The following is a 56,683-nucleotide window of genomic DNA, read 5'->3' as shown; positions in this document are numbered from 1 at the left end:
GCCAACGCGGCATCGGCCTCCACCGCGTCCAGGCCCCGTTCGGCGTTGGCCAGCACGCTGGCGTCGCCGCTGAACACTGCCCGTTCATAGAGCGTCTTGGCCCGTTCGATCCGGTCTTCGGCGCTCATCGCCGCCTCCGCCCTGACATGGTCACTACGTGCTAGATCAGCAGAAGAGTACTCCGGCCCAGGATCGTCATCTGGCGACGGCGACACCAAGCCCAAGCCCGTCGATCCCACTACCGGGCGACAACGACGCAAAGATCGATAAGTGCTACTGGAGTGCTAGGGACTATCGTTCCGCTCGGCTGTGATCAACCCGCCGCACCGGAAATACCCTGATCACCCCGATGTGCGGAAAACGGGGCTAGCCCAGGTGGGTCGCCGTCCACTGCCGGGATCCGGCGAGGACGGCCCGGTGGACGGCGCGCGCGATGCGGGCGCCCCAGATCGACCTCGGGCCGCCGAAGAGTTCCGGTCCGGCCTCCGCGCCGTGCCATGCCGCACGGCCGGTGCCGGGGCCGTCCCCCGTTCCGTGGTCCCGTACGGCGACGCAGACCGCGTCGGACGCGGTGCCGGTGCCCGGGAACCCGGCCTCGACCAACGCCTGGGTCTTCGCCTCCGTCACCGTCATGACGGCGTTGACCAGGGCCGCGTCGGTGAAGGCGACCGGAACCGCCACGACGATGTTGATCGTCCCGGGTGTGGGGAGGCCGGACGGCGCGGAGCCGCGCGGCGCCTCGTCACGCGGCGCCGGGTCGAGCGGTGGGTGATCGGGCAGGGCAGGCGTGTGCGGGGCCCGGTCAGGGGGCAATGGATCGAGCGTCGCCGGGTCGGCGAGCGCGGGACGCAGTTCGGGGTCGGGCCTGCCCTCGGGCGACGCCGCCCAGGTGGGGACGCGCAGCCCCACCGTGGCGACCGCCTCCACTCCCCCGTCCCACGCCTGGACGTACCGGTCCACGGACGCCGCGGTGAGCATCCCCACCCCGGCCCCGGGGCCCGGCGGCGCGAGTTCGGCCAGGTGATCCAGCGGGTCCATCCGCGCGTACGCGGCGACGACCTGGGCGTTCAGCACCCACGCGCGGGGGCCGATGCCGCCGCCGAGCATCGCCGACGAGATCATCCGCCACCCCGGGCCGAACTCCCACAGCAGCGACGCGAGCCGTGCCCCGTCCTCGTGCCGGTACCCCAGCGTCATCTTCATGCCGGGCAACCTATCGATCATCGGGGCGGAGCAACCGCACGAGAGGCCGTCCGTCCTCCTCGGCGTCCACGCGTACGCGGGCGCCGAAGTGCCGGGCCAGCAGCGGCTCGGTCAACACCTGCGCGGGAGGGCCCGACGCGACGACCCGGCCGTCCGCGAGCAGCAGCAGCGCGTCCGCGTACTGCCCGGCCAGACTCAGGTCGTGCAGCGTCGTCACGACGGTGAGGCCGTCGCCCGCGCGCAGCCGGTCCACGAGTTCGAGCACCTGCTGCTGGTGTCCCAGGTCGAGGGCGGTGGTCGGTTCGTCCAGCAGCAGGACGGGTGCTTGCTGGGCGAGCGCCCGGGCGAGGACGACGCGCTGGCGCTCGCCGCCGGACATGTGCGCCAGCGGTCGGGCCGCGAAGCCCGCGAGGTCGAGGCGCTCCAGCACCGCGCCGGCGATCTCCCGGTCCGCGGCGCTCTCCCGCCCCAGGTAGGGGATGTACGGCGTGCGCCCGAGCAGGGTGTAGTCGAACACCGTCATGTCCGGCGGCAGCGACGGGCTCTGCGGCGCGTACGCGATGAGCCTGGCCCGCTCGCGCGGCTTCAGGTCCCGGACCCGGACGCCGCCGGCGACGACCTCGCCGGTGTGCGGCAGGAGTCCCATCATGGCTTTGAGCAGGGTGGACTTGCCCGCGCCGTTCGGACCGACGACGGCCAGCCACTCCCCGCCGGCCGCCGAGACGGCGGCGCCGGAGAGGACCTCGCGCCCGTCCAGCCGGACGCCGAGGTCGGTGACCTCAAGGGGGTAGGTACGGCGGCCGCTCACGTGCCCACCCTCCGGGTCATGCGCAGGACCGCCACGAAGAACGGCGCGCCCACGAACGCCGTGACGACGCCGATCGGCAGCTCCGCCGGGGCGAGGATCGTACGGGCGACCGTGTCGGCGAGCACCAGGAAGGCCCCGCCGCCCAGGAAGGAGATCGGCAGCACGATGCGGTAGGACCAGCCCGCCAGCCTCCGCACCACGTGCGGAACCACGATCCCGACGAAGGCGATCAGCCCGCCCACCGCCACCGCGGCCGCCGTGGCGAGCGAGGCGGCGAGCAGCACCACGAACCGGACCCGGCCCGCGCGCAGCCCCAGCCCGGCGGCCTCCTCGTCGCCGACCGACAGCACGTCCAGCAGCCGCCCGTGCAGCAGGAGCACGACCGTCGAGACCACGACGTACGGCGCGATCATCCACACCTGCTCCCAGCCTCCGCCGACGTCGCCCAGGATCCAGGAGTAGATGCGCTGGAGCTCCTCCAGCTTGAGCTGCTGCGCGAAGGTCTGGATCGCGGTCAGGAACGACGTGACCGCGACGCCGGCGAGCACCAGCGTGGCGGTCCCGCCCCCGCGACCGGCGGTGTTCCCCACGGCGTACGCGAGGAGGACGCCGCCGACCGCGCCCACGAACGCGGCGACGGGGACGATCGCCACTCCGGCGTCCCCGCCGAGGAACACGACGACCAGGGTCACACTGAGCCCGGCGCCGGCCGCCGCGCCGAGCAGGTACGGGTCGGCCAGCGGGTTGCGGAACACCCCCTGGTATCCCGCGCCCGCGATGGCCAGCAACCCGCCGACGAGGGCGGCGAGCAGCACGCGCGGCAGCCGGAGCTGGAACAGCAGCCCCTGGTCGACCGGCGCGAGCCCCGAGTCCAGGTGGACGAACGGCAGCCGGTCGAGCAGGGCGAAAAGGATCCCCTTGGGCGAGATGTCGGCCGCGCCGACGAGCAGCCCGACGGCCATGCTCGCGAGCAGGAGGGCCACCGCGACCAGCAGCGTCACCGTCCGGAGCCGCCCCGGCCGTGACCGCGCCGCCTCGGACGGCCGTGCCTCGGACGGCCGTGCCTCGGACCGTCTTGCGTCGGAACGGCTGGATCCGGGCCCGTCGCCCTCCTGGTCCACGACCTCCACCGCCTCCGCGCGGCCCGCGTCCGCGCGGACGCGATCGGCCCCGGCCAAGTCGGCACGGGCCGAATCACCACGGGCCGAATCACCACGGGCCGGATCAGCGGGCTCCAGATCATGGTGGACCCCGTCGGACCGCGGCGAATCCGCACAGAGCGGATCGGCGCGGGGCGGCTCGGCACTCATGACGCGATCAGCTCGCGGCCTTCTGGACGGCCTCGCCGATCGTCTTGGCGAGATCCACGACGCGCGGCCCCCAGCGGGAGGCGATGTCGTCGTCGAGCTCGATCACCCGGTCGTTCTTGATCGCGGACAGGCCGGACCAGCCGGGGCGCTTGGCGAGCGCGGCGTTGTTCTGCCCGCAGCACTTGGTGTCGCCGAGGAAGATCAGCTCCGGGTCCGCCTTGACGACGAACTCGGCCGAGAGCTTGGGATAGCCGCCGGCCGCGTCGGGCGCCTTGTCGGCCACGTTGACCAGCCCGAACAGGCCGTAGACCTGCCCGAGGAAGGTAGTGGACGTCGCCGCGTAGGGCGTGGTGTCCAGCTCGTGATAGTAGGTGAGCTTCTTGTCCTTGGGCGCGGCGGCGGCGAGCTGGTCGATCTCGCGCTTCATGTCCGCCACCACCTCGGCGGCCTTCTCCGCGTTGCCGGTGGCCGCGCCCAGGTCGATGATCTCGTCGTACGCCTCGTCGAGCGTGTTGGCGGCGGGCTCCACGATGACGGGCACGCCCACCTTCGTCAGCCCGGCCACGACGTTGTCGATGTCGTTGGAGAGCACGACCAGGTCCGGCTTGGCCTCGACGATGGCCTCGACGTTGGGCTTGAACCCCGACAGCGACGTCTTCGGCACCTCCGCGGGGTAGTTGGACTGGTCGTCCACGGCGGTGACCTGGCTTCCGGCGCCCACGGCGTACAGGGTCTCGGTAGCGGTCGGGGAGAGCGACACGATGCGCTCGGGGCGCTTGGCGATGGTCACCGCTCCGTTGCCGGCCTGGACCGTGACGGGGAAGGCGGAGCCCGCGGCGGGCGCCGAAGCGGTAGCGCTCTCGGAGGGCGCGGCTCCTGCGGTGCCGTCCGTCTGGCCACAACCGGCCAGGACGACGACACCCAGCAACGCGCCCGCGAAGGTCGTGCGTAGCGGCGACACGAAGTCCTCCAGGGGGATCACCGGGAATTGGAGAGACCCGTGTCAATTGACGGATCACCCTTTTCCACGAGGGTCGATGGCGTCGGCGCACGGTGCAGGCGACCTGGCTCGCCCCCTGGGGACGGGGGCTCACAGTTGCGGGACAGCGCCGGTCTCTCACCGGACTTCGCTACGCCGTGCGTCGGGATGAACGGTATCAACCGGACCACTGACCAAATAGTCTTGCCCCCGTGGGAGGCATCGTTCAGCGCGCAGGACTGGCCGCGCGGGCGACCGGCCACCTGCTTCTCAGCCTGCTGCTGGTCCCTCTGTGCGTGCTGGCTCTCGTGCAGTTCCTCCTGTCGCTGGTGCTCAGCGTGACGTTCGTCGGCCTGCTCCTGCTGCCGGTGACGACGCGGGTGAACCGGGCCGTCACCGGGCTCGCCAGGCGGCTCGCCTCCCGCTGGCTCGGCCGGCCGGTCACGGCGCAGTACGGGCCCCGCTCGGGCCTGCTGAACCGGGCCCTGCAGACCCTGAACGACCCGATGACCTGGCGGGACATCGGCTGGCTCGCCCTCCATCTCGTCGCCGGCATGGTGCTGCCCATCCTGGCGATCGCCCTGTGGGGCGCGCTCGGGTTCGACCTGGGCCTGCCGTTCTGGTGGTGGGCGGTGCCGACGGAACACACCGTGAACCTGACCGGCGTCCCCATCGACAGCTGGTTCAAGGTGATCACCGTCGTGCCGGTCCACTTCGCGGCCTTCACCGCCATCGCGCTGTGGGCGATCCCCCTGCTGGCCACCGCCGACGCGCACCTGTCCCGGCTGGTCCTCGCCACCCCCGAGCGCGTACGGCTGGCCGAACGCGTCGCCGAGCTGACCGAGACCCGGGCGGCGGCGCTCGACGCGCACGGCGCGGAGCTGCGCCGCATCGAGCGCGACCTGCACGACGGCGCGCAGGCCCGGCTGGTGTCGATCGCGATGCGCCTCGGCATCGCCGAGCGGATGATGGCGAGCGACCCCGCCAGGGCGGCCGAGCTGGTCGCGGAGGCCCGGCGGAGCACCGAGGAGACGATGACCGAGCTGCGCGGCATCATCCGCGGCATGTACCCGCCGATCCTCGCCGACCGCGGACTGCCCGGCGCGGTGGCCGCCCTCGCCGCCGGATGTCCGGTACCTGTGACGACCGCGACGGACGGCGTCGCCCGATTACCCGCCGCCGTGGAGGCGGCGGCCTACTTCGTCGTGGCGGAGGCGCTGACCAACGTGGCCAAGCACAGCGGCGCGTCGTCCGCGTCGGTCCGGCTGAGCGAGACGGACGGGCGGCTGACCGTCGTGGTCACCGACGACGGCCGGGGCGCGGCGGACGAGACCGCGGGCACCGGCCTGAAGGGGATCCGGCGCAGGGCGGCGGCCTTCGACGGGGGCGCCCGGCTGACCAGCCCGCCCGGCGGGCCGACGACCCTGACTGTGGAGCTGCCGTGCCGGTGAGAGTGCTGATCGTCGAGGACAACGTGCTGCTGGCCGAGGGGCTGGCGCTGCTGCTCCGCACCGAGGGGCACGAGGTGACCGGGACGGTCGACACCGCCGAGGCGTTCCTGCGCGCCGTCGACGAGCAGCGGCCCGACATCGCCGTGGTCGACGTGCGGCTGCCGCCGACCTTCAGCGACGAGGGCGTGCGCGCCGCCGTCGAGGTGCGGCGCAGGCACCCGGGCCAGCCGATCCTCGTGCTCTCGCAGTACGTCGAGCGGACGTATGCGACCGAGCTGCTGGCGAGCGGCGAGGGCGGCATCGGCTACATGCTGAAGGACCGGGTCGGCCGGATCTCGGAGTTCGTCGACGCGCTGCGGCGGGTGGCCGGCGGCGGCACGGCCATGGACCCGGAGGTCATCTCCCAACTGCTGGTACGGCAGGGCCGCCATCCGGTGGACGCGCTGAGCCCGCGCGAGCGCGAGGTGCTCGCCCTCATGGCCGAGGGCAGGTCGAACGGCGACATCGCGGCGCACCTGACGGTCACGGAACGCTCGGTGCACAAGCATGTCGGCAACATCTTCGTCAAGCTCGGGCTGCCGCCGAGCGACGGCGGGCACCGCCGGGTGTTGGCCGTGCTCAGCTACCTGTCGCACTGACATGGTCGGGTCTTCCGGAGGGCGATGGTGTAGCTGGCTACACCCCCGGTGGTAGTCCTGGCCGAACGATCAGAACGGGGGACTGCACCGCTGCGCCGAGCAGGGGTTTTTCGCAATGCTTGAGGAGTTGATCCCCAGCGGAGGCGAATTCCCCCATGTCACTGACCATGCTCCCCCCATCCCGTACCGGCGTGCCGGCGAGCCCCGCGCACCGGGACAGGTTCGTCGACATCCTGCGCGTTTTCGGGATGGTCCTGGTCGTCGTCCAGCACTGGACCATGCCGGTGCTCGTCTACGCCGACGGGCGGCTGTCCACGGGGAACGCGCTGGCCGGGGTACCGATGATCACCTGGATCAGCCAGGTGATGCCGCTGGTGTTCTTCGCGGGCGGCGCCGCGAACGCGATGAGCTGGCGCTCCGCCCGGGACAAGGGGCGCACGCCCGGGCTCTGGGTGGCGGGACGGCTGCGGCGGCTCGCCTGGCCGGTGCTGCCGCTGGCGTTCGTCTGGTTGCCGCTCCCCTACGTTCTCGGGGCCTTCGACGTGCCCGAGCAGCCGGTCGCGGTCGCGGCCCGGACCGTGGGGCAGCTCCTGTGGTTCCTCGCGGTCTATCTGCTGGCGGTGGTGACCACGCCGTACCTGTCGCGGCAGCCCGCCGGACGGGTGCTTCCGGCGCTGGCGGCGGGCGCGGTGCTGGTGGACGTGGTCCGGTTCTCCGGGCTGGAGCAGGCGGGCTACCTGAACGTGCTGTTCGTCTGGCTCGCCGTCCACCAGGTCGGTTTCCTGTACGCCGAGGGCCGGCTGGAGTGGCTGCGCGGTGGGCGCGCCCTGGCGCTGTCGGTCGCGGGCTTCGGCATGGTCGCCGGGATGGTGGCCGCGGGGCCGTACCCGCCGCACATGATCGGGATGCCCGGAGCGGTGTCGAACATGGCCCCGCCGAGCGCCTGCATGCTGGCGCTGTTCGTCGGGCAGCTCGGGCTGGCGATGCTGCTGCGGCCGGCGCTCGACCGGATCACCCGCGGCGGCCGGGTGGACACGCTGCTCCGTGTTCTCGCCCCCCGGATGATGACGCTCTACCTCTGGCACATGACGGCGCTGGTCATCGTGTCGGGGGTCGCCATCCTGGGGTTCGGGGCGGACACGCCCGAGGTGGGCACCGCCTCCTGGTGGGCGCGGATCCCGCTCTGGCTGGCGGCGCTGACGGTCGTGCTGCTCGCGCTGGTCGGCCTCTTCGGCCGGATGGAGGAGCCGCCCGGCACCGCCTCGGCCCGCATCGTGGTCGTCGGCACCCTCATGATCGGCGCGGGGCTGACCACCCTCATGGTCACCGGGTTCACCGTCGGGCTGCTCCCGCCGCTCGCCACCTGCGTGCTCATCGCGGGCCTGTTCGTGCTCACCCGAAGGGGCGCGGCGTGGTCGGGCGACCCGGCCCTGACCGTTCCTGGGCGTGACCCGGCGACGGCGAGCGGCGCCCTGCCGGGATGATGCCCATATGGATGTCATTCTGCTGAGGCACGGCGAGACGGAATGGAGCAGGGACGGACGGCACACCGGCCTGACGGACCTGCCGCTCACGGAGCGGGGCGAGGAGCAGGCGCGCGCGCTCGGCCGGGTGGTGCGGGGGCGCGCGTTCGCCCTCGCCTTCTCCAGCCCCGCGCGGCGGGCCCGCGAGACCGCCCGGCTCGCCGGGCTTTCGGCCGTCGAGACCGATCCCCACCTGTGGGAGTGGGACTACGGCGGGTACGAGGGGATCACCACCCCGGAGATCCGCGCGACGCGCCCCGGCTGGTATCTCTGGCGCGACGGCGTCGTCCCGGGCGACGCGGCGCATCCCGGGGAGAGTGTCACGCACGTGGGCGAGCGGGCGGACAAGGTGATCGCCCGGATCCGGGCCGCCGACGGCGACGTCGTGCTCGTCTCGCACGGCCATTTCCTGCGCGTGCTCGCCGCCCGCTGGCTGGGCCTGCCCGCCGGCGACGGGCGGTTCTTCCGCCTGGACACCGGGACGTACTCCGCGCTCGGATTCGAGCACGGCGAGCCCGCCGTCCTGCGGTGGAACGCCCCGGTTCCCTGACGCTTTCGGCTCCCCTGAGGACGCGGCGCCGTTGACGCGTCTCAGGGCCCGGCCGCGGCGCGAACTCAGCCGGTCGCGACCTGCTGGGGCCGGGGGCCGCGGCCGGTCAGCCATTCGAGGACTTCGCGGTGGCCGGTTCGCGCGTCCTCGAAGTGGCCCCAGTGCCAGTATCTGGGTTGGTCCCGGACCCCGGTGACCCACGTCCGGTAGGCCACCGGCCGGGATCTCCCGTCGGTGGACCCCGCCGCCGTGGCGACGCCGTATGTGCGGATCACGACGCGGCCGCCGGGTGCGAAGAGCACGTCGTCGGCAACGGGGTAGAAAGTCATCTGATCCAGCATGGCGAGCCCCCTCATCTCACGATGGTGTGGGACCCAATCTGCCGGACGCGTGTTACACGGTCCCGCACGAGCCGGTTAAGGCCGTACGTGGTCGCGTAAAAACGGCGTTACACCAGAAGACCGTCGAACTCCCCGTCTTTGACTCCGAGCACCAGCGCTCGAATCTCGTCCCGTGTGTAGATGAGCGCCGGCCCCTCGGGGAATCGCGAGTTCCGCACGGCCACACCGCCGTCGGGAAGCTCGGCGAGCTCCACGCAGTTGCCGGTCGAGTTGCTCCGAACGCTCTTTCGCCAGGTGACCCCGGTCAGGTCAGTGGCCGGCATCCCGTTATATGTCTGCATTTACATCTCTCTGAGAAGATCGCCGATGATCTCGGCGGTACCCCCGGGCGTGGTGCTCTCCACGCACAACTGCTCCATGGCGGTGAGGTAAGGATCGATGTCCTCACGCTTGTCGAGGTACAGCGCACCCCACAGCTGCTCGACGTAGACCACGTCCGAAAGATCGGCCTCGGGAAAACGGAGGATCGTGAACGCCCCTCCCTCCGCCGCGTGCATGCCGAAGCGGAACGGCATCACCTGAACGGTGATGTTGGGCAGCATCGACACCTCCAGCAGGTGCTGGAGCTGCTCCCGCATGATCCCCTCGCCACCGATGGGGCGCTTGAGCGCGGCTTCGTCGATGACCGCCCAGAGCCTCGGCCCACCCTTCTGCCGCAGCCGTTCCTGGCGCTGCATACGCAGATGGACGCGGTGCTCGATCGACTCCTCCGGGTCGTCCGGGTAGCCGAGTCGGATCACCGCGCGGGCGTACGCGGCCGTCTGGAGCAGGCCGGGCACGAACTGCACCTCATAGGTGCGGATCACGCTCGCCGCCTCTTCGAGTCCGATGAAGGTGACGAACCAGTTCGGCAGTACGTCGCCGTACTTGTGCCACCAGCCGGGCGTGTTGGCCTCACGGACCATCTCCAGCAGGCCACGGCGTTCGGCGTCGTCGTGGACGCCGTACAACGTGAGCAGGTCTTCGACATCACGTGTCTTGAATCCGACCCGGCCGAGCTCCATCCGGCTGATCTTGGATTCTGAGGCGCGGATATGGAATCCCGCGACCTCCCGGGTCAGTCCCCGGTCCTCGCGCAGTTTGCGAAGGCTCGCACCAAGCATGATTCGCCGAACGGTGGAGCCGGATCCAGGCGGATCTATCGACACGTGCTATTCCTCCGGTATGTGGACTGAGTCACAGTCTGTCAAAGATCGCCCCCTTCGTCCCAGAGGTGTATTGGGGGTAACCGTAGCGCGTGCATCCCCCAAATGCACGTGCATCCGCTCTTGCACATGCACGTGACCGTGCACCATCATGATCTCGTGCAGTCCGCGAACCTGACTCGTGGCCAAACCCAGTGGTCGGCGCTCGATTGGTGGCCTCCCCTCGGCTGGTGGCCGGAACCCGCGCGTGATCTTCTCGCCCCCGGATCCGCCGCCGCAAGCGCCACATTCGTCCTGCTTCCGAGCGCGGAGTCGATCCACTCGGCCCGCAGTTTCGCCGTGGGGACGCTGGCCGGCTGGAACATGGGCGAGCTGGCCGAGGGCATGGAGCTCGTCGTCTCCGAACTCGCCACCAACGCCCTCCGGCACGGCCTCATGCTCGGCGCCGCGCCGCGCCGCCGCGACCGCGAGGTCGTACGGCTGTCGCTGATCCGCCGCGGCCCTCTGGTCACCTGCGCGATCACCGACCCCGGCTCGGCCGCCCCGGTGCTGCGTGATCCGTCTCCGTTCGAGCCGGGCGGGCTGGGACTGCACATCGTCGAGTCCATGAGCGTGTGCTGGGGCTGGTCTCCGCTCGCGCCCCAGGGCAAGGCCGTCTGGGCCGTCCTCTCCGCCTGACCCGTCGCGACCGGTTCGCCCGGTCGCGCTTCCCCATCGCCGCGTCCGCCCGCCGTGCGCGCTCCGACTTTCTCTCCCCCCGGCCCGTCCCCTCCCCCGCGCTCGTGCACGACGCCGAGACGCCGAGACGCCGCGACGGCCGCGCCGGAGCGGGGCGCGGCCGGGGGTGCCGCGCCTCCGGGCCGATCTCGTCAGGAGTCAAACAGGGGCTCATATTTCTGTCGCCCGGCCCCCCGCGACCCGCGATCTGGATTACGGTGGCCCTCCCGAGACTCCCGAGAGAGCTCTGTCTGATGGACGATCACCTGACCGGCTGGCTGGCCGCTCTCGACGAAGAACGACTCACGCGCGTGCTGGGCAACCGCCCGGACGCCCTCATCCCGCCATGGCCCCGCACGCTTGACGCCCTCGCCGAACGGCTCGCCGGCGACTTCGCCGTCATGGAGGTCATGCGCACACTTCCCCTCCCGGCCCTGGAGATCGTGCAGGCGTGCCTCGCGCTCGGCGACCGTCCCGCTGAGGACCGGCTCGCCCGTTTCCTGGGCGTGAGCGTCTCGGAGACCATCCCCTGGCTGGACCGCCTGTACGACCACGCCCTGGCCTGGCCGGAGCCCGACGGCAGGATCGGGCTGGCCGGAGCACTCGCCCACTGGTGGACGGCCCCGTGCGGCCTCGGCGAGCCGCTCGCCGCGTACCTCGACTCATGGACGCTGAACGCCGAGGGCCTGCGGCGGATGTGCCGCAACCTCGGCGTCCCGCCCCAGGGGACGAGACGCCAGATGATGACTCGGGTGTCGGCGGCTCTGAGCGACGCCGAGCTGTTGTCGTCCCTGGTCGCCGAGGCGCCGGAGGGCACGATCGGCATGCTCGACGACTTCGCCTGGGACGGCCCGATCCGCAGCGTGAACGGCGACCTGTTCATCACGCTGGGGACCCCGGAGAAATGGGCCGTCGAGCGCGGCCTGCTCTTCCGTACGCAGTGGGGGGTCGCCGGAATGCCGCGGGAGGTGGCGCTGGCCCTGCGCGGGCCGGACTACCACCCGCCGTTCACGCCGTGTCCGCCCGACCTCGCGACCGTCGCGGTCGACGCGGAGGCGGTCGAGTACGAGATGTGCCTGGCCGCGCCGCGGCTGCTCGACCGCGCGACCGCCGTCCTGGAGAACATCGACAAGACGCCGCTGCCCCTGCTGAAGGGCGGCGGCGTCGGCGTGCGCGAGGTGAAGCGCGTCGCCAAGGAGACCGGCTGCGCCGAGGCGGAGGCCCGCCTCCTGATCGAGGTGTCGGCCGTGGCCCGGCTGATCGGCCTGGACGAGGAGGCGGGCGGGCTCGTCCCCACCGACAGGTTCGACCGGTGGCGGCTGTCGGAGGGCCCGGCCCGGCTCCGCGTGCTGCTGGCCGCCTGGTGGCGGATGGAGCGGTCGTCCCTGCGGCGCGTCCAGGAGCGGTACGCGACCGTGCTGGGCGACGACCCCGAGGGCGAGACGGTCGCCCGGATCCGCCGTGCCCTGCTCGGCGCGCTCACGGAGATCCCCGAGGGCCGGGGCTTCGCGACGTTTCCGGAGCTCGTGCAGGCCGTCCACTGGCGGGCGCCACTGCTCGACAGGGAGCTGCTCGCCGAATGCGCCCCGGCCGTTCTGGAGGAGGCCGCGCTGCTCGGGCTGTGCTCCGGCCCGGCCCTGACCGCGCTGGGCCGGGCGCTGGCCGCGCTCGGCTCGGTCGCGGGCGGCGAGAACGACAGCGCCGTCGCCGAGGTCGAGCACGACCCGGCCCTGGCGGAGCGGTCGGCCAAGGCGCTGGCGAGCGCGCAGCGCACGGCGCTCTTCGGCGCGGACTTGACGGCCGTCGTCACCGGCCCGCCCTCCGCCGAGCTGGCGTCCCTGCTCGACCGCACCGCCGACCGCGAGTCCCAGGGAGCGGCGTCGGTCTGGCGGTTCGGCCCCGCCAGCGTTCGGCGTGCCCTGGACGCCGGGGAGAGCGCCGACACGCTGCTCGACGCGCTAGCCGAGGTGGGCACGCTGCCCCAGCCGCTCGTGTACCTCGTCCGGGACGTGGCCCGCAGGCACGGCGAGGTCACCGTGGCCTCGGTGGGCTGCGTCGTCCTCGGCTCGGATCCCGCGCTGCTGGCCGAGATCAACGCGCATCGCAAGCTCGGCCGGCTCGGCCTCCGCCTCCTGGCGCCGACCGTTCTGGCGAGCGGCGCGACCCCCGAGCGGACGCTCGCCGCGCTGCGCGAGGCCGGGTACGCCCCGGTGCCCGACGGCTTCGGCGGGCTCGCCGTCCGCCGCGGCCCGCGCCCGGGCCACGACACCCCGGACCGGACCGGTGACCGGGAGGGGAAGCGCGCCGGGGAGCGCGAGCCGGACCCGCGCGACGGCCGGTTGATCCTGTTCCCCGGCGGGCGGACCGCCGAGGCCGACGTCCCCGCCCACCCGTACGGGCTGCTGGACGGCCTCGCGACCCTCCCGCCGGACGTGCCGGACCCGCGTGAGCACGCGCGGAGGCTGCTCGCAGCAAGCGGGGCCCGCCGTGGCGGCGAGACGCCCGACCGGGCGCCGGGCCGGACGTGGGCGGTCATCGGGCGCCGGGCGATCCGGTTGCCGACCGCGCAGCAGACGCTGCTCGGCTTCGTCGTCGATCGGGGCGTACGCGCGCTGATCACGCTGACGGACGGCGTGACCGCCACGGTGAGCCACGGCGAGCTGCGCGACGGCGTCCTCGACGCGTGGTGCGAGGAGGCCGGGGACTACCTCGACTTCCCGCTGGGCGAGATCACCTCGGTCGTCGCCGCCCGCTAGGGCGCGTATCGGATTGTGATCAACCTGCAGGCTTCGCCCGCGCGGCGAAGCCTGATCCGATAGGCCGTCTTGGGTGACGCGAGTCCAACGTCCCGCTGGAATCCGATGGAAATTCGTAGCGGCCTGGGAGCACGCCACCCCGTTGGATGAAGCCAGGGGCGCTCAGACTCCTGACGTCCTGCTTGCGAAGACGCATGCTGATCTGGATCGACCTGGGTCCCTGTCGGCTGAGCCGTTGATCGCATTCCCCGCGGCTCCCCTTGGTCATCCTTGTTCACCGCGGGTACGCGAACCCGGCTCTGCCCGAGCAGCCGTGCAACCCGGCCGCGCCCCTCGCCGAGCGCGGACTCACTTGGGCGTGTTGACCTACACCCGCTGACCGCGCACTGTCGAACTCGCCGCCCCCGTCCGCCGCCGCACAGCTCCGGTGTGAGAAAGGGAACGTTCAGTACGGCAGGAAGATCTGGCGTTCCGTGGCGCTGTCGTCGAAGGCTTCGAGCTGGGCCTGCCCTTCGGCGGCGAGGGTGTCCAGCATGGTGTGCAGCAGCGCCGTGCACAGAACCGTGGGACCTGCGTGGGAGTCGAACGCGAAATCCGAGCTCACCGGTGCGAGCAGGACCTCGTCCGCGAGGTCGGTGAGCCGGCCGACCGGTTGATCGGTGATGAGGGCGACCTTCAGCCCCACGCGCCGCGCCCATATGAGCCCCTGGGCCAGCTCGCGCGGGTAGCGCGGCAATCCGATGGCAAGCACCCACTCGGCTCCGGCTTCGGCCGCCCGGCTCAGCCGGTCCTCCAGGGGCGACCCCGCGACGTCCAGTACCCGTACGTCCGGGAGCACCTTTTCGGCGAGGTAGCCGAACAGGTGCGCAAGCGGGGCGGAGATCCGCAGTCCCACCACCAGGAGCGGACGCGACCTGGCCAGGTGAGCGGCCACCTGCCGAAGCTTACTGAGATCCCCGAGACCGTCCCGCAGCCGCTCGAGGTCGCGGATCTCGGAGTTCACCAGTTCCTGGATCTCGTTGAGGCCCTCGGCGGGCAGCGCTCGTTGCGGGCCGCCGAACACCGACGAGCGGAGCGCGTCCCGGAACTCGGGGAACCCCCTGAACCCGAGCGCGGCGGCGAAGCGGGTGACCGACGGCTGGCTGACTCCGACGCGCTCGGCGATGTCGGTGCTGGTGAAGAAGACGGCCTCTTGCGCGTGGTCGAGCAGGTAGCGCGCGATCCGGCGCTGCGACGGGGAGAGCCGGTGGTCGCCCAGGAGCGAGCGCAGGTTCGCGGAGATCCGCGCCGCGTCCGGCACAGCGAACGGCCGGCCGGTCTCCCTGGCGTGCCCCATCCTCGACCACTTCCCTTCTCCATGGAGTGACAGACCCAGCGACAGTCTCACCGCCCGGCGGGCGACGCCATCGGAATGGTCAAGTGACTTCATGGGGCGTGAAGTTCCCGTGTGCCTACAACGTCGCCGGGTTTCTGCCGGCTCATACACCTGCGGGCAGCCGCCGGCGTTCGTTCGTCTCATACGCCGCCGGGCGGCCCCTGGAGGGACCGCCCGGCTCATCGGGTGCGTGGTGACGTCCGCCTAGTTCTTCGGGCCGTTGCCGTTGAAGCGGGTCTTGCACTCCTGCAGTCGCACATCGACCTTCTCGCCCCTGTCGACGGTGACGTGCACCGTCTCGAGGACCTCGCCGGTCGGCCGGGCGCAGGTGAGCATCCAGCTCTCCTTGAGGAACTTTCCAGGGCCGGTGGCGACGACGCCGGTCTCGGTGTAGGCCGGGACCGGCCGCACCGACGGGTTGACGTGCCAGGTGAACTTGCCGTTGGTCGGAGTGATCAGGCGGGACTCCAGGTGGGTCGGAACCGCGATGGGCGGGTCGATGACGCTGCCCGCCTGCTTGATCGGCGCCGTCCACAGGTCGAAGTCCTTCGTGATCGTGAGGACCGCGCCCTTCGGCCCCTGGCCCGTGATCACGGAGTGTCCCGCCGGGTCCGCCGCGTACTCCAGGGCCACCATGAACGCCTCACGGTTCGACTTGCCCTCGTAGCGACCGGTGCCCAGGTAGTCCTCGATCACCTCGGGGTAGGTGTTGTTGGTCGACTGGGTCTTCATGATCTCGAACGTGAACCCGAGGCCGCGGGTGGCGTAGTAGGACCAGTCCGGGGTCTCGCCGGTCGTCTCGTAGTCGAACCCCGACTTCATGCCCGTGTAGCCGTTCTTGGCCGCCATCGCGTCGGTCAGGGCGGCGTAGGCGGCCTCGTCCGGGGCGTCGCCCGCGCGCTGCTCCAGCGGCGGGCGGAGGAGGGTGTGACCAGAGGTGTGGTTCGTGATCAGGACGGTGACCTGGTTGGCCGAGGTCAGGTCCATGATGTTCTGGATCTCCGGCTCGGAGCCCGGCCCGGGGCCGCGGGTCGTCGCGTTGGAACCCGCGTTGCTGCCCCAGCCGAAGGGGTAGTTGCGGTTGATGTCGACCCCGGCGCTGCTGGCGCACGTCGGCGAGACGCCGCAGCTGGTCCGCCGGTTGAGCATGAACCCGTCCACGTTGACGACCGGGACGAAGATGACTCGTGCCTGGTCGAGCAGGCGCGTGATCCGCGGGTCCTTCCCGTCGTTGTTGATCAGGTCGTAGGCGAACTCCAACGTGTGCTCACCCGAGGGCCACTCGTTCCCGTGGTGCATGCCCATCATGAACAGGACCGGCTTGCCGTCGGAGGCGTCGACGTCGTGCGTCACCTCGATGCCGTACACCTCGCGGCCCTGGCGGGTCTTGTGCGGCAAGGTGATGTGCTTGACGAGCCCGGGGTGCTGGGTGCTCAACGCGAGCATCTCGTCGTTGTAGTCCGTGATCGCCCGGTACGTGGTGCGACCGCTGGGCAGAGCCGCCGCCTGCGCCGCCAGTTCCTGGACGGCCGCCGCGGGGTCGGCCGACTCGGCGAAGCCGGCCGTGGCCGCCGGAATGCTGAGACTTCCGAGCAATCCGACGCCCAACGCAAGCGTCAAAACGCGTTTCCCGGCGCTTGGAGTCGTGGGCGGCTGCGAGCCTCGTGAAGACATGGGGGGACCTTTCTAGCTGCAGACGAACTGGAAACAGAAACGCGTCCATTTATTCGAGCTGCTCTTTGGGGAGTGCTCCTGGACGCCCCCGATCGGCCGTTGACTGCAAATTTTCAGGTAGTCTCTGCGATGAATGCATACCTGTCAACCCTCAGTTTCTCCGCACACGCGCGGAAGGCCGACGGTGATGGGTGCTTTACAGCGAGGAGCCCCGGGGTGGATCGGGCCGAAACAAATTGGCGCGCCACCGGACCGGTGAGTCCCGGCGGCCGGGCGTCGCTCGCGCGCCCAGGTCGGAGGGGATATCGCGGGCCGCTCGGTGCAGGATCGCGGGGCGGCCGTGCCTACGCGTCGGATGCGCCGGACTCCGGCCGGGGAGAGGAGCCGGGCGCCGCCCGGGCGCCGGTGTCCCGAGGGTGGGTCCCGGGCCGGCCCAGCCGTTGGCCGTATGGCCGCTGAGCTGCGCACTCTCCGCGTTAAGCCTGGTCACAGGCCTCCTGTCAGGCCCGGAAGATCCATGTGGTCGTGGGAGACCCCAGGCCGGGTGAACCGCCGCGAGATCTGGCTTCCCGGCAGTCGCTCCTCGTCCATTTCGGATCGCGTGCGCCGTGCCGATATGCACGATGAAACGCCGCAGTGTGAACGACGGTTTCCTGGCCGTAGTATTCGGAGAAGATGCCCTGGAACGATCGCATGTCGTCGAGTGGATCGAATCAGATCGAATATTGCTTCATTCATTGCAGGCTTTGTCGTTTGCTCGATTTCGACCTGACGATGTGACTTCATAATCTCGCGGGCAGAATGGCCCCGATTCGGAACGCGATCGGCAGGGGTCGCGTGCGGACGGACCGCCATTGGCCGAATGGTGCTTTCGACGGACTCATCGGCGAGTTGACGGATTCACGGGATGCGCCGAACCGGTCAACGGGATGATGTGAGAGAAAGCCAGTCACCGTGACCCGAATGTGCGACGCCGCGATATCCCGCTCCGGACTTCGCTCACGCGGGCGAGCGACTCTGACGCGGTTCTCCGTCGCCTCGTGCCGGGCCCCGGGCGCCGCCTCTCGCGTATCGGCTCGTCGGTCTCGCGGCAACTGGTGACGCCAGGTACGGGCCACGGTCCGGCGGCGCTGCCCGTACCCGATGAGCCGACGGCGTCCGTCATGTGATTGGCGGGTGCGGCGGCGTGACGGAGTTTCCGGCGGTGCTGGAAACGGGATTCGAGACGGGAGAAAAGAGCGACGCATGACAACTCCGGTGAAATCACCCCCGGGTAGCCGGATACGCGATACAGCTGTGGCGTACGGTGACGGACGCGCACAACCGCCGACCGTTCGGGAACAGCGCGAAGGTTCCCCAGAAGGTCCCTTGACCGTTTGTTTGGGAGTGGCCGCTCAATCCCCGGAAACGGGTCGGCTCATGCCCTGGAATGTTTGTACGTCATGAAAGTCCCTTGCATGGCAGTTCGGGCGGGGATGAGGGCCAATGGGCGGTGCGGCGGTGTCACCGTGGGCCTTCGCCGTACAGGTTCGCTGCGACTCCGGTGCCACGGTTCGCGCACGCGGACGCGGTGAGCGCGCGGCCTGACCCGTACCGGCCAGGCACGGCGAGGAGCTGCAAGCTCGGCCCTTCACTTCAGGGCCGAGAAGCTGACGGGATCAGCGTGAGGGTGTCCACCGCCTCCCGGCGTACGCCCTGCTCGGTGAAGGGCCAGGCGGTCAGGCGGCCGTCGGCCCACAGCTCCGCCTGGTCGTCGTAGTTCGAGTGGAAGGCGTGCCCCGAGGCCCCGGTCAGGTTGATCCAGCGCGAACGGTCGAGGTCCGCGAGGTCGACGACCATCCGCATCGAGGGGACCCAGACGACCTCGTAGCCGCTGTCGCTGTCCCAGCCGGTCGCGTCGACCGCGTCCTTGCCGCCCGCGAGGTGCAGCGGGCCGCGGTTGAACAGCCACTCGACCGGGCCGATGCCGGAGGTGCCGAACGTCTCGTTGGTCAGCTCCAGGGTGTGCAGGTCGCCCCAGCGCCAGGCGTCCGGGTCGTCGCCGAGCCGCTCCCTCAGGTCGGCCCCGGCGTCCTTGATCGCCGCCGCCAGGATGTCGTCGCGGGTCTCCGTCACGTCCTTCGTGCGCACGTCGTCCCACCAGGGCGAGTCCGGCTCGTCGAGCAGCTTCGCGACGATCTCGAACCACCGGTCGCCGCCGCCCGGCCGTACGCTTTCCGGCAGCTCGTCGTCGAACGTCCGCATGAGCAGGTGCCGCCAGATCGCGTTGTGGTACGCGGCCGCGGCGGAGTCCCGGGTCTGGGTGAAGTCCCACCCCTTCAGCAGCCGGGTGTCCCCTCCCCCGATCCGCAGCAGGTGCGGGACGAGCACCTCGGCGAGGCCGTTGCGCGAGTCCATCTGGATGTCCCGCATCGTGTCCGCGGTGATCTTGCCCGCGCCGATGGCCTGCGTGATCCGGTCCACGATCCGCTGCGAGCGGTAGCCGTACGACCAGTCCGTCGTGAGGAACGGGCCGTAGTCGGGCTTGATCGCGGCGTTGTTCGCGGTGACGATGAAGCCCTCGGGCGGGTTGTACGCGTACGGAAGCTGCTCGAACGGGATATAACCGGTCCACTCCTGCGCGCCGGTCCACCCCGCGGCCGGCCACGTGCCGTCGCCGTCGGCGCGGACCGGGATCTTGCCCGGCGCCTGGTAGCCGATGTTGCCCTCCAGGTCGGCGTAGATCAGGTTCTGGGCGGGGGCCTCGAACTTCGCCGCCGCCGCGCGGAACTGCTCCCAGTTCTCCGCCCGGTTCAGCATGAAGATCGCGTCACCGGTACGGCCGGGGTCGAGCGCGGTCCAGCGCAACGCCACGGCCATCCCCTTGTCGATCTTGCCGAGCTTGGCGGCGGCGCCCGGCAACGCCTCCCCGGCGTCCCCGAGGACCTCCGAGATGATCGGCCCGTGCGCGGTCGAGCGCACCGGCAGCTCCACCGTCTTCCCGCCCGCGACCTTGATCTGCTCGACCCGTGTCTGCAGCGGAACCTGCGAGCCCTTCACCTCGTACGTGTCGCCCTGCACGCGCTCGACGTACAGGTCGGTGACGTCGGGCCCGAGGTTGGTGAACCCCCAGGCGATCTTGCTGTTGTGCCCGATGATCACTCCGGGGACGCCGGAGAAGGTGTAGCCGCTGACGTCGTAGGGACAGGCCGGCCCGCGGGTACGGCAGTGCAGCCCGGCCTGGTACCAGATCGACGGCATCCGGGGCCCGAGGTGCGGGTCGTTGGCCAGCAGCGGCTTGCCGCTTTCGGTGTACTTGCCGCTGACCACCCACGAGTTCGAGCCGATGCCCGCCTGATCGCCGCCGGACGTGCCGAGCAGGTTGGGGACGGCGTCGAGCACCTTCGCGACGCGGGCGAGCGCCTCGGTCGCGGGCGGCTGGGCGGGCTGGGCCGGGGTTCCGGTGGTGGGCTTCTCGTCCGCGTCCTGGCTGAACTTGCCGTCGCGTACGGCTCCTCTGGTCACGATCGGCTGGTGCCGGTCGAAGGGATAGCCGGGGAAGAGCTCCTCCACTCGCTCCAGCGGAAGCGCGGACGCGTCGATCGCGCGCTCGATCTCCGTACCCATGTTGGAACGCAGGTCCCAGGCCAGGGCCTTGAGCCAGGAGAGGGAGTCGGCGGGGGTCCACGGCTCCGGTTCGTACGAGCGGTTGGTCAGGGCGAGCACGCCGTACTCCAGGCTCCGGGCCGCGAACCCCTGGTTCTGCTCCATCCAGGCGTTCACGCCGGCCGCGTAGTCCTCCAGAGCTTTGCGCGCCTCCGGCTCGAGCAGCTCGATCTCTTTCTCCGCCGTACGGCGCCAGCCGAGCGTGCGCACCACCTTGTCGATGTCGAGCGTGGACGACCCGAACAGCTCGGAGAGGCGGCCCGCCGTGGTCTTGCGGCGGAAGTCCATCTCCCAGAAGCGGTCCTGGGCGTGGACGTAGCCCTGCGCCGTGAAGAGGTCGGCCGAGGTGTCGGCGTAGATCTGCGGGACGCCGTACCGGTCGCGCAGGACGCTGACGTCCGCCGCCAGGCCGGGCAGCCTGATCTCACCGTCCACCTGGGGGAACGACCGCCGCACGGTCCACGTGACCACGCCCGCGAGCACGAGCGCGAGGACCAGCAGAACGGTCAAAACACGGAGCAGCCATCGGATCGGCCAAGGGAACCGAGCATAGGGGGCGAGCCTGACCATCAACCGACCTTTCCTCTGGAACGCGCAACACAGTATGGAGGTCCGGCACATAAGATCAATCCCTGCCTTCCTCCGCGGTCGCTCGCTCAGGTACGGGAGAGTGCGTTCAGATGTCCGATCCGCGATCTGCCGAGGCCCTTCCGGGAGACCAGGCGAAGCCGCTGCCGCCGGCCCTCCCGGCCGAGTCGACGCCCACGTCCGGGGCGGCCCGCCCGAGCGACGCGACGCCCGATCCGCGCTCCGGGCGCCGGCGGACACGGCGGCGGCGGGCCGGCGTCCTCGTCTGGGCGTCGATCGCGCCCTTCGCGGCGTGGGCCGCGCTCCGGCTGATCCCCGCGGACGTGCACTTCGAGTGGATCCGCGCCGTGGCGTTCACGCCCTACGTGGCGCTCGCCTCGGCGGCCCTTCCGCTGCTCACACTGCTGACGCGCCGATGGGCCGCCCTCGTGGTGAGCCTGGCCGTGGCCGCCACGCTCGCGGCCTGCGTGCTGCCCCGCGCCGTCCCGGGCGGCGACCCGCCCGCCGCCGGTCCCCGGCTGAGAGTCCTGTCCGCCAACCTCAAGAAGGGGGCGGTCCCGCCGGAGAAGCTCGTCGCCCTCGTACGGGAGCTCCGTCCCGACGTGCTGACCCTGCAGGAGCTCACCCCCTCGGCCGCCACGGGCCTGCGCGCGGCCGGGATCGACGCGCTGCTGCCGTACAACGTGGACGTGTCCGAACCCGGCGCGCACGGGTCGGGGATCTACAGCCGCCACCCGGTCGCTCCGGGCCGGCACATCCGGTTCGGCGACTTCCGGCAGGGGGTGGCGACGGTACGCGTGCCCGGCGCTCCCGAGGTCGCGGTGGTCTCCGTCCATCCCTGCGCGCCCCGGTACGCGGCGAAGGCCCCCTGCTGGGCGGAGGGGCTGGCGGCCCTGCCCCTGCCCGCGCCCGGCGGTCCGGTGCGGATCCTCGCCGGGGACTTCAACGCCACCCTCGATCACGCCCGGATGCGCCGTCTGCTGGACGCCGGCTATCGGGACGCGGCCGCCACGACGGGCAACGGCCTGGCCGCCACCTGGCCGTACGAGCCGTGGCGCTTCAACGGGTGGAGCATCCCTCCGGTCACGCTGGACCACATCCTCGTCGCTCCTGACGTGGCGACCTGGTCCTTCGGCGTCCGCCCGCTCCCGCGTACGGATCACCGCGCGGTGTTCGCCGAGCTCACGCTCCCCGCGCGCTGAGCAGCGCCGTCTCCGAGTGGGCCGTCTCCGAGCGGAAGGTGTGCCCGAGCTCCCGTCCGAGGCCGAAGTAGTGCCGGAAGTTGTAGATCAGCGGGCTCCAGGCCGCGGGGTCGACGTGCTGGGTGCCCGGCACGACGATGCGCGGATCCGCGTGTACGCGCAGCACGTGGGCCTCGATCACCCGGAACTCGCCGGTCACGTCGGGCTGGACCCGCGCGGCCCGCGCCTCCAGCTGGATCGGGCAGCTCGCCACCCGGGGCGGCCGTACCGTCTCCGACGGCTCGGGACGCAGCCCCGCCGCCTCGAACTTGGCCGGTTCGTACCGGAAGGCGCCCTGCTTGTGCGCGGGGACGGGGTCGCGGCCGGTGAGCGGGGCCAGGCGTTCCACCGCCGGCCATTGCGCCGGCTCGGGGAGGTTGATCACCAGGTCGGGACGGGTGGCGAGGTTGTGCGCGGTCTGGCTGTCCTTCCCGAGACCGAGCACGATCACCTGCCCCAGCGCCCAGGCGGAGGACATGGGTGCGAGGTTGAAGGAGCCGTCCTCGTTCTCGGTGGACAGCAGGGCGACCGGCGTCCCGAAGTAGAGGACGCTCGGCGTGATCGTCAGATGGTCGGTCGTCATGGGCGTCAACGTAGGCGGCCGACGCTTCGGCGGACGCCGCACTGTTACGCGGTGCGGCGGCCGGCGCGGGAGGCTCAGGTGAGGGACACCGGTCCGAACCGGGTCTCGAAGCCCTTCCCGGTCGGAGCGGCGCACATCACTCCGGCGAACGCGGGGACGTCCGGCGGGAAGTAGGCGAGACGCAGCATCCGCTCCGGCGCCGCGCCGTCGAGCCCGTAGCGCACGGTCACGGTGTCGCCGGTCCGTTCGAGGTCGACGGTGACCGAGCGGAAGCCGTCCGGCGCCGCGACCACGGACCAGTCCGACCAGCCCCGCGTGACGACGGCGCTGACCAGCGGCGCGCCGTCGACCAGCTCGACCCCCGCCTTGATCCAGTTCTCCTCGTCGATCCGGAGGGCGACCCCCGCCTGGTCGTACTGCTCGCTCCAGTCGAGCTCGAAGGTGGCGGTGATCCGCAGGTCGCCGTTCATGACCCGCCCGAAGATGTGGCCGTTGTCGTGCGTGAAGCCGTAGTGGGTCTTCTGCCAGAAATCGGTGCCGGGGTCGGCCACGACACGGAGTGCCTCTCCCGCCGCCCAGTCGCGGGGCTCGTTGATCCATTCCCAGCCCGTGTACGGCATGACCGCTCCTTCGTCCGAGTGGACTCGATCATGCCAGGAAGGCGCTCTTCGAGGCGGAACTCGCAAAGGAAGATCTACCTCCGATTTGTGCTGGTTTGTCCGCTTTACCTCCTGATTGCCTATACTCGTGCCACGCAAAGCCCTCTTGCGAACTTAATCCCCAAATATCGCAATGCCGTCGCAAATCTCCTGAGATGACGTGTCCCTCCGTCCCCCCGGAGTCCCCCCAGTCCCCACCCCGCCGGGCCTCTGCTTTGGCCTGCCCGGAACCAGGTCCGCCGTCGATCCCCCGATGGCGGCCCGCACGTCCTCTCGCGGCGGCGCTCTTCCCCGGCCCCCTCCGGGTCCGAGTCGCGATCCAGCGAAAGGATGCCCATGCAGAAGCGAGCCCGCCAGGCGATCGTCACCGTGACCGCTGGTCTCACGCTCATCGGGAGCGTGACAGCCGCCGCAGTGGTGATGTCGCCGGGCCAGGGCGCCGACAGGGCGCATATCGCCCAGTCGCCGTCCGCTGCCGAGACCTCCTCGACCCCCCAGGCCGATCCGTCCGCTGAGAGCCGGAGCACCGGCGAGTCCGGCACCGAGACCGGCACCGAGACCGGGACCGAGACCGGCGGCGCGAGCACCGCGGCCCCCATCACGACCGGTGAGGTCACCGCCGCCCAGGCGGATCAGCCGGTGAAGTTCGTTCCGAGCGAGACGAGCGCCGCCACCGCCACCGAGACCACGACCCCCAAGGCCACGGCCCCCAAGGCCACGACCGCCGAGAGTGCCAAGACGGCCAAGGCCAAGCCGAAGCTCCCCTCCGGCAAGTCCACCGCCACCTCCTTCTGGGACGCGCAGACCGCCTCCGGCAGGCCGATGCGCTACGAGACCCTCGCCAGCCCGTACTGGCCCCTCGGCACCAAGGTCAAGATCACCTACAACGGCAAGAGCGCGATCGGCGTGGTGGAGGACTTCGGCCCCGCCGAATGGGCCGTCAGGCAGCACGACATCCCCGCGATCCTCGACCTGTCGGAGAAGATGATGGCCGACCTGACCGGCGTCCGCTCCAACAGCGTCCACGTGAACTTCGAAGTCCTCAAGTGGGGCACCGGGCGGGTCTACCGGACCTCCGGCACCGGCTACAAGCTGGCCATGGGCCGATAGGCGCACTTCACTCCCGATGCTCGAGCCCGCGTAAACTGCGAGAGTGGCTGACCCCAAATTCGAGATCCAGATGCTCCACGACCGCGTCATGGTCAAGGCGGACCCCGAGACCGAAGAGCGGCGGAGCAACGCGGGCATCGTCATCCCGGCCACCGTCAAGATGGCCAACCGGCTCGTCTGGGGCGAGGTCTGCGGCGTCGGAGCCAACGCCCGGGCGGTGAAGGTCGGCGACAAGGTGCTGTTCAACCCCGAGGAGCAGTCCGAAGTCGACGTCCAGGGCCAGGTCTACCTCGTGATGCGTGAGCGGGATCTGCACGCCGTGGCGACCCCGCAGACCGACCACGGCACCGGTCTCTACCTCTGACCTCCTCCGCGCGTCACCCGGCATCGTCCTCCGCCGGCGGGCGCCGACGCCGGCCACCGGCCGAAGTCCCCTGACCAACCGGAAGGCGGGGCGCCTGGCGCCCCGCCTTCCGCCGTCTTCCCCTCCCCTCGGCCGCCCCTTTTCCCGCGTTCGTGCAGCCGGGCCCTTCGCCCGTACGGCAGGACCGATCTAAGGTAAAGCGGGGGCAAAAAGGGGAGGGTTCGGCGTGGAGAAGCCGCTGCTTCCGGACGACCCGCGCGAGGTCGGCGGATACGCGCTGCAGTCCCGGCTCGGCGCGGGAGGTCAGGGAGTCGTCTACCTGGGCCGCGCGCCCGACGGGACGAACGTCGCGGTCAAGGTCCTGCACCGGGGATGGGCCGGCGGCGAGAGTCGCGGGCGGCTCGTCCGCGAGATCAGCGCCGCCCGCCGGGTGGCGCCCTTCTGCGTCGCGCAGGTCCTCGACGCCGACGTGGACGCCGACCTTCCGTACATCGTGAGCGAGTACGTCGAGGGCCCCTCGCTCCAGCAGTCCGGACCGCGATCGGGGACGGCGCTGCACCGGCTGGCCGTCTCGACCGCGACCGCCCTGGCGGCCGTCCACGAGGCCGGGGTCGTGCACCGCGACTTCAAGCCCGCCAACGTCCTGCTCGGCTCGGACGGTCCCCGGGTCATCGACTTCGGGATCGCCCGGCACCTGGACGCGACCACGAGAAGCAGCGGCCTGGTCGGCACCCCCTCCTACATGTCCCCCGAGCAGATCGGGGGAGCCACGGCGACACCGGCGAGCGACGTGTTCGCGTGGGGGTGCGTGATCGTGTTCGCCGCCACCGGGCGGCCGCCCTTCGGCGACGACTCCGTACCCGCCGTGATCAACCGGGTGATGAACCGCGAACCCGACCTCGGCGATCTGGCCGAGCCGCTGCGGTCGATCGTCACGGACGCGCTGCGCAAGGATCCCGCGCAGCGCCCGTCCATCCTCGACATCCAGATGCGGCTGCTCGGCCGATCGGCCGAGGAGAACGTGCCCACGGCGGACGCATCGCCACCCGCCACGGCCGCCACGCCGTCCGCCACCCCGCTGCCGCTCCCCCGGGCGCACGCGGAGCCGTCTTCCGCTCCTTCGGGCACCGCGCCGGGGCCCGACTCCCGGCAGCGGGGAGCCGGCGACGGCCGCGTCACCGTCCCACCCGCCGGTACGCACGACGGCGCGGTCACCGCGCCCGGCGGGTACGGCGCGCGCCGCCGGAACGCGCTGCTCGCCGGTACGGGAGCGGCCGCGCTCGCCGTGGCCGTGGTGGCGGGCGTGCTGCTCTGGCCGGGCGCGGGGAACGGGGACTCCCGCGAACCCACCGGCGGCGGGGACGGGACGACCGCACTCGGCCCGACGGGGCGGGAGATCCTCGACACGACCGGCTCTCCGACGCCGCACGCTCCCTCCGCCTCCGCCGATCCGCCGCTCCCGTCTCCGGGAACCTCCCCCACGTCCGAATCCGGATCGGGGGGCAAGCACGCGAACGAATTCCCGGCGAGCTACGCGGGAGTATGGCGCGGCCAGGTCAACTACGACCCCGGCGCGCACGACCGGCTGGTGCTGACCATAAAGAAAGGAAGCCGGACCGCCACGGAGCAGTTCCTGGACTACCGCTGCACCGGCACGTCCGAGCTCACCGAGATCACCGACGCGACCGCACGGCTCGAACGGAAGAGCATGCGCGGCAACTGCGTACGCAACGGCGAGATCTTCCTCACGCTCAACGACGACGGCACGCTCGGCTTCGAGTACGCCGGACACGGCGAGAACAAGGTGACGAAGGACTCGCCGTTCTTCATGCACGCCACGCTGACGCGCGACCGCTGATGTCCTGCGCCTGAAATCCGTCCGCTGATTCGGCGTCGCGCCATGTGCGCGGCTCCCCGGCCGATGGTCAGGGTCGCGCGGCGCGCGGATCGGGTTCGGCGGTCCCCTTGGTTCCGCCCGCGACCGTCCGGCCGTCGCGGGCGAGCACCTGGGTGAGTACGCGGGTGAGGTCGTCGGCGGGGGCGGCGGGCAGGGCGGGCACGCGCCAGGCGACGAACTGGTCGGGCCGCACCAGCAGCGCGCCGTCCTCGGCGATCCCGGCACTGCCGGGCCACCGTCCCTCCGGGTCCGTTATGGCGGCGCCGGGAGCGATCGTGCACACGGCGAGTTCGACGCCGAGACGGTCCGCCGCCTCCCGCGCCGCCCGCGTCCACGGGTCGCCGCCGGATCCGGTCAGCAGGGTGAACCGGGATCGCACCAGGTCGAGCGTGGAGATCCGCCGTCCGTCCTGCTCGACCCAGACGTGCGGGAGCCGGGAGCCCGGCGCTCCGTCCAGGGCGAGTTCGACGTTCTCGGTGGAGGGCGGTTCCAGTCGCGGGTCGATCACCGCGACGGAGTCGTAGCGGTATCCCAGGTGGACCACCGGTGCGTTGACGACGCCGGCCGCCTCCCGCGCCGCCACGGCCCGCGGGCCGTCCTCCCAGTGCAGCCACGGGTCGGCCAGCCGCCGCAGCGCCTGCTCCAGCGCGAAGGCCGCCGTGGGGCGTCGCTCGGCCTCGTAGCTGTCGAGCAGGGCGGGGCCGGCGTGGCCGGCGAGCACCGCGGCCAGCTTCCACGCGAGGTTGTGCGCGTCGGCGATGCCGGTGTTCAGGCCGAACGCGCCCAGGGGTGGGACCACGTGTGCCGCGTCGCCCACCAGGAACACCCGTCCGGCGCGGAAGCGGTCGGCGAGCAGCCCCCGGGGCCGCCACGGCAGCGTGCTGAGCACCTCCACGTCGAGACTCGGGTCGCCCACCGCGGCCCGGATCAGGTAGCGGCAGCGTTCGGGGGTGAAGTCCTCTGCCGTCTGGCCCGCGTCCGGCGTGTAGCCGACGTGGAAGATCCATTCCTTCGCGCCGTCCACGGTCATCAGCATGCCGGGCGAGTCCGGGTTGGTGATGTCGCAGGTGGCGAAGGACCGCCCGTGCGTGTACGGGCTCAGGTCGGCCCTGAACAGGATGTTCACCTTCGGGTCGCCGAGCACTCCCGGGCCCGACGTGCCCACGCCGAGCGCGGTCCGCACGTCGCTGCGCACGCCGTCGGCGGCGACGAGGTAGTCCGCACGGACGTTCTCGTGGCCGTCGAGGACCGCGGTGACGCCGTCGGCGTCCTGTCGCAAGGACCGCAGCCGGGCGGAGTAGCGCACCGTCGCGCCGCGCTCGCGTGCCGCCGGCAGCAGCACCGAGTCGAGCCGGTGCTGCGGGCAGACACCCCGGATCACCCCCGGGCTGGCCTGCCCGGCTCCCGACCCGGTTCGGGTCGGCCCGCCCCTCGGCGGCATGGACGAAGAGGCCGACGCCAGCGTTGTGGCGGAGATCTTGCCGAGGGCACCGGCGGTCATGTCGACGGCGACCGCGTTGACCGCCTCCTGGAGCCCCGCCTGCCGGAGGATCTCCATGGTTCGGGGGCCGAGGCCAGTGGCCCGCGGGTGGATGGACGGCCCCGCCTGGCTCTCCACCACCAGGGCCGGGACGCCGTGGTGGGCCAGGAACAGCGCCGTGGTCAGGCCGACGGTGCCGCCGCCGACGATCAGGACGGGGACTCGGGTCTCCGGCATGACAACTCCTCTATGGATACGGTGTTCGCAAACGGCTACACCGTAGCCACTACGGTACGCTGTTCGCAACGATCGCGAGGAGGATGGCGATGGCCGATTCGGCGAAAGAGCCCGCACACGTCCTGGTGTGGAGCAAAGAACGACGTGCCCCACGCCGGCAGGCCCCGAGCGTCGAGCAGATCGTCCGGGCCGCGATCGCGATCGCCGACGCCGAGGGGCTGGCCGCGCTGTCGATGCGCCGCGTCGCCGCCGACCTCGACTCGGGCACAGCCTCCCTCTACCGGTACGTGGCCGGCCGTGACGAGCTGCTGGACCTGATGATCGACGCGGTCGAGGGCGAGACCGGTCCGCCGCCGCTGTCCGGCGACTGGCGGGCCGACCTCACCGGCGTCGCCCGCCACGTCCGGGCCACATTGCTGCGCCACCCGTGGCTCAGCTCCGAGCTCACCGGCCGCCCGGCTCTCGGCGCGAACTCACTGCGCCAGCAGGACGTCGCACTGACCGCCGCCTCCGCGCTCACCCCCGACATCACGCTCGCCGCCAACGTGGTCGACACGGTCCGGGCGTACGTTTTCGGCGCGGTGGCCCGGGACCTGGCCGAGGAGCAGGCGCAGCGGCGCTCCGGCCTGACCGAGGATCAGTGGCGGGAGAGCGTGGCCCCCTACATCCGCGAGGTCATCGACAGCGGCGCCTATCCGCAGTTCGCCCGCAGGGTCGCCGAAGCCGAGGACGCCGCCCCCGAGGAGCGCTTCGAGTTCGGCCTCGCGTGCGTGCTCGACGGGATCGCGGCCAGGGCGGACGCCGCCTCCTGACGCCGAGGCCGTCCGGTCCTGCACGGGCGGACGGGTCAGGACAGGACGCCGACGCCGCCTTCGACGACCACCTTCGCACCGATGGCGGGCTCCTCGGGGGACGGCCGCCACTCCTGGACCGGCACCAGGCCCGGCGCGACCGGGGTGAACCCATCGAAGAAACGGGCCAGTTCGTCGTGGGAGCGGAAAGTCGACTCGGCCGGGCTGCCCGCCGTCGCCGCCGCGAGCCGGGCCAGCGCCTCGGGATCGCTGTCCGCCGTCAGGTTGGAGATGATCACGTGGCTGCCCGGCGCCATGCGGCCACGCCAGGCGGCGACGATGTCATGGGCGCCCTCGTCGTCGGAGACGAAGTGCAGGACGCCGAGGAGCAGCACGGCCACCGGCTCCCCGAAGTCGACGACCGCGCGCAGATCGGGGTCGCCGAGGATCGCCTCCGGGTCGCGGACGTCGCGCCGCAGGGTGATCACGCCCTCATCGGCGGCGAACGTCGCGTCGTTGCGGACCTTGACCAGGGGGTCGTAATCGACGTAGACGACGCGTGCGTCCGGGACCGACTCCCTGGCGATCTCGTGAACGCTCGGCGAGGTGGGCAGGCCCGCGCCGAGGTCGACGTACTGCCGGATCCCCTGCGAGGCGGCGTAGCGGACGGCCCTGGCGAGGAACGCCCGGGTCGCCCGGGCGACGGTGCGCGCGTCCGGTGCGACCGACAGCAGCTTCTCCGCCACCATCCGATCCAGGGCGGAGTTGTCCGTGCCGCCCAGGAGGTAGTCGTACACGCGCGCCGAACTCGGCACAGAGGTGTCGATCCCGTCGGGAACGCGCTTCAGCTCCGACATCTCGCCTCCGACGAATACCCCTATGTCAGGCCATCGTGATCATAACGACGGCGGCGGAAGCCGTACAGACCTCCCCGCAAGGGCATCCGCGGAACCGCCTTCTTTAGACATCGATCGCCTGCTTTACCCGGAATGCGTTGACATCCCGGGTAAATGTCAGTGACCGGTTATTCCACTCACCATTGAGAGGTCGGGGAACGGTCGCGAAATGCCGGGCGAGTCCGACGCTTCCCCCTTGCCCGATGCCGGACACCGGCGAGCACCCGCCACATCCCCGTGACACACCGGCCGACGGGGCGCCCATCCCCGTCAAGCAGGGGCAATGCACCCGCGCACCCAAACAGGATGAGCAAGATTCTTTGCTGACACTAAATCAGAATAATTCATATTCGGCCGCCAGTTAAAAGCTGGTCGATTCGACCGCATTTTAAATGATTTGTGGGACTAAGGGTGATAGTGTCGCATTTGAAAGATCACGGAAACCAGTCTGAGGGAGGCAACTATGAGCCTTACCAAAGTCTTTCCGACGGGGCAGTTCAGCTCCTGGGGATGGGGGGGCGGCTGCGGAGGCGGCGGTGGCTGGGGCTGCCGTCGTCGTCGCCGCTGCTGCTGCCGTCGCCGGTGCTGGCGCAGCTGCTGGTAGGCCCTGGCTGATCTGAAGAAAGAGAGCCGGCGGGATTTTCCCGCCGGCTCTCGGCCATCACAGAGGCAGGTATCTCAACGTGGAACTGAACCCATCTTCCGACGAGGAGTACGCGCCGCACGCCGACGCCGGGCCCCCGGCATCCCCCGCCCCCGCACCGGCGGCCCGCCCCGACAGAACGACCGCGGAACGGCGTGCGGCGATCACGACACCTGACCCGAACCCGACGGCGACCGACACGTCGCCGGGCGACGCGGTCGCGGACCACACTGCGGACCGGCGAGGCCGCGACCCCGCGTCCGACGACACGGTGGAATTCATCCGGCCCGACCACCAACCCCGGCGGCGAGATCGCGCGCGGTCCGCACACGTTCACCGGGACCGAGGGAGCGGAGCGGAAAGGAGCGAGGACCGCGGCGTTGACGTGGCGAAGCGGACTTCGCGAGGGCCGCAGTCTCCTTCCGGCGAAGTGGCCGACCCGGCCAAGGTCCGTGGACGCCCCACTGGAGAGAGTGTGTCCCGTTCCGGGGACGGCGCGCCCGCGCCTGGACGCAACGCACCCCCGTCCAAGGAGAACGCGTCTGCCCCGGAGGACGAGGCGCCCGGCATCATCGCGCCGATCATCTCGATCCGCACAACCTTGCGAGAGTTCTGGCCGCAGACCCGCGGCGTACGCCGGCTGTTCATCGCCGGCGTGGTGGCCGCCGTCCTGGCGTCGGTCTGCGAGGTCGGCGTGATCGGCCTGTTCGGGCTCATCACCGACGAGGTCCTGGCCAGCGGCAGACTGAGCGCCTTCTGGATTCCGGCGGGAGCCTGGATCGGGGTCGGCGTCCTGGCCGGGCTGCTCTCCTTCTCCAGCGCTTACGCGACGGCGCTCGCGGGGGAACGCTTCCTGCTGCGGCTGCGCGACAGGGTGTTCGCCCACCTGCAGACGCTCACGCCCGACTATTTCGAGAACCGCCGCCTGGGCGACCTGATGGCCCGCCTGACCGACGACATCGAGGCCATCGAGGAGCTCGTCGGCTCCGGCCTGGTGCGGATCATCACCACGACCGCGGGCGCGGTGCTCTTCTCCGGAGCGGCGTTCTTCATCCGGTGGGATCTCGCGCTGGTGACATTCGCGATGGTCCCGCTCTTCCTGCTGGTCTCCAAGGGGTTCACGTCCCGGCTGCGCAACGCGTCCGCCCGCGAACGCTCCAGCAACGGCGCCATGAACAGCGTCATCGAGGAGAGCCTGGCCAACCAGTCCCTCGTCCAGGCGTACAACCGGCAGGACGCCGAGGCGGCGCGCCTGCACGACGAAGGCCGCAAGTGGCTGCTCGCCAATGTGACGCGGGCCCGGCTCTCCGCCCTGTACGGCCCGGCCGCGCAGATAGTGGAGACGCTCTGCCTGCTGGTGATCATCGGCGTGGGCGCGTGGGAGATCGCCTCCGGCCGGCTCACCATCGGCGGGCTGCTCGCCTTCGCCGCGTACCTGGCCTATCTGTATCCGACGTTCCAGGGGCTCGGGGAGCTGGCGCTCAGCGTGTCGTCGGCGGCGGCCGGCGCGGACCGCGTGATCGAGGTGTTGCACGCCAAGCCCATGGTCACCGACCCGTACGACGGCGTCTCCGAGGCCGGGGAGGACGGCACGGCGGACAAGGGAGCGGCCGCCGGGGGCGCTGAGTCCGCGACCGCGTCCGGAAGGGCGGCCGTCCAGGCGAACGGCACCACATCCGGAGACATCGTCGTGCCGGACTCCCGTGTCCACGGACGGATCGAGTTCGAGGGCGTCGTGTTCGCCTATCCGGGCCGGACCAGGCCGACGCTGACCGGCCTCTCCTTCACCGCCGCCCCGGGCGAGCTCGTCGTCTGCACGGGGCCGAGCGGCGCGGGCAAGACGACGATCGCCAAGCTGCTGCTCCGGTTCTACGACCCGACCTCGGGCCGCGTCCTGCTCGACGGCGTGGACATCCGCGCGATGCCGCGCAGGTCCCTGCGCGAGAACATCACCATCCTGCAGCAGGAGAACCTGCTCTTCTCGGGGACCGTACGGGACAACATCGCCTACGGGCGTCCGGAGGCCGACCTCGACGAGATCGTGCGGGCCGCGATCACGGCGGACGCGGACGGCTTCATCCGCACGCTGCCGGAGGGGTACGACACCCCGATCGGGCAGCGGGGGCGGCTGCTGTCGGGCGGGCAGCGGCAGCGGATCGCGATCGCCCGCGCCATCCTGCGCGACGCGCCCGTACTGATCCTCGACGAGCCGATGACCGGCCTGGACGCGCCGACCGCGGCACGGATCATGGAGCTCCTGCGACGGCTCATGGCCGGGCGGACGACCATCCTGATCACGCATGATCTCCGGCATGTGCCCACGCCCAGCCGGAACATCGTGCTGGAGCCTGCCCATCCGCCGTTCGCGGTGGAGCGCCCATACCTGGACGGCGATCCGGTCGTCCTGTCCTGAGAGACGCCTTTTCCGGTGCCGGGCCGCGTGCTCGCCGTTCGCCGAAGCGCGAACCGCGACGGCGGCCCGGGAGCCGGTCCCGGTCGTGGTCGGCGCGTAGGCGCGTAGGCGCGTCAGCCGGACGAGAACCCCCGCCGGCCGGTGGGACCGTCAGCCGAGAAGACGCCCGGCCTGCTCGATCAGGTCGATGCCCAGGGTGAGCTTGAGAGAGATCCAGACAATGGCGGCCGCGAGCGCGGCCGTCAGCAGGGCGGCCACGATGCGGACGAACCAGTTCTGGCGTTTGAGCCAGTCGGTCGCGGCCGTGACCGTTCGCTTGGCGAAGCCGAGCAGCCGGTGCGCCCACGCGAACTCCGTGGCCAGTACGGCCAGCCCGGCGAAGACGACGAGCCAGCCGGGCCCGGGGAACGGCACCATGATGAGGCCGGCGACGACGAGCGCCGCGCCGAGCACACCGACGACGATCTTCAGAGTGAGGCGGCCGCCGGGACGGGCCCGTATCTGATCGAGCCGGCCCAAGGGCTCGGCCGCCTGCCGCACCGCGGCCGCAGCCTCACCACCCTCGCCGTCGCCGCCCAGCGCGTTCTGGGTCATCGCCACCCGGTCACCCCCTGCCCAAAGAATAGACAGCCGGGCGCGCACCGATCTCGTCCTTCCGGACGAAACGGACTCCTCCCGCGGGTGTCCCCCGACGGCGAGACGGCCGAGACCGGCGCGGTTCTGACCACCACCGGCCTCTTGACGACGTGGGCGGGCGGCCTAAGGATGGCCGCCCGCCCTGTCATCGAGCAGAACCGCGGATCAGGGTTCCCCCCGACCGGAGACCCTTGATCAGATCGGCTGCCAGAGGGCGGGAACGTTGGGCGGCTCCCAGCCGGGCAGCGACGTGTGCCCCTGGAGGCACCGGTAGCGCACGCCGTTGTAGGTCACGACGTCGCCCGCCTTGTACGAGGTCCAGGTCGCCCAGGTGGTCTCCCCGCCGCCACCGCCGACAGTCAGGGAGAACGCCGCCGAGTGGCCGGCCGACGCGCCGGCCGCGTTGAGGTTGATCGTGTAGCTCCCCGCCGTGGTGGTCGAGGACGTGGCGATCGTCACCGTCGAGGTCTGCCCCGCGGTGATGGTGGACGGACTGAAGGTCACGGTCACCCCGGCCGGCGCGTTGCTGACCGACAACCCCAGGGACTCCGCGTTGCCGGTGACCACCTGGGTGCCGAGGGTCGCGGTCGCCGACTGGCCGGCCTGCACGGAGGCCGACGACGGGTTCACCGAGACGGAGAAGTCGTTCGCCGGAGGCTGGTCACGGCCGACGGTCAAGGAGAACGTCGCCTCGTGGGTGGTCGATCCGGCGGTGCCGACGACGGTCACCTGGAAGGTGCCGCCCGTGGCGGTGGAGGAGGCGGACAGGGTCAGCGTGGAGGACTGACCGGCGGTGACCGTGGCCGGGTTGAACGACGCGGTGACGCCGTTGGGCAGCGAACGCGTGCTCAGAGTGACCGGCTGGGCGGTACCGGAGATCACGGCGGTGTTCACCCGGGTGGTGGTCGACTGGCCGGTCTGGACGCTGCCGGAGGTCGGGCTGAGGGAGACCGAGAAGTCGTTGCCCGGGATGGCCGTGCAGGTCGGCTCACCCGACTGGGCGTTGACGCTGACCGCGGCCCAGGCCGCCTTGACCGCGTTGAACTCGGTGCAGCTGTTCGGGAACAGCGACTTGGCCGCGTTCAGGGTGGCCACGCGGGCCTTGGCGTGGGTCCACGGAGTGGTCTTCAGGTTCAGGCCGCCCATGAAGATCTGGCCGGCCTTCTGAATGCCGATGCCCGTCACCGTGGTGCTGTTGCAGGTCGGGCTGGTCGGCTTGCCGCCGCCGGGGTTGTTGCCCTCCGCGAGGAGGTAGAACCAGTGGTTCTGCGGGCCGGCCGCCGCGTGCACCTCGGTGCTGGGGATGGAGGCGCTGTAGCAGTTGGGGTCGCCCAGCGCGCTCGGGTTGTACATGTTGCGGATCGGGCCGGTCCCGGTGAGGTTGAGCTGCTCGCCGACCAGGTAGTCCGGCGTGTCGTACGGGGCCGGCTCGTTGGCGAAGTGCTCGGTCAGCGCGCCGAAGATGTCACCGGTGGACTCGTTCAGTCCGCCGGCCTCGTTGCCGCTGCCCGCGCCGCCGGAGCCGGAGAACTGGAAGATCGCGTGGCCGTACTCGTGCGCCACCACGTCGTACGTGGTCGCCTGCTTGTTGTTGGCCTGGTTGTGGCCGAAGTTGGTGTAGGACCCGTTCCAGTAGGCGTTGACGTCGTTGAGACCGACCCGGGCGGGGAAGGAGCTGCCCGATCCGTTGTGGCCGTTGCGGCCCAGCCAGTCGCGCAGCATGTTCCACTCGACCTGCGCGGCGTACATCGCGTCCACGCAGGCGGTCTCCAGGTCGGTGCCCGAGCCGTTGCCCCAGCTGTCGCTGCTCTTGGTGTAGGCGGTGCCGCCCTGCCCGCCGCAGCGCAGCCCCGGCCGGTTCGGGTCGGTCATCGAGTACGAGCTGCCGGACCCGGAGGTCGCGAGTGTGACGGTGCCGTGGTAGTTGCTGTTGCCGGTGCCGTCCCGCACCTCGTCCCAGGCGTCGATCACCTTGCCGCTCTTGGCGTCCACGTACACGTGCTGCACGCTGGGGCCGCCGTGCTTGGCCGTGCCGGTGACGACGACCTCCCACGCCAGGCGCGGCCGGGCGGTGGTGGCGTGCACCACCAGCTCGGGGGTGGCGACGCTGTCGGCGGCGGCCAGCTGGGCGCGGGCGGTGCCCGCCGCGGCATCGGCGGTGACGGTGGCCGTCACGTCGAGCTTCAGCGTGGTTTCCTGGCCGGTGGTGACGGTCTCGATGACCTGGCCGGAGGAGTCGGTGGCCACCACCACGTCGCCGCCGTAGACCGGCACGCCGCGGTGGGAGCGCTGGTAGGTCAGGTACTGCAGGCCGCGGGTGCCGGCGATGTCGCGTACCAGCTGGAAGGTGTCATCGGCCGAGGCGTGCAGCGCCGCCGTGTCGGCGGCCAGCGCCTTGCCGGCACTGGCGACGGCGTTCTTGCGCTGTTGGGCGTCCGGCTGAGCGAACGCCGGCGACGGCGGCGGGGCGGCCTGGGCAGCGGCCTGGGAGCCGTCGGCCCCGGCCGCTGATGCGGCGGGCATTGCTGTGAGCGAGGCTGTGGTCAAGGCGACCGACGCCAGCAAGGCGACGGCCCCCGACCTCATCGTGGGATTCACTCTCGGTGACTCCTCTGCATGGGGGGTGAGCGGTCCGAGCAATCGGACCGGCCCCCAAGCTGACAGCAAGAGCGTCGCCGGAGTACCCTCCAAATTTGCATAATTCTGAGATATGGACAAAATCCCCAGAAACCACCACTAGGCGCGAGAACTGGCGCTAGATGGCGAAATTCGGCATGTAGTCGTTCTCCCGCTCGGCCGCCTCACTCCGGTCGACGACCGGCTTGGCCAGATCGGTGTACTGGCACCCCGAAAGCGAAACGCGCCCGGCCGCGTCCGCTCGCCGCCGGGGGACGGGGCGCGCTGGACGGCTCATCGTGGCGCGTGTTCGGAGCATCCCAGGCTACGGTGGCCTGCTGAGCAGAAAGGAGAAACGATGCGGAGCAGACTGACCGCCGCGTTGCTCCTTCTGCTGCCCGTTTTCCTCCTGGCGGGCGCGACCCCGACGGACGCGCTCACCGCGACCCACCGGGCCGCCTCCGTCGCGGCCCTCCACGCCGGACCCCCCGACACGGCCCGCAAATGGCACGACCTGCCCACCCCCGGAGTGGAGCAGCAACACAGGGTGCCCCGGCTGCAGGCGCGGACCGGCCCGTGCGTCGTGTCCGGCGGCGTCGCCGTACTTCCCAGTGCCGGGCCGTACCGCGCTCTCCTCGTCATGGGGAAGCACGGCACGGCGGGCCCCGGCCTGCCCGTGCCTCCGGGCACGTCGATCGCCCCGGCGCGCGCGCCGCCCTCCACAGCGCAGTGACACGTTTCCCATAACGACAAGCCTGTGGAGGCTCGAATGTCACGTGCGCCCTTGTGGCGTGCGCTGGCGGCGCTTGCCGTCATCGCGACCTCGCTGCTGCTGGCCCTGACCATGGCTCCGCGCCTCGGTCTGGACCTGCGCGGCGGGACCCAGCTCGTCTTCGAGACGAGGGACTCTCCCACGGTCAAGGCGGACTCGGAGGCCGCCGACCGTGCTCTCGACGTGCTCCGGCGCCGGGCGGACGCCCTCGGAGTCGTCGATCCCACCCTGGTCCGTTCCGGCGAGAAAAGGATCATCGTCGAGCTGCCCGGCGTGCTCGACCCGCGTGAGGCGGCCGACGTCATCGGCAAGACCGCGCAGCTCAATTTCCACTCGGTCCTCGGCGTCGCCGAGGACGGCGACAAGGACGCCGTCGCGGACGAGAGCGGCCAGAAGCTGAAGCTCGGCCCGGTGGCCATCAGCGGTGCCGCCGTCACGAACGCCGCGGCGTACACCGATCCCCAGATGGGGCTCGGCTGGTTCGTCACCATCGATTTCAAGGAAGCGGGCCCCTGGCGGGAGCTCACCGGGAAGGCGGCCTGCGAGCCGATCGGCGATCCCAAACGCAGGGTGGCCATCGTGCTCGACAACAAGGTCATCTCCTCGCCTCAGGTGAACGACACCGTGGGCTGCAACGTCGGCATCCCCGGCGGCACCACCCAGATCAGCGGATCGTTCACCATGGAGGAGGCGCAGAACCTGGCGGTGCTGATCAAGGGCGGTTCGCTCCCGGTGCCGCTTGAGCTGGTCGAGCAGCGCACGGTCGGCCCGACGCTCGGCGCCGAGGCGATCGAGGCCAGCGCGAAGGCGGGAGTCATCGGTGTGCTCCTCACCGCGCTGTTCATCGGCGTCATCTACCGCCTGGTGGGTGTGCTCGCCGCGGTCGCCCTCGGCTGCTACGCGCTGATCTCGTACGCGGGGCTGGTGGCACTCGGGGCCACCCTGACCCTGCCCGGCCTCGCCGGTTTCGTGCTCGCGATCGGCATGGCGATCGACGCCAACGTGCTGGTCTTCGAACGGGCCAGGGAAGAACACCACGAGTCGCCCCGCAGGGGCCTGCGCGCCGCGCTCGACCGGGGGTACAAGAACGCCTGGAGCGCGATCGCCGACTCCAACATCACCACCCTGCTCGCGGCCGGCCTGCTGTTCTGGCTGGCGTCGGGACCGGTCAAGGGATTCGGGGTGACCCTGGCCATCGGCGTGATCGTCTCGATGTTCTCGGCGATGGTGGTCACCCGGGTGCTCACCCACCTGGTGATCGGCCGGATCGGCCTGAAGGCGTCCGGCCTGGCGTCGATCGGCCGGGTGAGGTCCTGGCTGACCCGGCGGAACCCGGACCTGATGTCGCGCAGACGGCTCTGGCTCGCCCTTTCGGCCGGGCTGCTCGTGGTGATGGCCGTGGGTGTCTTCACCCGTGGGCTGAACTACGGCGTGGAGTTCACCGGCGGCCGGATCATGGAGTTCTCCACCAGCCGGACCGTCGACGCCGGGGCGGCCAGGCAGGCGGTGTCGGACGCCGGGTTCCCCTCGGCCGTCGTGCAGATGTCGGGCGACGCGATCTCCGTACGAACCGGGCAGATCGGCGCCGACGACGTGGTGCGCATCGAGAAGAACCTGAACGAGCAGGTGGGTGAGGTCACCAAGCAGCGTGACGAGCTGATCGGGCCGAGCATGGGTGAGGAACTGCGCAGGAACGCCCTGATCGCGCTCGGCATCGCGCTGGCGGCGCAGCTCGTCTACCTCGCGATCCGGTTCCGGTGGACGTTCGGCGCCGCCAGCGTGGCCGCGCTGTTCGTGGACACCTTGGCCGTCGTCGGCGCGTTCGCCTGGCTGGGCAAACCCATCGACGGCGTCTTCTTGGCCGCCCTGCTCACGATCGTCGGCTACTCGATCAACGACAAGGTCATCGTCTTCGACCGGGTCAGAGAACTGTGGCCGGCGAACCGCAAGACGTCGTTCGACCGCATCGTCAACACCGCGATCCTGCAGACGGTGCCGCGCACGGTGAACACCGGCGGCAGCACGATGTTCGTCGTGGCGGCGCTGGCGGTGTTCGGCGGCGACTCCCTGCGGGACTTCGCGATCGCGCTGCTCATCGGCATCGTCGTCGGCACACTGTCGTCGATGTTCTTGGCCGGGCCCGCGGCGATCGAGCTGGAGCGGTTCAGCAAGCAGCCGCCTCCCCAGCAGAAGAGCAAGCGGCGGGCACCCGACGTCCGCGAAGGGTCGGGCGCGGTGGTCTGAGCCGTTTCGTGGCGACACGCCGGTCGAGGTCTCCCCTCGACCGGCGTGATCGCCTCACCTCTGGTCGCGACGGAGCAGATAATCTTCCGGCGTTCGCCGGAGAGCCAGATCGAGACGCACTCGATCACCTGTACGTGCCATTCGGACTTCGACGGCGCCTTGCCGGCCCACGCACTCGATCACGACGTCGTCGGGAGACGTGGCGCCGATCACCGCGGCCGGGCCGACGGGAGCGATCAGGTCACGGGCACGGATGAGCTCGTCGACCAGCTGCTCCGGGGTCGTGTCCCCGGCCGGGGCGACATGCTCGGGCCAGTCCGGTCGTTTACCGGCCAGGGCCTCGACGACGCACCCGACCACCGGGGCGAACTCCGGCGAGGGGTCCGGCACCGCGTCGACCTGCAGACGCTGCACCTTCGCCGGCACGGTGGGGGTCAGCCACATCTCGTGCCGGATCCGCCCATGCTCAGCGGGCCGCCACCACACCAGATGCCCCGGAGTCGCGGCGCTCAGCTGCTCGGCCGGACCGGTGAGCGCTCCGACCTGCCGATGCGCCTCGTCGAGTGCCGTCAAGCGTGTCGCGGCCGGCTCGTCCTGGAAGAGGGTGGGCGAGAAGACGGGATCGCGCACCGCGGACTCGTCTCCGCCGACGAGGCGATCGACCACCTGCCGCGCCTCATGCACGACCGGCCACGACACGACGGTGCGTGACGGAGGGGCGACCGCGTCCAGGACCTGGCGCAGCGCCGCGTCCGCCGGCTCATAGACGGGGCAGTATCGGGCGTTGCCGAAGGCCACGACCCCGATTCCGGTCTCCCGGTGCCATCGCATGTGCGAGCCGAAACCGGGGTAGCCGCCGATATGGTGCACGAACTCCCCCCACCTGGGGTCGTACTCGACGAACAGGCCGTAGCCGTAACCGGACAGCCCCCAGGGGAACTCCCCGGTGCGCACGTCGGGCAGGCCGTGCCCGTTCGTCGACACCAGCGGGGTGATCGCCCGGTGCTGTTGCTGCATCGCCCGGCGGGTGGCCCTGGCCAGCGGGTGGCCGCCCTCGGGCTCGTCGCGCGCGGGGAACGCGCTTGCGAAGCCGTGGACCCAGACGGCGAGGTCCTCGACCGTACTGAGCACACCACCGATGGCGGAGAACATGCCCGGGGCCGTGAACGCCTGGGGCTCCCAGCGATCGCCGACACGGTGATAGCCGGTGGCCAGCCGCTCCCCCGCCACGTCCCGGTAGTCGTAGGTCGTCGAGGACATCCCCAGGGGCTGAAGAAACCTGTCGGACACGACCTGCGTGAACGGTCGCCCGGTCAGCGACTCGACCACCTGGCCGAGGAAGACGTAGCCGAGGTTGGCGTACTCGAAGCGGGTGCCGGGGGTCGCTGTGTACCCGATCCCGGCGGACAGCAGCGCGCCGAGCGCTTCCTCGGTCAGCTCCTCCTGCCGGTCCGCCCAGGCGTCGTCGGTGGGGAGTCCGGCGCTCATCGTGAGGCAGTCCGCGACAGTGATCGGCGGGGAGTCGCGGGTGGCCCGCGGCAATCGCGCGAGCATCGGGACGTGCTGTCCGACAGGGTCGTCGAGTCTGAGCACGCCCTCGTCCCGCAGCGAGAGGATGGCGGCCGCGGTGAAACTCTTGCTCAACGACGCGATGCGGAAGACCGTGGCCGGTCCCGGTGTCCCCGGGGATTCGGAACCGACCAGGCCGTAGCCGCCGCCGTGGACGACCCGACCGCCGTGGACGATCCCGTACGCCACACCGGGAGCACCGGCGCCATCGGCGTGGAATCGCGCGAAGATCTCATCGACGGCGGTGAAGTCCACGGCGTCGAACCCGGCGGATCCGTGGTGGGCCAGGGTATGGCCCCGAGCCTCGCTCAACTGGTCTCTCCCTAGTTCTGCGAGATGTGTGTGGTCTGCTGCGCGCTGCTCGACGACTCGGTCGACCCCTTCCCCTCGTCATAGAGGACCGGGTCGAGGGTGAGCATGTGGGTGTGCACGCGCGGACGCAGGTAGAAGACGTAGTACAGCACCGCGATGAGGACCAGCCCTCCGGCGACCGCGAGGTCGCTCGGCTCCTGCTGGGTGAGCACGCCGATGGACATGACGATCGCGACGACCGGCGCGATCGGCCACAGGGGCATGCGGTAGGGCCGGTCCTGGTTCGGCTGACGCACGCGGCCGACGATCGCCGACAGCGCCACGAGGATGAACTCGATGGCGAGGACCGCGCCCACCCATGTCGTCAGGGTCTCGACGTCGGTCACGAGAATGATCAGCGCACCGGCGACCCCCACGGCGATGGTGGCGACCACCGGAGTGCCATACTTGGGGTGCACCTTGGCCAGTGATCGGCTCACCGGTCGCGGCCACGCCATGTCCCGCCCGGAGCTGTAGAGAATCCGCGCGAAGAACGGCATCAGGGCGATGACCGCGTTCAGAACGGCGACGGCGATACCGAGGCTGATGATCGTGTTGAAGGTGTCGCCGCCGATCGCCGTCAGGAAGTACTGCCACGGGTTGGCGCTCGCGACGAGGTCGGGGACCGAGGGCGCGCCGAGGAGCGCCGCGGCCACGGGAAGCACCTCGCACGCGATGGCCACGCCGAGCGCGATGAAGACCGCACGCGCGACGTTCTTCCGCTCCCCAACCGTCTCTTCCGAGTAGAGCAGTGCTCCCTGGAACCCGTTGTAGGCGAAACTCGCTACCGCGATACCGGCGATCAGCGCTCCGAAGGTCAGCGGCCGCGTGCCCCCGTCTCCGATCACCTCGGGACTGAAGAGCACCGACACGCTGCGGTTCGCCTTGACGAACCCGAGGACTGACACGAGCACGACGGCCAGAAGCTCGATGACGAGGAGCGCCGCCACCGCGAGCGCGTTCAGCCGCACCCCGAATATCGCGATCACCATTCCGCTGAGAAGGATGATCGCACCGAGGACGTTGGCGTCGATGTCGATGACGACCCGCAGATATTCGGCCATGCCGAGCGCGACGACAGCGGGGATGAGTACCGCCTGCACCGGTCCGCTCAGGACCAGGGAGACGAACCCGGCTCCCCGGCCGAGGATCCGGGAAACAAAGGTGTAGTCACCGCCGGCGATCGGGTAGGCGCTGCCGAGCTCGGCCCAGCAGAAGGCGAGCGAGATCCCGAGGATGGCGGCGATGACGAAGGTCAGCGGGGCGCCGGTGCCGTTCAGGCCGAACAGGACCGGCGCGATGATGAAGGCCCCGGTCGCCGGGGTGACTGCGGAAACGACAAGAGAGACGTTCTCCCACAGTTTGAGGTCTCTCTTGAGTTCCTGGGTGTACCGCTCTGGTGCGGACGCGCTCATGCGCATCGACCTCTTTCCTGGCGGCCGCAACGTCGCGGGCCGTATTAAGTCACTGCGGGTCAGCAGGACGCGAGCCTCGCATGCCCCAATATCGATGTCAACGGTGTTGACATCAACAGCGTTGACACCTATGTTCACCGGAACTGAGTGCCGCTCCGGCTCGGCACGACCGCACGAGAGGGAGATGGGATGCTGTGCTGCATGAGTCAAGATGCAGCCCCTTCACCCCCGGCCGAGACGCGTCGTGGAACTCGCCTGGACCGCGCGATGATTCTTCGCGCGGCTCAGCGGGTCTGCGATGAGGAGGGTCTGGCCGCGCTGACGCTACGGCGCCTCGGCCGCGAGCTGGGTGTGGACGCGACCGCGATGTACCGCCACTTCGCGTCGAAGGCCGACCTGCTCTCCGCGCTCATCGACGACCTGTTCCTTCGCGAGGTCCGCGCGCCGGAGCCCGGACGCGCCTGGCGCGACAACCTGCGGGACATCATCGTCGACTGGTGGAAGCTCTATCGGCGTCACGAAGGGCTGTCCCAGGCGATGGCCGGACAGCCTGACGACGAGCCGCAACTGTTCCACATCACGGAGTGGACCGTCCGTGAACTCATCCGTGCCGGCATCCCCCAGGACCAGCTCGGCCTGTTCTATCAGACCATCTACAACTTCACCGTCGGGAACGGGCTCGTCGCGGCCTTCTCCCCGTGGTTGACGGTGCCGGAGCTACGGGACGAGCAGCGGCGCGTGTACGCCGCGCTCGACCCCGTCCGATTCCCCAGCGCGACCACGGCCGCGCCGTCCATCTATCCGGAGACCGAGGAAGTCTTCCTCTTCTCCGTGGAACTCATCCTCGACGCTGTCGCGGCGAAGGGGGCAGCGCAGGACGCGAGGGCCGGAAGGATCACATCCGCCGGCTGACCCGTGGCCCGCGGGAGACCGGACCGGCGCGAACGCACGGCCCGACGCCGCCGGACACCGCCGGTCGACGACCGCGGAGAGCCGCGCCGCAAGGGCGTCAGATCTCGGGAAGGCCGGAGGCGGCGCGATCGGCGTCGATCAGGCCGGTGATCAGGCCGGTGATCAGGGTGCCGGTGGCGGCGGCGAGGTCCCGCAGTGTGGCGTCGGGGATCGCCGGCTCGCTCTCGAATGCGCGCTGGACGGTCCGCGCGAGCAGGTCCGCCCGCTGTTCCGGGCCGTCGCCCTCGATCAGAACGAGAACGGGGTGGACGTCGCCTTCGAGCGCGCCGAACCCCGTCGCTTCGACCTGGTGATCGGAGCCGACGGGCTCCACTCGGCGGCCCTCTACAACACCCCCGGCCGACTGGTCACCGTCCACCCCTCGCGCGGCCACGCCGTCGCCGCCTTCATGTTCCGCAGCCCGGCACTGACCGGCTTCGACCATCGCGACATCGAGCAGCACAAACGGCTGGTGACCGCCGCCTTCGCCGACGATTCCTGGCGAGTGCCCGAGCTCCTGGAACGCGTACGGGCCGCCGACGACATCTACTTCGACTCCGTCAGCCAGGTCCGCCTGCCCCAGTGGTCGAGCGGACGCATCGCGGTGCTCGGTGACGCCGCTTCCTGCCTGTCGCTGTTCGGTGACGGCTCCACTCTCGCCATAGCGGGCGCCTTCACCCTCGCCGAGGAACTGGCGGCCGCCCGCACCGACCCCGAAACAGCGTTCCGCCGGTACGAGAGCCGGCATCGCACCCTTGTGGAACCCAAGCTGCGGGGCTTCGGCTCGGCCACCGCCCTGCTCATACCCGCGACCCGGCGCGGAATCGCGGTCCGGAACCTGGCCACTCACCTGTTTCCCATGATGGCCGATGCGCGCCCCGGCAGGACGCCACGGCGGCCGTCGGGTGGCACAGCGGTCACCGGGGGGCGAGCCCATCGAAGACGATCTCGAGTGCCCGGGCGCGGGCCCGCTCGTCGAGGCGGATGTGGGCGACGGCCCGTGAGACGCCGACGAGGAGCGCGTGGACCTCGTCGAGGCCGGCGTCCGTACGGACCGCGCCGGCGTCCTGGGCACGCCGGAGCAGGACGCCGACGGCCTCGCGCAGGTCCCGCGGGCCCTGGGCAGCATTGCCGCCGACGTCACCGCCGGCGTCGGTGAACGCCTCGATGATGGCGAGCTTGCCCGCGGCATCGGCCACGATCTGGCCGAAGAAGCCGAAGAACGCCGGGCCGGGATCATCCGATTCGGCGAGGCTTCGCGCCCGCTCGCACAGGCGGTCGAAGTGCCTCACCAGAACCGCCTCCAGCAGGATCTGCTTGGTGGGGAAGTGGCGAAAGACAGTGGCGATGCCGACCCCGGCGAGGCGCGCGACCTCCTCGGTGGAGGCCGCCGAGCCGCCCCGGCCGAAGACCTCCTCGGCGACCTCCAGGATCCGGGCCCGGTTTCCGCGGGCATCGGCGCGCGTCGGTTGCGTTGCCATCCGAAGTCTCCACTCCGTATATTCGAAGTCATCACTCCGTATATGCGGAGTCTCCACTTCGGATATTACCGTGCCATCAGGAGGCATCATGGCGCTCACTCCTCGCGAGGTATTCCTCAAACTCGTGTGGGGCGTCTCGGAGGGGCGCTGGGACGAGCTGCCCGATCTGTACGCGGAGCAGACCTACGTCGAACATCCATTCGCGCCGTCCGGCGACAAACCGCTGCGCACCCGCGAGGAACTGCGCGAGCACTTTTCGGCCGGCAAACGCCTGCCGCCGCTTCGCCAGGAGCCGGCCAACATCACCGTGCACGAGACCGCCGATCCCGAGGTGATCGTCGCCGAATTCGAGTACCGAGGGACAACCGAGGGGGGCGAACCCTACCGGGTCCCCTGCGTCTTCATCCTCCGCGTGCGGGACGGGAAGATCGTCAGCTCTCGTGACTACATCGACCACATCTCCTCGGCTCGCCGCCGAGGCGGTCTCGATGAGCTCATCGAGACCCTGCGATCGTGATCGAACGGCGCCAGGCGGCTCGGAGACACCCAAGCGTGGCGGGCACACAGCTGACGCGGCTCCGCCGGTAGGCCCGCCGCCCCGCCGAGCCCAAGCCGTCCTCCTCTTCTCCGGATACCGGAAGGCTCCGGATGGGGACCGTCCACCCTCGCTCAGATCAGCCCCTCGGCACGGCAGGCCGTACGGACCGGCGGGGGTGCGCAGATCTCGGCGGCCGTCCAGTATCCGTCCTTGATCACGGTCTCCTTGATGTTGCCCCTGTCGACCACGACGGGCGCGATCATGGTCGAGGGGATCGACGCGACCGTCCCGTTGGAGAGCGCGGCCGTCCCGGACACCGTCCTGCCCACACCGAGATCGACGGCGATCCGGGCCGCGCTCCGCGCCACCGACCTGATCGGCAGGTAGACCGTCATCGTCTGCGCGCCCAGCAGGATCCTCCGTACCGCCTCCAGTTCCGCGCCCCGGCCGGTGAGCGGCGTGCCCGGTGTGACGCCCGCGTGCCGCAGGACGGTGGCGATGCCGTCCGCCATGGCGTCACTGGCCGCGTAGATGCCGATCACCCGGTCAGCGCCGAGCGCGGTGAACGCGCCGTTCACCGCCACCCCTGCCCGGTACGGACTCCAGCCGGGCGCGTCGTACTCCCTGCCGATCGTCACCTGCCCGTCCAGGACCTGGTGCGCCCCTTTCTTGAGGTCGCCCGCGTGCTGGTCGGCGGGCGAGCCGTTGACCATCACGATCTCGCCGCGCCTGGGGTCCCCGCCGATCCTGATCGCGTCCAGGAGGGAACGGCCCTGCATCCGGCCCGCCTGAATGTTGTCGAACGAGGTGTAGGCGTCCACCGGACCGCTCGCGAGCCGGTCGTACGCGACGACCCGCGCCCCCTGGTTCTTGGCGAGGGCGACCCAGGCCGCGATGCCCTTGGGCTCCACCGGGTCGAGGATCAGGACCTTCACGCCCGCCGCCAGCATCGAGGCGAGCTGCCGCTGCTGTCGCTTCGGGTCTCCGCCCGCGTTGCGGTACACCACCTCGCACTTCGGGCACAGCTCGGCGACGCGCTGGACGATGTACGGCCGATCGAACTTCTCGTAGCGCGGCGCCTTGGCGTCGGGCAGCAGCAGGCCGATCGAGAAGCCTTCGCTCAGGGAGCCGACGGCAGTGCTGGCAGGGTCCCCTCCTGATTGCCAGGTCGTAGCGCACGATTCCAGACCCATGAGAACGACCACGACCCCCGGCATGAGCCGGCGAACCAGATTTCTGCCCACGGCGAAACCCCTTCAGCCTGTTCGGCCCTGCCGTACCCGGACATCATGGACATAACGCCTGATCGCGGGCGGCGCGGAGCCGTTCTTTGCGACCGCCGTACCGGGCACCACACAGGCCATGAACAGGAACGGGAGTGATCAGGACCGGCGGGCCGTTCCGGAACGAGGCGCGCCAAGCTCCGCCTCCGGCTCGATTTCGACGTGATCGACTGATCCACTGAGGCGCTAAGTTGTGAGAGACTCCACCATTGCGGGGCGGTAGCTCAGCCGGTCAGAGCATCGGACTCATAATCCGTGGGTCGTGGGTTCAAGTCCCACCCGCCCTACTCAGCTTGATCAGTGAATATGCCCTGCCACCTGCGGTTTCTCGTCTGATCACGATTGACGTGACAGGCAGCCGAGAGCCGCCGAAAGCAGCCGGATGCCAGTGGTCGCGGAACATACGCGGAATGCTCTTGGCCCCGTTTTCCCAGGTGAACCCGGCCGTTTCCGGTGTCCCGTGGAACGATTCCGCACCCTGGTACGCCGAAGGACCCCGAGAGATCTCCCGGGGTCCTTCGTATTGATCTCGTCTCATCCGGCGAGTGCTTCCAGGATGCGGCGGTTGGCCCGAAGCCGTGGGCGAGGTGCTCGGCCCGGTCGGTCCAGTCCTTGACCGCCTGACCGTTGAGCATCTTCACGGTGACGCGGTCGGCCCAGCCGTCACAGTGCACCCGGAGCAGGTGGGGCAGGTAGTCCCGGCCGCATAAATGCCGACCGAGCCCGGAGACGATCATCACGGGTTGCCAGTGACGGCGGTAGATCCAGATGGGCCGCCAGAAGGCGAGCAGTCGCCAGCCGATGACCCGTAGGAACGAGGCCCGGTTAAGCGACGCCCAGGACAGGCCCGCCAGGATGGCGAGGCCGACGAAGACCAGGGCGAGAGGCCAGCCGTACAGGGTCCAGATCACGCCGGGCACGGCCAGGATGGTGACGGCGATCGGGTGCTGCCGCACCAGCCGGACCAATCCCGCGACGAGCCGGGACAGCCAGATCACGATCGTGACCAGCGCGGGGGTACGAACGACAGCCGGGCGGAAGACGACGGCGGTGTCAGGGGTGGTGGAGACGAGGTTACGTGCCTCATCTCCGGGGAGCTTGCGGAACATTAGGCTTGGTTTCCTCTCTCAAGCATTCGCGTGTGTGGGAGATCTGAGGGGCCGCCGGAAGTTGGCGCTTCCAGCGGCCCCGCTTGCATGTCAGGCCGCCACTTCGTCGCCGGAGCCGGAGGCGTTGGCCTGGTCGGAGTCGACCGACTGCTGGCCGCTGTGCAGGTGCTCGCAGTCGGCCAGGTAGCGCGCAGTGGCGTTGAAGAGCTGCCGCGCGATGTCGACATCGGCCGTGGTGACCGGTCCGGCCCCGCTGGTCGAGACCGTGATGTCGGCCTCCCGCGACAGGATCGACAGGTACGGCCGCCCGGAGTCCAGCACCGAGGCACCCACCCGCAGATCGGGCGTGTAGAACGAGACGGCCAGGTATGCCGGTGCGCCAGGGTCGAGCGACATCGCCACGTAGGTGTACGGGTCACGCTCCATCACGCCGCCGCCTCCTTGCCGCCGGTCTTGCCGGTACGAACGGGGCGCATCTCGCGGACCCGGATGGAGTACGCGAGACGGTTGCTGTTGCTGTTCACGTACGGCGTGACGCTGACCCCGTCGAACTCGACCGGCGTGAACGGCACCCCCGCCACAGCAGCCGGCGGAACCGGCTGGACGGCGGACAGGATCTTGACCGCCACGGTCTTCTGAGCGGGCTTGAGCGTTGGGTCGGCGTCCATCACCGCGACCTGCCAGACCGGCTCACGCGTCTGCTTGTCCCGTGCTTGGACGAATCGGCCGTTGGTCGAGGCGTCGAAGTCCTTGACCGGCTCGACCTCGCCGACGACGTAGCAGCCGTGTGGGGACACCATGTCGAACGTGACCGGGATGGGTCCTTGCAGAGCCATGTGAGATCTCCCCCTCTCGACTGGCGGGCACTTAACCTATCAACTGCTTCGAGAGTGGGTCGGCAGACTTGGTAGGCCAAGTGCCCGGGAGGGATGAGCCGGTAAAGATGAGATGCCCGTAGCTCCCGGGATAGGTCGCCGCCATCCCGCCTCGTCTCATCGATCGGCTTTTCCGACTCCACCAAGTGGACGTGCACGGAAAGCGGCAGCGGCGCGATTGATCAGCATGCTCAATCGATCAAGCCCTGGTCGAGCCCCAGGGGCGGCGGATACCGTTGTTCTGTGCCATCGACGACATGAATGATCACGATTGATCGGATATGCGTGAATCTCTGGGATCCCAGCGCCGCTTTGGCCCGAATATTAGCCGGGCCGCTCTCACTGATCGCGTCAGCAAGTGACCCTAGCGAGTCCAGACAGACGGTTATCAAGGAGTTGACTCCGAAAGAATGGTCCCAGCACGAAGCATATTGGGCGCATGCATGGCGAGCCTTTGCATGGCTCTTCGTGCTAAGCGTCGGCGGCCCGATAGCCTTCCTGATATACGTCGCGGGCGATCAGCTCGACTCTGACATCGTCAGAGGCATTGCCGCCACACTGGGCGCGTTTGCGTACATTGCGTTTCCGACCGGCCTTGTACACAGCCTCCGAGGTGGAGTGGCATGGCTGCTCTCATCGACGCGACGGAGCGGGATTCCAAAGAAATGGCCCTCGGCATGGACGCGCCCCAGTCCGCTTGATGCATACATAGGAATAATTATCGCCGCGATAGTTGCCATCGAATTCTATAACTTAATCGCATGACATCTCCGCATATAGCGATCGCCATTCTTGGCACTGTGGCGCGAGTGTCAGCCGAGTGGATAGGCGTCTTCCAGCTCGTGACGGTCGGCGGGTAGCAGCACGTTCACCACCACGAGGGGATGCCCCGATGCGTCACGCACGGCCGCATAGACGTCCAGGACCGGGGCGCCCTTCGACATGGCAAGCCGCTTCGCTCAAACGACGCCTTCACGTGACAAGCATCATGGAACCGAACAGGACGAAGAACACGGCGAATGCCATGATCAGCGGCCCGGCAGGGACGCGAACCTGCATCTGATATTCACCGACGGCGGATACGATCCTGCTGGGTTCGGCCAGCGCCCCATTGAACCGCTCCACATACTTCCGCTGGGACCGGTACCCAAGCAGCGCACCGCCAAGCGACCCACCGAACTGGATCGATCCCACTTTCCGACCGTCGGTCAGATGGATCGCCAGGCCGTCATCCAGCCGGATCGAACTGATCACATTCCACGGAACGCGATGGCGCACGAACAGATTCGTCACCGTGACACCCTTGTCCGACACTCTGATATTCGACGTCAACACCATCATGATCACGAACCATGAGAAAACGGCGCCCATCCCGGCAACCAGTACGAAATCCCATGCATTCATAAATGATTTACGGGCGATATCAGGCGCCGAGGAGGCGAAGAACGCGGCCACAACGACACCCATCACACCCAGGGGAACGACGAAAGACACTCGCCGCACGACCATCCATGACCGCGCCTCAGCCCAGTACGCGTCCGCCGACGATTTCACGATCACCCCTACCGGGTCAGTAGCTCAACCAATCGGATAGGCGTCTTCCAGCTCGTGACGGTCGGCGGGAAGCAGCACGTTCACCACGACAAAGGGATGCCCGGAAGCGTCCCGCACGGCCGCGTACACGTCCAGGACCGGCGTGTTCTTCGGCATGCCGAGCCGCTTCGCCTCGTCGGCCGAGGGTATGCGCGCGGTTATCTGCTCGACGATGTGATCGAACCGCACGCCCTTACGCGCCTGGAGATGATCCCGGATGCTGTCGGGCAGCGCGTCGGCGCTGGTCAGATCCGTCCCCTCCGACAGCTCCAGGGGCAGCCAGAACGAGACGATCTCAGACGGCTCACCATCGCGGACCACGAGGCGGCGACGCAGGAACGCCCGGCTCTTGGCCGGCAGATCAAGCAGCGCGGCAACCCGGTTCGGTACGGCCAGCGCGCCCGCTTCCAGCACCTCACCAGCGGAGCCGCTTTCGGGGTTGGTCAGGTAGGCATGGCCGGGGCGCGGCTGTTCGGCCAGGGCGAGCGCGGGACGGCCCCGCACGAAACGACCCTTGCCCTGCTGCGACTCGATCCAGCCCTGTTCCCTCAGCACCCGCAACGCGGCAACAACAGTCGGCCGGGACACGCCGAACTCTTGGATCAACTGGTTCTCACTGGGGAGCAGCGTCCCCGGCGGGTAGTCTCCCGCTTCAATACGCCGCTGAAGCGTCTGCACAAGTTGCGCATACTTCGGAGGCACGGACTCTAGAGACATCACGACCGTCCAGCAGCCGACAGGTTGTTTTACCAAGTTTGAGCCTAGCCCGGCTCCGGATTTCTGTCACCCCATACCCGGCAACACGTACCGGCCGGGAGCGGTGAACCGGGGGTGGAACGGCAGGGCCACGAACGGGGACCGGGGGGCGTGGTTGTCCGTGACCCTGCCGAAGGCGCGACGAGACCCGGGGCGATGGACACCACCGACGCCCGCCCACCCCCGGCCGGGCACTCCCGTCATCTCGCCGCGCCAGCTCTACCGGCTGACGTACTCCGCCAGCACCTTCGCCGCCCCTTCGGCGTCGTTCACCGGGTGCCGCTTCTCGGCGTACTGCCAGGAGAAGTACGCGCCGCCGTACCCGACGAACACCCACAGCGGCATCCCCCGCCCGCCGGGACGGTGGACCAGGAGCGCGGTGTTGTTGTCCCGCAACTCGGTGTGAATGCTGAGCTGGGTCAACTCGTGGCGGAGCCGGAGGAGTTTGCGCTCCTCGTCTGTGCGGTTCATGTAGGCCACTGCCATGACATCAATGGGGTTCGTGTTCCGTTCCCTTCGGCCCGGCCGCTTCCGAGGCAGTCGAGACGCACCCGCTCCCCACCCGATTCGTGATCGCCGATGAGGAGCGCCCGGCGCGCGTGGCGTTCCTTGCTGCCACGTCCCCGACACGAAGGACAGGGCCGTGCCTCGCTGTTCTCGTCTGGCCGGGTCACCGTCGCCAGCTCCTCGTTCATCCGGCGTTCCCTCTGTCTGGGAGGCCGCTTGACGTACCGTGGTTGCTTGATGGCAAGTCCACCGGCAATGCGAGCGCGACAGGACCCCCGAAGATCCCCCTGATACCCCCCTCTTAAGGCCCCCCAACGGGAGAAGCCCGAGATGCCCGACAGCATCCCGAACGTCCAACTCCGCGCCTGGCGCAACTCCCACCAGCTCACCCGCGCCGAGATGGCCGACCGGATCAACCAGACACGCGTGGGCATCGCCGAACGACTCGCCGTCGACGAGGAACGCATCAGGAGATGGGAAGCCGGAGAGGTCTCCTGGCCCCGCACCCCGTTCCGGCTCGCTCTCACCCAGGCCACCGGCTTGGAGCCGGAAGATCTCGGCTTCTCCCCGAACCGGCGCAGCGCGGGCAGCCGCCTGATCGAGGCACAGATCATGCCCGTGGACGCACTACGGGCCGAGGCCGAGCTGTACGGCACGATGGAACTCGCCCAGCAGCTCCAAGCGTCCGATGTCGGGAACGGGACGTTGGAGGCTCTGGCCGAGGCCGTCGATCTGCTCTGCCGCGCCTACCCCGTCGTCCCCGCCGCCACCTTGCGCGACCGTACGCAAAAGCGCTTGGCCCAGGTGACCCGGCTCTTATCAGGCCGGATCACACTCGACCAGCACCGCGAACTCTTGGTCATCACGGGATGGCTCACCGCGCTACTGGGCTGTGTGCATTACGACCTGGGCGAGCGCGAAGAGGCCGAGACCGCCCGACAGGCCGCGTTCGAGATGGGCCGCCAGGTCGGACACGGCGAACTCATGGGATGGGCACACGAGATGTCCGCGTGGTTCGCCCTGGTCGAAGGCCGCTACGAAGATGTGGTCACCGCCGCCCGCATGGGCCAGGCCGCCGCCGGCCAATCCAGCGCCATGGTTCAGCTCACCTTGCAAGAGGCCCGCGGATTGGCCCGCATCGGCGACCGCCGAGAAGCCGACAAGGCACTCTCACTCGGAGCCGACGCGCTCGCCAAGCTCCCCATCCCGGAGAACCCGGACCATCACTTCGTGTTCGACCACGCCAAGTGGGTCTTCTACGCCGCCACCTGTTACACCTGGCTCGGCGATGACGACCGCGCCGAAGAACACGCGCTTGAGACGATCCAGATGCACACCCGCCCAGACGGGACCTCGAACGCCCCGATGCGGGTCGCCGACGCGCACATAGACCTCGGTATCGTCCACGCCCGACGCGGCAACCTCGACGCCGCTGTCGAACAGGGCGTGGCCGCGTTCGACATCGAACGCCGATCCCTCACCGACCTCGTCAACCGCGCCGGAGACCTGGACCGCGTCCTACGCCAGAAATACCGCCGCGAAGCCATCGCCCAGGAGTTCCACGATCGCTACGTAACCGCCCGGCGCACCTTAATCACCCGGCGTGCGGAACTTCTTGACTAGCAGTTTTGCTGAAGCGCCCAATAATGCAACGAAACCGACCCCGAGGTAGGCGGAGGGAAGCAACGCCAAGGCGCCGATGGGCCATAGGCCGCTGTTGTCCGACGTAGCGGCATCGACCGTCCAGGACAACCACATCACACCTGCGATGCTAAGTGTGCCTATCTTTGGGTGACCGCGCCAACCGGCAATGGCAGCGAGGATTCCCAGAACGATTACCAGCCCAGCCACCTGCCACGGCTGATAGGGGCCGCTAAGATTACCGTCCGGCTCGACATCCTTTTCCTGGTCCCACCCCAGCCACGCAAGGTAGTTCACCAAAGACGCCACGGCCAGTATCACGCCAAGCCGAGCACCGGCCCCAATGCGATGAGCATGGGATGCTCCCTCGTTTGCCACAGTCTCCACGTTTTCGATGGATCGGTCGCCCGCAGCAAATGTACTGCCGAATTGTACTCATAGGGATCAAGGGCGGCGCTCCGCGCCGCCTCGCGGCCCGTCGCCCGCTCGGCGGCCGGGCATGCGGCCTGGGGGCCGGTCCCGGCCGCCGGCAGCTTGGGCCGCCCGCCGTACACCGTCTCGCCGTACCTAATCGCACTCGCCGACCTCGGCGACGCGTCGGCAACATGGCTAGCTGATCACAAGCTATCGAGTCGCACAGCACATGGGCCCCACCACCGGTTCGTTCAGGCATTCGTTCGACCCGTTACCCGACGACATCCTTCGAATCACGGCTGCCTTGTTTCCGCATGAGATATGCAACTCCTGCCACCAGCTTGAACAGGATCCCAAGCGAGAGAAGCACCCACATACCCGTCAGCCACGCATCCGGCATCGGACCACGAAACCCAGAAAGCCCGAACGTTGCACCGGACATGGTCCAGCCACTGAAGACGAGGAAGAACGCAGCCCCTAGCCGATACCAAACTCGCCACACATCCATGTCGCAGACTCTCTCATTCCATCCCTCCAACCAAAAGAGCGCCTCCGGCGAGGGCCTCGGCTCCGGGATGATCGCCCGAGCGTGAGCCGGAGTCCGTAGGTGGCTGAGGTGGAAGCCTGATCGTCCCGCCCGCCACGACCCAGGCAAGCCCAGCAGACCGGCTCCTACGGCTCAAGCCCGTCTATGACCGTTGGCGTCCCATGACCGAGGAACCGCGACCGGCTCACGTACACGCGAAGACGGGCTTGCCCCTCCGTCGCCGGCCCGCTGCCGCTTCGCGGTGGGTCGAGGCAGACGGGAGATCAGGCAGGGGAGACCATGCGGGACTGCGCCTACTCGCTGAGCAAGACCCAGACTGTTGATAGGCCGGAGTACGCCGCTATCTGCCGCGCTACAACGGTTACAACGTCATCGGCGATATTCGCGAGCAGATCCTCCTCAATGAACACCTGCCAGCCAACGTCCTCAGCGGAGAAGGAGATATCAACGTCTCGCACCCGAATCCGATGGTCGCCCCAGCCGTCCACAGGGGAAGCCTCCCACCCATCAGGGGTAAGGACGCGCGCAAGATCTCGCGCGTGAATGGGAATCCACTCCGGTCCGTCCTCGGGCCTGATCAGGTATGAGCGGGTCTCCTGCATGATCCATACGGTGCCACAACCGTGCCAGTCACACCGGGGAATCACGGGGAGTCGTGGGTACGGGCGGACATGCCCGAACCGCTCCTGACCAGCGCTGGAGCTGGTCAAGCGATGATGAGCCGAAATCTCCCAAACTAGCTATGACGGTTGGCGACGGTGAGGAAACCAGAGCCCGCTCTCTTTCAAGAGCCGTTTCGCAGCGTGCTGAGTAGCTTGGGACCCTCGCTGTCCGAGGGCGATCTCCCGGAGTAGGTCAGCGAAAAGCGCAATCTCGTCCGGAACCATCCATGTCAGGGTCCGTGAGAGCCAGTAGTCCGACCGCTGCATTAGGCCACACTGAACAACCATCCGCAGCGCCTCGGCGAGGTCTGGATCATCCAGGCCAAGCAATGGTCCGGCCTCGCTCTCCACCTCAACTCGCGGCTTCTCCAACAGCGGCAAGAGCCACAACCTCGATCTCTCGAATGGGACGTCCGTCCCGGCCTCGATCGACTCGACGGCCCAAGCTCCATCAACAACCGCCAGCCAGAGACGATCCGGCTTGACTGCCAGGACCCTATGCGGCGAAACACTCCCCACGTCCACCAGCTTGGCTGAACCGCCCCGGCTTCGGTGGAGACCTCAGGGGTTGATTCCAACGGGTTCGCTGGACTGGTGTTGAGCGTAGTAGAAGGCTTCGTACTCCTCCGGCGGAACATTGCCGATAGCCGAGTGCAGGCGGGTCGTGTTGAATCACTCGACCCATTCCGCGGTGGCGAGTTCCACCTCGGCCAGGCTGCGCCACGGCCCGCGAGGTTTGATCAGTTCAGTCTTGTACAGGCCGATCTGTGATTCCATCAGCGCGTTGTCCAGCGCATCGCCCACCGTGCCGATCGAGGCGTCGATACCGGCGGTCATCAGGTGGGTGGTGAAGCGGAAACAGGTGTATTGACTGCCGGCATCCGAGTGATGGATGAGGCCGGGACCGGCGGGGCGTCCGGAGCGGTCGCGCCGCCACAACGCCATGTCCAACGCATCCAGCACCAGGCCGGCGCGCTTGGACATCGAGGCTGACCAGCCGACGATCGCCCGGGAGTACACGTCCACGACGAAGGCGACGTAGACGATGCCGCACCAGGCGGGAACGTAGGTGGAGTCCGCGACCCACACGGCATTGGGCCCGGATGCGGTGAAGTCCCGTTTCACCAGGTCGGTGGCCCGCTGATGTTCAGGGTCGGAGGTGGTGGTGCGGATCTTCTTGCCGCGGCGGGCCCCTTGCAGGCCCAGGGCACGCATCCGCCGCTCGACGGTGCACCGGGCCACCTGGTGGCCCTCGCGCAGCAGTTGCCGCCAGACCTTGCGGACGCCGTAGACGCCGTAGTTGGCGGTGTGGATCCGCTGGATGTGCTCGTCCAGCTCGGCATCGCGGATCGTCCGTGCCGAGGGTGGCCGGGTCTTGGCGGCGTAGTAGGTGCTGGGAGAGATCGACAGGCCGTGCTCGCTCAGCACACGACAGATCGGCTCGACACCGAACAGCTCACGGTGTTCGTCGATGAAGGTCACGAGTGCGTGTGTGGCCGGTCGAGCTCGGCCGCGAAGAAAGCCGAGGCGGCCTTCAGGATCTCATTCGCCCGGCGCAGCTCGGCGTTCTCCCGCCGCAGCCGCTTCAGCTCCGCCGATTCATCGCTGGTTGTGCCTGGTCGGGTGCCTTCGTCGATCTGGGATTG

Annotated in this window: 50 protein-coding genes, 1 tRNA gene and 1 riboswitch (1 of these 52 cut by a window edge); of the genes, 18 read left to right on the top strand and 33 right to left on the bottom strand. The window is 69.8% G+C overall.

Annotated elements, in window-relative coordinates; all coding sequences use genetic code 11:
* The 5 genes from AWQ71_RS05700 to AWQ71_RS05680 all read right to left on the bottom strand — a co-directional run.
* Window positions 1-128 carry the 5' portion of a tetratricopeptide repeat protein gene (locus AWQ71_RS05700; RefSeq protein WP_067127830.1) on the bottom strand. It extends 535 nt beyond the left edge of the window, so only the first 128 of its 663 coding nucleotides appear in the window; the start codon lies at window positions 126-128; its stop codon lies off the left edge, out of view.
* Between the two features lie 238 nt (window positions 129-366).
* Window positions 367-1,197: an adenosylcobinamide amidohydrolase gene (locus tag AWQ71_RS05695; RefSeq protein ID WP_067128846.1), complete on the bottom strand. Its 831-nt coding sequence runs from the start codon at window positions 1,195-1,197 to the stop codon at window positions 367-369.
* 16 nt (window positions 1,198-1,213) lie between these two features.
* Window positions 1,214-2,011 (bottom strand): ABC transporter ATP-binding protein, encoded by a 798-nt coding sequence (locus AWQ71_RS05690; RefSeq protein WP_067127826.1) that lies wholly within the window; start codon window positions 2,009-2,011, stop codon window positions 1,214-1,216.
* Complete coding sequence (locus AWQ71_RS05685) at window positions 2,008-2,973, bottom strand: FecCD family ABC transporter permease (protein ID WP_084258674.1); 966 nt, start codon at window positions 2,971-2,973, stop codon at window positions 2,008-2,010. The genes AWQ71_RS05690 and AWQ71_RS05685 overlap by 4 nt, the downstream gene beginning before the upstream one ends.
* A gap of 355 nt (window positions 2,974-3,328) precedes the next feature.
* Window positions 3,329-4,282 carry an ABC transporter substrate-binding protein gene (locus tag AWQ71_RS05680; protein ID WP_067128840.1) on the bottom strand — a complete coding sequence of 318 codons (954 nt, stop codon included), beginning with the start codon at window positions 4,280-4,282 and terminating at the stop codon, window positions 3,329-3,331.
* A gap of 76 nt (window positions 4,283-4,358) precedes the next feature.
* Window positions 4,359-4,474, bottom strand: a riboswitch (cobalamin riboswitch).
* Between the two features lie 38 nt (window positions 4,475-4,512).
* Between AWQ71_RS05680 and AWQ71_RS05675 the strand changes: the two genes are divergently transcribed.
* From AWQ71_RS05675 to AWQ71_RS05660, 4 genes are all read left to right on the top strand, one after another.
* The gene (locus AWQ71_RS05675; RefSeq protein ID WP_245658131.1) at window positions 4,513-5,751 is read left to right on the top strand and encodes a sensor histidine kinase; all 1,239 of its coding nucleotides are present in this window, start codon (window positions 4,513-4,515) and stop codon (window positions 5,749-5,751) included.
* Window positions 5,748-6,389 (top strand): response regulator, encoded by a 642-nt coding sequence (locus AWQ71_RS05670; protein ID WP_067128834.1) that lies wholly within the window; start codon window positions 5,748-5,750, stop codon window positions 6,387-6,389. The genes AWQ71_RS05675 and AWQ71_RS05670 overlap by 4 nt, the downstream gene beginning before the upstream one ends.
* A gap of 155 nt (window positions 6,390-6,544) precedes the next feature.
* The gene (locus tag AWQ71_RS05665; protein ID WP_067127823.1) at window positions 6,545-7,873 is read left to right on the top strand and encodes an acyltransferase family protein; all 1,329 of its coding nucleotides are present in this window, start codon (window positions 6,545-6,547) and stop codon (window positions 7,871-7,873) included.
* Window positions 7,874-7,880: 7 nt separating this feature from the next.
* Complete coding sequence (locus tag AWQ71_RS05660) at window positions 7,881-8,462, top strand: histidine phosphatase family protein (RefSeq protein ID WP_067127820.1); 582 nt, start codon at window positions 7,881-7,883, stop codon at window positions 8,460-8,462.
* A 65-nt stretch (window positions 8,463-8,527) separates the two neighbouring features.
* Here the strand turns inward: AWQ71_RS05660 and AWQ71_RS05655 are convergent, their stop codons facing one another.
* From AWQ71_RS05655 to AWQ71_RS05645, 3 genes are all read right to left on the bottom strand, one after another.
* Entirely contained in the window at window positions 8,528-8,791 is a 264-nt protein-coding gene (locus AWQ71_RS05655; RefSeq protein WP_245658130.1) for a hypothetical protein, read from the bottom strand.
* A 119-nt stretch (window positions 8,792-8,910) separates the two neighbouring features.
* Window positions 8,911-9,144, bottom strand: a complete 234-nt coding sequence (locus tag AWQ71_RS05650) for a DUF397 domain-containing protein (RefSeq protein ID WP_067127814.1) — start codon at window positions 9,142-9,144, stop codon at window positions 8,911-8,913.
* On the bottom strand, window positions 9,145-10,011 hold the full coding sequence (locus tag AWQ71_RS05645; RefSeq protein WP_084258607.1) for a Sco1979 family transcriptional regulator: 867 nt from the start codon (window positions 10,009-10,011) through the stop codon (window positions 9,145-9,147). It lies immediately after the preceding gene.
* A gap of 156 nt (window positions 10,012-10,167) precedes the next feature.
* Between AWQ71_RS05645 and AWQ71_RS05640 the strand changes: the two genes are divergently transcribed.
* Both AWQ71_RS05640 and AWQ71_RS05635 read left to right on the top strand, forming a co-directional pair.
* A complete protein-coding gene (locus AWQ71_RS05640; protein WP_067128828.1) occupies window positions 10,168-10,686 on the top strand; it encodes an ATP-binding protein in 519 nt (172 codons plus the stop codon).
* A 293-nt stretch (window positions 10,687-10,979) separates the two neighbouring features.
* Entirely contained in the window at window positions 10,980-13,481 is a 2,502-nt protein-coding gene (locus AWQ71_RS05635) for a helicase-associated domain-containing protein (RefSeq protein WP_067127812.1), read from the top strand.
* A 445-nt stretch (window positions 13,482-13,926) separates the two neighbouring features.
* Here AWQ71_RS05635 and AWQ71_RS05630 read toward each other — a convergent pair whose 3' ends face one another.
* The 3 genes from AWQ71_RS05630 to AWQ71_RS05620 form a co-directional block, all read right to left on the bottom strand.
* Window positions 13,927-14,817 (bottom strand): MurR/RpiR family transcriptional regulator, encoded by an 891-nt coding sequence (locus AWQ71_RS05630; protein WP_067127809.1) that lies wholly within the window; start codon window positions 14,815-14,817, stop codon window positions 13,927-13,929.
* A 243-nt stretch (window positions 14,818-15,060) separates the two neighbouring features.
* A complete protein-coding gene (locus tag AWQ71_RS05625) occupies window positions 15,061-16,476 on the bottom strand; it encodes a M14 family zinc carboxypeptidase (RefSeq protein WP_169806516.1) in 1,416 nt (471 codons plus the stop codon).
* A gap of 1,689 nt (window positions 16,477-18,165) precedes the next feature.
* Entirely contained in the window at window positions 18,166-20,745 is a 2,580-nt protein-coding gene (locus tag AWQ71_RS05620) for a penicillin acylase family protein (RefSeq protein ID WP_084258604.1), read from the bottom strand.
* Between the two features lie 110 nt (window positions 20,746-20,855).
* Between AWQ71_RS05620 and AWQ71_RS05615 the strand changes: the two genes are divergently transcribed.
* A complete protein-coding gene (locus AWQ71_RS05615) occupies window positions 20,856-21,965 on the top strand; it encodes an endonuclease/exonuclease/phosphatase family protein (protein WP_084258603.1) in 1,110 nt (369 codons plus the stop codon).
* On the opposite strand, the gene AWQ71_RS05610 is transcribed toward AWQ71_RS05615, so the two are convergent.
* Both AWQ71_RS05610 and AWQ71_RS05605 read right to left on the bottom strand, forming a co-directional pair.
* The gene (locus AWQ71_RS05610) at window positions 21,946-22,587 is read right to left on the bottom strand and encodes a flavin reductase family protein (protein WP_067127800.1); all 642 of its coding nucleotides are present in this window, start codon (window positions 22,585-22,587) and stop codon (window positions 21,946-21,948) included. The genes AWQ71_RS05615 and AWQ71_RS05610 overlap by 20 nt on opposite strands.
* A gap of 74 nt (window positions 22,588-22,661) precedes the next feature.
* Window positions 22,662-23,207 (bottom strand): DUF1349 domain-containing protein, encoded by a 546-nt coding sequence (locus AWQ71_RS05605; RefSeq protein ID WP_067127797.1) that lies wholly within the window; start codon window positions 23,205-23,207, stop codon window positions 22,662-22,664.
* 375 nt (window positions 23,208-23,582) lie between these two features.
* Between AWQ71_RS05605 and AWQ71_RS05600 the strand changes: the two genes are divergently transcribed.
* The 3 genes from AWQ71_RS05600 (at window position 23,583) to AWQ71_RS05590 (ending at window position 26,578) form a co-directional block, all read left to right on the top strand.
* On the top strand, window positions 23,583-24,356 hold the full coding sequence (locus tag AWQ71_RS05600) for an RlpA-like double-psi beta-barrel domain-containing protein (protein ID WP_067127794.1): 774 nt from the start codon (window positions 23,583-23,585) through the stop codon (window positions 24,354-24,356).
* A gap of 43 nt (window positions 24,357-24,399) precedes the next feature.
* Window positions 24,400-24,720 (top strand): GroES family chaperonin, encoded by a 321-nt coding sequence (locus AWQ71_RS05595; RefSeq protein WP_067127791.1) that lies wholly within the window; start codon window positions 24,400-24,402, stop codon window positions 24,718-24,720.
* A 226-nt stretch (window positions 24,721-24,946) separates the two neighbouring features.
* Entirely contained in the window at window positions 24,947-26,578 is a 1,632-nt protein-coding gene (locus tag AWQ71_RS05590) for a serine/threonine protein kinase (protein ID WP_067127789.1), read from the top strand.
* A gap of 67 nt (window positions 26,579-26,645) precedes the next feature.
* Here the strand turns inward: AWQ71_RS05590 and AWQ71_RS05585 are convergent, their stop codons facing one another.
* Complete coding sequence (locus AWQ71_RS05585) at window positions 26,646-28,334, bottom strand: FAD-dependent monooxygenase (RefSeq protein ID WP_067127786.1); 1,689 nt, start codon at window positions 28,332-28,334, stop codon at window positions 26,646-26,648.
* An 89-nt stretch (window positions 28,335-28,423) separates the two neighbouring features.
* Here AWQ71_RS05585 and AWQ71_RS05580 point away from each other — a divergent pair, with 89 nt between their 5' ends.
* Entirely contained in the window at window positions 28,424-29,146 is a 723-nt protein-coding gene (locus AWQ71_RS05580; protein WP_067128822.1) for a TetR/AcrR family transcriptional regulator C-terminal domain-containing protein, read from the top strand.
* Window positions 29,147-29,181: 35 nt separating this feature from the next.
* On the opposite strand, the gene AWQ71_RS05575 is transcribed toward AWQ71_RS05580, so the two are convergent.
* Window positions 29,182-29,982 carry an SAM-dependent methyltransferase gene (locus AWQ71_RS05575; RefSeq protein ID WP_067127783.1) on the bottom strand — a complete coding sequence of 267 codons (801 nt, stop codon included), beginning with the start codon at window positions 29,980-29,982 and terminating at the stop codon, window positions 29,182-29,184.
* A gap of 1,157 nt (window positions 29,983-31,139) precedes the next feature.
* Here AWQ71_RS05575 and AWQ71_RS43625 point away from each other — a divergent pair.
* Window positions 31,140-33,077, top strand: coding sequence for an ABC transporter ATP-binding protein (locus AWQ71_RS43625; protein ID WP_245658129.1), 1,938 nt, complete (start codon window positions 31,140-31,142; stop codon window positions 33,075-33,077).
* 150 nt (window positions 33,078-33,227) lie between these two features.
* Here the strand turns inward: AWQ71_RS43625 and AWQ71_RS05560 are convergent, their stop codons facing one another.
* The 3 genes from AWQ71_RS05560 to AWQ71_RS41385 all read right to left on the bottom strand — a co-directional run bounded on the left by AWQ71_RS05560 (window position 33,228) and on the right by AWQ71_RS41385 (window position 36,648).
* The gene (locus tag AWQ71_RS05560) at window positions 33,228-33,671 is read right to left on the bottom strand and encodes a TIGR02611 family protein (RefSeq protein ID WP_084258602.1); all 444 of its coding nucleotides are present in this window, start codon (window positions 33,669-33,671) and stop codon (window positions 33,228-33,230) included.
* 237 nt (window positions 33,672-33,908) lie between these two features.
* Complete coding sequence (locus tag AWQ71_RS05555; protein WP_245658128.1) at window positions 33,909-36,236, bottom strand: M4 family metallopeptidase; 2,328 nt, start codon at window positions 36,234-36,236, stop codon at window positions 33,909-33,911.
* A 232-nt stretch (window positions 36,237-36,468) separates the two neighbouring features.
* The gene (locus tag AWQ71_RS41385; RefSeq protein WP_157570205.1) at window positions 36,469-36,648 is read right to left on the bottom strand and encodes a hypothetical protein; all 180 of its coding nucleotides are present in this window, start codon (window positions 36,646-36,648) and stop codon (window positions 36,469-36,471) included.
* 39 nt (window positions 36,649-36,687) lie between these two features.
* On the opposite strand from AWQ71_RS41385, the gene AWQ71_RS05550 reads away from it, so the two are divergent.
* Complete coding sequence (locus AWQ71_RS05550) at window positions 36,688-37,062, top strand: hypothetical protein (RefSeq protein ID WP_067127778.1); 375 nt, start codon at window positions 36,688-36,690, stop codon at window positions 37,060-37,062.
* A 36-nt stretch (window positions 37,063-37,098) separates the two neighbouring features.
* Entirely contained in the window at window positions 37,099-39,345 is a 2,247-nt protein-coding gene (gene secD, locus AWQ71_RS05545) for a protein translocase subunit SecD (protein WP_067127775.1), read from the top strand.
* A gap of 54 nt (window positions 39,346-39,399) precedes the next feature.
* On the opposite strand, the gene AWQ71_RS05540 is transcribed toward secD, so the two are convergent.
* Both AWQ71_RS05540 and AWQ71_RS05535 read right to left on the bottom strand, forming a co-directional pair.
* A complete protein-coding gene (locus AWQ71_RS05540; protein ID WP_067127772.1) occupies window positions 39,400-41,226 on the bottom strand; it encodes a serine hydrolase domain-containing protein in 1,827 nt (608 codons plus the stop codon).
* Between the two features lie 11 nt (window positions 41,227-41,237).
* Window positions 41,238-42,680, bottom strand: a complete 1,443-nt coding sequence (locus tag AWQ71_RS05535; RefSeq protein ID WP_084258673.1) for an APC family permease — start codon at window positions 42,678-42,680, stop codon at window positions 41,238-41,240.
* Window positions 42,681-42,947: 267 nt separating this feature from the next.
* Between AWQ71_RS05535 and AWQ71_RS05530 the strand changes: the two genes are divergently transcribed.
* The gene (locus AWQ71_RS05530; protein WP_067127769.1) at window positions 42,948-43,592 is read left to right on the top strand and encodes a TetR/AcrR family transcriptional regulator; all 645 of its coding nucleotides are present in this window, start codon (window positions 42,948-42,950) and stop codon (window positions 43,590-43,592) included.
* 97 nt (window positions 43,593-43,689) lie between these two features.
* Here the strand turns inward: AWQ71_RS05530 and AWQ71_RS41380 are convergent, their stop codons facing one another.
* Both AWQ71_RS41380 and AWQ71_RS05520 read right to left on the bottom strand, forming a co-directional pair.
* Entirely contained in the window at window positions 43,690-44,568 is an 879-nt protein-coding gene (locus AWQ71_RS41380) for a hypothetical protein (protein WP_157570204.1), read from the bottom strand.
* On the bottom strand, window positions 44,549-45,112 hold the full coding sequence (locus AWQ71_RS05520) for a TetR/AcrR family transcriptional regulator (RefSeq protein ID WP_067127763.1): 564 nt from the start codon (window positions 45,110-45,112) through the stop codon (window positions 44,549-44,551). The genes AWQ71_RS41380 and AWQ71_RS05520 overlap by 20 nt, the downstream gene beginning before the upstream one ends.
* Before the next feature lie 88 nt (window positions 45,113-45,200).
* On the opposite strand from AWQ71_RS05520, the gene AWQ71_RS05515 reads away from it, so the two are divergent.
* The gene (locus tag AWQ71_RS05515; protein ID WP_067127761.1) at window positions 45,201-45,629 is read left to right on the top strand and encodes a nuclear transport factor 2 family protein; all 429 of its coding nucleotides are present in this window, start codon (window positions 45,201-45,203) and stop codon (window positions 45,627-45,629) included.
* Between the two features lie 152 nt (window positions 45,630-45,781).
* On the opposite strand, the gene AWQ71_RS05510 is transcribed toward AWQ71_RS05515, so the two are convergent.
* Window positions 45,782-46,894, bottom strand: a complete 1,113-nt coding sequence (locus AWQ71_RS05510) for a sugar ABC transporter substrate-binding protein (RefSeq protein WP_245658127.1) — start codon at window positions 46,892-46,894, stop codon at window positions 45,782-45,784.
* Window positions 46,895-47,146: 252 nt separating this feature from the next.
* On the opposite strand from AWQ71_RS05510, the gene AWQ71_RS05505 reads away from it, so the two are divergent.
* Window positions 47,147-47,220: transfer RNA gene (locus tag AWQ71_RS05505), tRNA-Ile, on the top strand.
* Here the strand turns inward: AWQ71_RS05505 and AWQ71_RS05500 are convergent.
* From AWQ71_RS05500 to AWQ71_RS05475, 7 genes are all read right to left on the bottom strand, one after another.
* On the bottom strand, window positions 47,218-48,042 hold the full coding sequence (locus tag AWQ71_RS05500; protein WP_174550678.1) for a hypothetical protein: 825 nt from the start codon (window positions 48,040-48,042) through the stop codon (window positions 47,218-47,220). The genes AWQ71_RS05505 and AWQ71_RS05500 overlap by 3 nt on opposite strands.
* 90 nt (window positions 48,043-48,132) lie before the next feature.
* On the bottom strand, window positions 48,133-48,471 hold the full coding sequence (locus tag AWQ71_RS05495) for a hypothetical protein (protein ID WP_157570203.1): 339 nt from the start codon (window positions 48,469-48,471) through the stop codon (window positions 48,133-48,135).
* Window positions 48,468-48,878, bottom strand: coding sequence for a plasmid replication, integration and excision activator (locus AWQ71_RS05490; RefSeq protein ID WP_067127751.1), 411 nt, complete (start codon window positions 48,876-48,878; stop codon window positions 48,468-48,470). The genes AWQ71_RS05495 and AWQ71_RS05490 overlap by 4 nt, the downstream gene beginning before the upstream one ends.
* 851 nt (window positions 48,879-49,729) lie before the next feature.
* The gene (locus AWQ71_RS44285) at window positions 49,730-49,861 is read right to left on the bottom strand and encodes a hypothetical protein (protein ID WP_281195441.1); all 132 of its coding nucleotides are present in this window, start codon (window positions 49,859-49,861) and stop codon (window positions 49,730-49,732) included.
* A gap of 28 nt (window positions 49,862-49,889) precedes the next feature.
* Window positions 49,890-50,384 carry a PH domain-containing protein gene (locus AWQ71_RS05485; RefSeq protein WP_169806515.1) on the bottom strand — a complete coding sequence of 165 codons (495 nt, stop codon included), beginning with the start codon at window positions 50,382-50,384 and terminating at the stop codon, window positions 49,890-49,892.
* A 111-nt stretch (window positions 50,385-50,495) separates the two neighbouring features.
* Entirely contained in the window at window positions 50,496-51,188 is a 693-nt protein-coding gene (locus AWQ71_RS05480) for a GntR family transcriptional regulator (RefSeq protein WP_218001682.1), read from the bottom strand.
* A gap of 297 nt (window positions 51,189-51,485) precedes the next feature.
* On the bottom strand, window positions 51,486-51,752 hold the full coding sequence (locus tag AWQ71_RS05475; RefSeq protein WP_157570201.1) for a hypothetical protein: 267 nt from the start codon (window positions 51,750-51,752) through the stop codon (window positions 51,486-51,488).
* A 351-nt stretch (window positions 51,753-52,103) separates the two neighbouring features.
* On the opposite strand from AWQ71_RS05475, the gene AWQ71_RS05470 reads away from it, so the two are divergent.
* Complete coding sequence (locus AWQ71_RS05470; protein WP_067127739.1) at window positions 52,104-53,396, top strand: NsdA family TPR-like regulatory protein; 1,293 nt, start codon at window positions 52,104-52,106, stop codon at window positions 53,394-53,396.
* On the opposite strand, the gene AWQ71_RS41375 is transcribed toward AWQ71_RS05470, so the two are convergent.
* The 3 genes from AWQ71_RS41375 to AWQ71_RS05455 form a co-directional block, all read right to left on the bottom strand.
* Window positions 53,364-53,711, bottom strand: coding sequence for a hypothetical protein (locus AWQ71_RS41375; RefSeq protein ID WP_157570200.1), 348 nt, complete (start codon window positions 53,709-53,711; stop codon window positions 53,364-53,366). The genes AWQ71_RS05470 and AWQ71_RS41375 overlap by 33 nt on opposite strands.
* Window positions 53,712-54,668: 957 nt before the next feature.
* Window positions 54,669-54,977: a hypothetical protein gene (locus AWQ71_RS05465; protein WP_067127736.1), complete on the bottom strand. Its 309-nt coding sequence runs from the start codon at window positions 54,975-54,977 to the stop codon at window positions 54,669-54,671.
* Window positions 54,978-55,709: 732 nt separating this feature from the next.
* On the bottom strand, window positions 55,710-56,519 hold the full coding sequence (locus tag AWQ71_RS05455) for an IS3 family transposase (protein ID WP_084258596.1): 810 nt from the start codon (window positions 56,517-56,519) through the stop codon (window positions 55,710-55,712).
* Window positions 56,520-56,683: the final 164 nt, after the last annotated feature.

It is taken from the genome of Microtetraspora malaysiensis (assembly GCF_001528665.1).
In the GTDB taxonomy this organism is placed as follows: domain Bacteria; phylum Actinomycetota; class Actinomycetes; order Streptosporangiales; family Streptosporangiaceae; genus Microtetraspora_A; species Microtetraspora_A malaysiensis.
This window is presented reverse-complemented; position numbering and strand designations above follow the sequence as displayed.

What these genes read in the sequence shown, in the direction of transcription:
- AWQ71_RS05685 (WP_084258674.1), bottom strand. Translation starts at nt 2,973, where the DNA reads ATGGCCGTCGGGCTGCTCGTCGGCGCGGCCGACATCTCGCCCAAGGGG.
- AWQ71_RS05585 (WP_067127786.1), bottom strand. Translation starts at nt 28,334, where the DNA reads ATGCCGGAGACCCGAGTCCCCGTCCTGATCGTCGGCGGCGGCACCGTC.
- AWQ71_RS05530 (WP_067127769.1), top strand. Translation starts at nt 42,948, where the DNA reads ATGATTCTTCGCGCGGCTCAGCGGGTCTGCGATGAGGAGGGTCTGGCC.
- AWQ71_RS05550 (WP_067127778.1), top strand. Translation starts at nt 36,688, where the DNA reads ATGCGGAGCAGACTGACCGCCGCGTTGCTCCTTCTGCTGCCCGTTTTC.
- AWQ71_RS05610 (WP_067127800.1), bottom strand. Translation starts at nt 22,587, where the DNA reads ATGACGACCGACCATCTGACGATCACGCCGAGCGTCCTCTACTTCGGG.
- AWQ71_RS05660 (WP_067127820.1), top strand. Translation starts at nt 7,881, where the DNA reads ATGGATGTCATTCTGCTGAGGCACGGCGAGACGGAATGGAGCAGGGAC.
- AWQ71_RS05465 (WP_067127736.1), bottom strand. Translation starts at nt 54,977, where the DNA reads ATGCAGGAGACCCGCTCATACCTGATCAGGCCCGAGGACGGACCGGAG.
- AWQ71_RS05470 (WP_067127739.1), top strand. Translation starts at nt 52,104, where the DNA reads ATGCCCGACAGCATCCCGAACGTCCAACTCCGCGCCTGGCGCAACTCC.
- AWQ71_RS05555 (WP_245658128.1), bottom strand. Translation starts at nt 36,236, where the DNA reads ATGCCCGCCGCATCAGCGGCCGGGGCCGACGGCTCCCAGGCCGCTGCC.
- AWQ71_RS05515 (WP_067127761.1), top strand. Translation starts at nt 45,201, where the DNA reads ATGGCGCTCACTCCTCGCGAGGTATTCCTCAAACTCGTGTGGGGCGTC.
- AWQ71_RS44285 (WP_281195441.1), bottom strand. Translation starts at nt 49,861, where the DNA reads ATGTCGAAGGGCGCCCCGGTCCTGGACGTCTATGCGGCCGTGCGTGAC.
- AWQ71_RS05520 (WP_067127763.1), bottom strand. Translation starts at nt 45,112, where the DNA reads ATGGCAACGCAACCGACGCGCGCCGATGCCCGCGGAAACCGGGCCCGG.
- AWQ71_RS41380 (WP_157570204.1), bottom strand. Translation starts at nt 44,568, where the DNA reads ATGGGCTCGCCCCCCGGTGACCGCTGTGCCACCCGACGGCCGCCGTGG.
- AWQ71_RS05665 (WP_067127823.1), top strand. Translation starts at nt 6,545, where the DNA reads ATGTCACTGACCATGCTCCCCCCATCCCGTACCGGCGTGCCGGCGAGC.
- secD (WP_067127775.1), top strand. Translation starts at nt 37,099, where the DNA reads ATGTCACGTGCGCCCTTGTGGCGTGCGCTGGCGGCGCTTGCCGTCATC.
- AWQ71_RS05500 (WP_174550678.1), bottom strand. Translation starts at nt 48,042, where the DNA reads ATGTTCCGCAAGCTCCCCGGAGATGAGGCACGTAACCTCGTCTCCACC.
- AWQ71_RS05600 (WP_067127794.1), top strand. Translation starts at nt 23,583, where the DNA reads ATGCAGAAGCGAGCCCGCCAGGCGATCGTCACCGTGACCGCTGGTCTC.
- AWQ71_RS05535 (WP_084258673.1), bottom strand. Translation starts at nt 42,680, where the DNA reads ATGAGCGCGTCCGCACCAGAGCGGTACACCCAGGAACTCAAGAGAGAC.
- AWQ71_RS05475 (WP_157570201.1), bottom strand. Translation starts at nt 51,752, where the DNA reads ATGGCAGTGGCCTACATGAACCGCACAGACGAGGAGCGCAAACTCCTC.
- AWQ71_RS05635 (WP_067127812.1), top strand. Translation starts at nt 10,980, where the DNA reads ATGGACGATCACCTGACCGGCTGGCTGGCCGCTCTCGACGAAGAACGA.
- AWQ71_RS05620 (WP_084258604.1), bottom strand. Translation starts at nt 20,745, where the DNA reads ATGGTCAGGCTCGCCCCCTATGCTCGGTTCCCTTGGCCGATCCGATGG.
- AWQ71_RS05650 (WP_067127814.1), bottom strand. Translation starts at nt 9,144, where the DNA reads ATGCAGACATATAACGGGATGCCGGCCACTGACCTGACCGGGGTCACC.
- AWQ71_RS05605 (WP_067127797.1), bottom strand. Translation starts at nt 23,207, where the DNA reads ATGCCGTACACGGGCTGGGAATGGATCAACGAGCCCCGCGACTGGGCG.
- AWQ71_RS05655 (WP_245658130.1), bottom strand. Translation starts at nt 8,791, where the DNA reads ATGACTTTCTACCCCGTTGCCGACGACGTGCTCTTCGCACCCGGCGGC.
- AWQ71_RS05575 (WP_067127783.1), bottom strand. Translation starts at nt 29,982, where the DNA reads ATGTCGGAGCTGAAGCGCGTTCCCGACGGGATCGACACCTCTGTGCCG.
- AWQ71_RS05490 (WP_067127751.1), bottom strand. Translation starts at nt 48,878, where the DNA reads ATGGCTCTGCAAGGACCCATCCCGGTCACGTTCGACATGGTGTCCCCA.
- AWQ71_RS05695 (WP_067128846.1), bottom strand. Translation starts at nt 1,197, where the DNA reads ATGACGCTGGGGTACCGGCACGAGGACGGGGCACGGCTCGCGTCGCTG.
- AWQ71_RS05630 (WP_067127809.1), bottom strand. Translation starts at nt 14,817, where the DNA reads ATGGGGCACGCCAGGGAGACCGGCCGGCCGTTCGCTGTGCCGGACGCG.
- AWQ71_RS41385 (WP_157570205.1), bottom strand. Translation starts at nt 36,648, where the DNA reads ATGCTCCGAACACGCGCCACGATGAGCCGTCCAGCGCGCCCCGTCCCC.
- AWQ71_RS05615 (WP_084258603.1), top strand. Translation starts at nt 20,856, where the DNA reads ATGTCCGATCCGCGATCTGCCGAGGCCCTTCCGGGAGACCAGGCGAAG.
- AWQ71_RS05560 (WP_084258602.1), bottom strand. Translation starts at nt 33,671, where the DNA reads ATGACCCAGAACGCGCTGGGCGGCGACGGCGAGGGTGGTGAGGCTGCG.
- AWQ71_RS05485 (WP_169806515.1), bottom strand. Translation starts at nt 50,384, where the DNA reads ATGGGTGTCGTTGTGGCCGCGTTCTTCGCCTCCTCGGCGCCTGATATC.
- AWQ71_RS05580 (WP_067128822.1), top strand. Translation starts at nt 28,424, where the DNA reads ATGGCCGATTCGGCGAAAGAGCCCGCACACGTCCTGGTGTGGAGCAAA.